The 50,783-nt window shown below is 42.7% G+C and carries 35 protein-coding genes, 1 other RNA gene, 4 pseudogenes and 1 other annotated feature; of the genes and pseudogenes, 15 read left to right on the forward strand and 25 right to left on the reverse strand.

Annotated elements, in window-relative coordinates:
* From mfd to CAN34_RS00800, 3 genes and pseudogenes are all read left to right on the forward strand, one after another.
* Positions 1-3,498: pseudogene (gene mfd, locus CAN34_RS00790) on the forward strand (transcription-repair coupling factor); the annotation flags it as partial.
* A gap of 205 nt (positions 3,499-3,703) precedes the next feature.
* Positions 3,704-4,135: an HIT domain-containing protein gene (locus CAN34_RS00795; RefSeq protein WP_011513989.1), complete on the forward strand. Its 432-nt coding sequence runs from the start codon at positions 3,704-3,706 to the stop codon at positions 4,133-4,135.
* Between the two features lie 302 nt (positions 4,136-4,437).
* Complete coding sequence (locus CAN34_RS00800; protein WP_089554034.1) at positions 4,438-5,859, forward strand: adenylate/guanylate cyclase domain-containing protein; 1,422 nt, start codon at positions 4,438-4,440, stop codon at positions 5,857-5,859.
* A 197-nt stretch (positions 5,860-6,056) separates the two neighbouring features.
* Here the strand turns inward: CAN34_RS00800 and fdx are convergent, their stop codons facing one another.
* From fdx to CAN34_RS00840, 8 genes are all read right to left on the reverse strand, one after another.
* Complete coding sequence (fdx, locus tag CAN34_RS00805) at positions 6,057-6,395, reverse strand: ISC system 2Fe-2S type ferredoxin (RefSeq protein ID WP_079692176.1); 339 nt, start codon at positions 6,393-6,395, stop codon at positions 6,057-6,059.
* Positions 6,396-6,484: 89 nt separating this feature from the next.
* A complete protein-coding gene (hscA, locus tag CAN34_RS00810) occupies positions 6,485-8,362 on the reverse strand; it encodes a Fe-S protein assembly chaperone HscA (protein ID WP_089554035.1) in 1,878 nt (625 codons plus the stop codon).
* Positions 8,363-8,754: 392 nt separating this feature from the next.
* Positions 8,755-9,336, reverse strand: a complete 582-nt coding sequence (gene hscB, locus CAN34_RS00815; RefSeq protein WP_089554036.1) for a Fe-S protein assembly co-chaperone HscB — start codon at positions 9,334-9,336, stop codon at positions 8,755-8,757.
* Between the two features lie 55 nt (positions 9,337-9,391).
* Positions 9,392-9,712 carry an iron-sulfur cluster assembly protein IscA gene (iscA, locus tag CAN34_RS00820; RefSeq protein ID WP_025653020.1) on the reverse strand — a complete coding sequence of 107 codons (321 nt, stop codon included), beginning with the start codon at positions 9,710-9,712 and terminating at the stop codon, positions 9,392-9,394.
* A gap of 223 nt (positions 9,713-9,935) precedes the next feature.
* Positions 9,936-10,328: a Fe-S cluster assembly scaffold IscU gene (iscU, locus tag CAN34_RS00825; protein ID WP_089554037.1), complete on the reverse strand. Its 393-nt coding sequence runs from the start codon at positions 10,326-10,328 to the stop codon at positions 9,936-9,938.
* Positions 10,329-10,516: 188 nt separating this feature from the next.
* Positions 10,517-11,743: an IscS subfamily cysteine desulfurase gene (locus CAN34_RS00830; RefSeq protein ID WP_089554038.1), complete on the reverse strand. Its 1,227-nt coding sequence runs from the start codon at positions 11,741-11,743 to the stop codon at positions 10,517-10,519.
* Positions 11,740-12,252: an Rrf2 family transcriptional regulator gene (locus tag CAN34_RS00835; protein ID WP_079692171.1), complete on the reverse strand. Its 513-nt coding sequence runs from the start codon at positions 12,250-12,252 to the stop codon at positions 11,740-11,742. Before CAN34_RS00835 ends, CAN34_RS00830 begins: the two co-directional genes overlap by 4 nt.
* A gap of 544 nt (positions 12,253-12,796) precedes the next feature.
* Positions 12,797-13,444 (reverse strand): hypothetical protein, encoded by a 648-nt coding sequence (locus CAN34_RS00840; RefSeq protein ID WP_079692170.1) that lies wholly within the window; start codon positions 13,442-13,444, stop codon positions 12,797-12,799.
* A 481-nt stretch (positions 13,445-13,925) separates the two neighbouring features.
* Between CAN34_RS00840 and CAN34_RS00845 the strand changes: the two genes are divergently transcribed.
* Together CAN34_RS00845 and CAN34_RS00850 are read left to right on the forward strand one after the other, a co-directional pair.
* Positions 13,926-14,237 carry an HU family DNA-binding protein gene (locus CAN34_RS00845; RefSeq protein WP_227516667.1) on the forward strand — a complete coding sequence of 104 codons (312 nt, stop codon included), beginning with the start codon at positions 13,926-13,928 and terminating at the stop codon, positions 14,235-14,237.
* A gap of 405 nt (positions 14,238-14,642) precedes the next feature.
* Positions 14,643-16,517 carry a SurA N-terminal domain-containing protein gene (locus tag CAN34_RS00850; protein ID WP_089554039.1) on the forward strand — a complete coding sequence of 625 codons (1,875 nt, stop codon included), beginning with the start codon at positions 14,643-14,645 and terminating at the stop codon, positions 16,515-16,517.
* A gap of 184 nt (positions 16,518-16,701) precedes the next feature.
* Here CAN34_RS00850 and purH read toward each other — a convergent pair whose 3' ends face one another.
* The 6 genes from purH to mrcB form a co-directional block, all read right to left on the reverse strand.
* Entirely contained in the window at positions 16,702-18,282 is a 1,581-nt protein-coding gene (gene purH / locus CAN34_RS00855; RefSeq protein ID WP_079692168.1) for a bifunctional phosphoribosylaminoimidazolecarboxamide formyltransferase/IMP cyclohydrolase, read from the reverse strand.
* Positions 18,283-18,468: 186 nt separating this feature from the next.
* Positions 18,469-18,828: a DNA-binding transcriptional regulator Fis gene (gene fis, locus CAN34_RS14595; protein ID WP_079692167.1), complete on the reverse strand. Its 360-nt coding sequence runs from the start codon at positions 18,826-18,828 to the stop codon at positions 18,469-18,471.
* Positions 18,829-19,005: 177 nt separating this feature from the next.
* Positions 19,006-20,283, reverse strand: coding sequence for a zinc-ribbon and DUF3426 domain-containing protein (locus CAN34_RS00865; protein ID WP_089554040.1), 1,278 nt, complete (start codon positions 20,281-20,283; stop codon positions 19,006-19,008).
* Between the two features lie 178 nt (positions 20,284-20,461).
* Positions 20,462-21,388: a 50S ribosomal protein L11 methyltransferase gene (gene prmA / locus CAN34_RS00870; RefSeq protein WP_089554041.1), complete on the reverse strand. Its 927-nt coding sequence runs from the start codon at positions 21,386-21,388 to the stop codon at positions 20,462-20,464.
* A 214-nt stretch (positions 21,389-21,602) separates the two neighbouring features.
* On the reverse strand, positions 21,603-22,391 hold the full coding sequence (locus CAN34_RS00875; protein WP_089554042.1) for a M48 family metallopeptidase: 789 nt from the start codon (positions 22,389-22,391) through the stop codon (positions 21,603-21,605).
* A gap of 30 nt (positions 22,392-22,421) precedes the next feature.
* Positions 22,422-24,911 (reverse strand): penicillin-binding protein 1B, encoded by a 2,490-nt coding sequence (gene mrcB, locus CAN34_RS00880; protein WP_089554043.1) that lies wholly within the window; start codon positions 24,909-24,911, stop codon positions 22,422-22,424.
* Between the two features lie 439 nt (positions 24,912-25,350).
* On the opposite strand from mrcB, the gene CAN34_RS00885 reads away from it, so the two are divergent.
* Positions 25,351-28,188: a heavy metal translocating P-type ATPase gene (locus CAN34_RS00885; RefSeq protein ID WP_089554044.1), complete on the forward strand. Its 2,838-nt coding sequence runs from the start codon at positions 25,351-25,353 to the stop codon at positions 28,186-28,188.
* A gap of 110 nt (positions 28,189-28,298) precedes the next feature.
* Here the strand turns inward: CAN34_RS00885 and CAN34_RS00890 are convergent, their stop codons facing one another.
* Complete coding sequence (locus CAN34_RS00890; RefSeq protein ID WP_089554045.1) at positions 28,299-29,021, reverse strand: Bax inhibitor-1/YccA family protein; 723 nt, start codon at positions 29,019-29,021, stop codon at positions 28,299-28,301.
* Between the two features lie 361 nt (positions 29,022-29,382).
* Between CAN34_RS00890 and CAN34_RS00895 the strand changes: the two genes are divergently transcribed.
* Entirely contained in the window at positions 29,383-30,336 is a 954-nt protein-coding gene (locus CAN34_RS00895; protein WP_174668329.1) for an NAD(+) kinase, read from the forward strand.
* Positions 30,337-30,391: 55 nt separating this feature from the next.
* Complete coding sequence (locus CAN34_RS00900) at positions 30,392-30,703, forward strand: YeaC family protein (RefSeq protein WP_089554047.1); 312 nt, start codon at positions 30,392-30,394, stop codon at positions 30,701-30,703.
* Positions 30,704-30,808: 105 nt separating this feature from the next.
* Here the strand turns inward: CAN34_RS00900 and CAN34_RS00905 are convergent, their stop codons facing one another.
* The 5 genes and pseudogenes from CAN34_RS00905 to CAN34_RS00925 form a co-directional block, all read right to left on the reverse strand.
* Positions 30,809-31,183: a HopJ type III effector protein gene (locus CAN34_RS00905; RefSeq protein ID WP_089554048.1), complete on the reverse strand. Its 375-nt coding sequence runs from the start codon at positions 31,181-31,183 to the stop codon at positions 30,809-30,811.
* 171 nt (positions 31,184-31,354) lie between these two features.
* A pseudogene (csrA, locus tag CAN34_RS00910) lies at positions 31,355-31,522 on the reverse strand (carbon storage regulator CsrA); the annotation flags it as partial.
* 308 nt (positions 31,523-31,830) lie between these two features.
* Positions 31,831-33,117 carry an aspartate kinase gene (locus CAN34_RS00915; protein WP_079692157.1) on the reverse strand — a complete coding sequence of 429 codons (1,287 nt, stop codon included), beginning with the start codon at positions 33,115-33,117 and terminating at the stop codon, positions 31,831-31,833.
* A gap of 356 nt (positions 33,118-33,473) precedes the next feature.
* Complete coding sequence (alaS, locus tag CAN34_RS00920; RefSeq protein WP_089554049.1) at positions 33,474-36,146, reverse strand: alanine--tRNA ligase; 2,673 nt, start codon at positions 36,144-36,146, stop codon at positions 33,474-33,476.
* Positions 36,147-36,392: 246 nt separating this feature from the next.
* On the reverse strand, positions 36,393-38,081 hold the full coding sequence (locus tag CAN34_RS00925; RefSeq protein WP_089554050.1) for a DUF389 domain-containing protein: 1,689 nt from the start codon (positions 38,079-38,081) through the stop codon (positions 36,393-36,395).
* 316 nt (positions 38,082-38,397) lie between these two features.
* Here CAN34_RS00925 and CAN34_RS00930 point away from each other — a divergent pair, with 316 nt between their 5' ends.
* On the forward strand, positions 38,398-38,610 hold the full coding sequence (locus CAN34_RS00930) for a hypothetical protein (RefSeq protein WP_079692155.1): 213 nt from the start codon (positions 38,398-38,400) through the stop codon (positions 38,608-38,610).
* 213 nt (positions 38,611-38,823) lie between these two features.
* On the opposite strand, the gene CAN34_RS00935 is transcribed toward CAN34_RS00930, so the two are convergent.
* Positions 38,824-40,251 carry a L,D-transpeptidase family protein gene (locus CAN34_RS00935; RefSeq protein WP_089554051.1) on the reverse strand — a complete coding sequence of 476 codons (1,428 nt, stop codon included), beginning with the start codon at positions 40,249-40,251 and terminating at the stop codon, positions 38,824-38,826.
* Positions 40,252-40,540: 289 nt separating this feature from the next.
* On the opposite strand from CAN34_RS00935, the gene prmB reads away from it, so the two are divergent.
* Both prmB and aroC read left to right on the forward strand, forming a co-directional pair.
* Entirely contained in the window at positions 40,541-41,716 is a 1,176-nt protein-coding gene (gene prmB / locus CAN34_RS00940; protein ID WP_089554052.1) for a 50S ribosomal protein L3 N(5)-glutamine methyltransferase, read from the forward strand.
* A 57-nt stretch (positions 41,717-41,773) separates the two neighbouring features.
* A complete protein-coding gene (aroC, locus tag CAN34_RS00945) occupies positions 41,774-42,877 on the forward strand; it encodes a chorismate synthase (protein ID WP_089554053.1) in 1,104 nt (367 codons plus the stop codon).
* A 150-nt stretch (positions 42,878-43,027) separates the two neighbouring features.
* Here aroC and CAN34_RS00950 read toward each other — a convergent pair whose 3' ends face one another.
* From CAN34_RS00950 to CAN34_RS00965, 4 genes are all read right to left on the reverse strand, one after another.
* On the reverse strand, positions 43,028-43,228 hold the full coding sequence (locus CAN34_RS00950) for a hypothetical protein (protein WP_089554054.1): 201 nt from the start codon (positions 43,226-43,228) through the stop codon (positions 43,028-43,030).
* Between the two features lie 175 nt (positions 43,229-43,403).
* On the reverse strand, positions 43,404-45,188 hold the full coding sequence (gene creC, locus CAN34_RS00955; RefSeq protein WP_089554055.1) for a two-component system sensor histidine kinase CreC: 1,785 nt from the start codon (positions 45,186-45,188) through the stop codon (positions 43,404-43,406).
* Positions 45,189-45,276: 88 nt separating this feature from the next.
* Positions 45,277-46,092 (reverse strand): response regulator, encoded by an 816-nt coding sequence (locus CAN34_RS00960; protein WP_089554056.1) that lies wholly within the window; start codon positions 46,090-46,092, stop codon positions 45,277-45,279.
* A 361-nt stretch (positions 46,093-46,453) separates the two neighbouring features.
* Positions 46,454-47,821: a glycerophosphodiester phosphodiesterase family protein gene (locus CAN34_RS00965; protein ID WP_089554057.1), complete on the reverse strand. Its 1,368-nt coding sequence runs from the start codon at positions 47,819-47,821 to the stop codon at positions 46,454-46,456.
* 160 nt (positions 47,822-47,981) lie between these two features.
* On the opposite strand from CAN34_RS00965, the gene CAN34_RS00970 reads away from it, so the two are divergent.
* The 4 genes and pseudogenes from CAN34_RS00970 to CAN34_RS00980 form a co-directional block, all read left to right on the forward strand.
* Positions 47,982-48,653 (forward strand): alpha/beta hydrolase, encoded by a 672-nt coding sequence (locus tag CAN34_RS00970; RefSeq protein ID WP_089554058.1) that lies wholly within the window; start codon positions 47,982-47,984, stop codon positions 48,651-48,653.
* A gap of 90 nt (positions 48,654-48,743) precedes the next feature.
* Positions 48,744-49,102, forward strand: a transfer-messenger RNA (tmRNA) gene (gene ssrA, locus CAN34_RS00975).
* Between the two features lie 299 nt (positions 49,103-49,401).
* A pseudogene (locus tag CAN34_RS14415) lies at positions 49,402-49,536 on the forward strand (IS3 family transposase); the annotation flags it as partial.
* Between the two features lie 32 nt (positions 49,537-49,568).
* Positions 49,569-50,581: pseudogene (locus CAN34_RS00980) on the forward strand (IS3 family transposase); the annotation flags it as partial.
* Positions 49,637-49,753: a sequence feature (AL1L pseudoknot), on the forward strand. (Overlaps the previous pseudogene by 117 nt.)
* Positions 50,582-50,783: the final 202 nt, after the last annotated feature.

Consider the following 50,783-nt stretch of genomic DNA (forward strand, 5'->3'; position numbering starts at 1 on the left):
TTGTGTGTGGTCGGAGTGTGTGTGTTTCCCGATTGGGGGTAAGTTATGTAGGAGGAGCTTGAACCGATGTAAGACAGCGTGAGGAGACGCATTAACCTGCTGACGGATATGCCAACCTCAGGAGTGCTGCTAATCTCGGTACAGGCATTGATGCATCGAGTGGCACCGCCCAGCTGGTTGATTGGGCAGCATTTTGATCTTAGTGTTGGTGATCAATTCGATATCAACACCCAGCGTGAATTACTTGCAAAAGCAGGTTACCGAGCGGTTGAAAATGTCTTTGAGCCGGGTGAATTTGCTGTACGTGGTAGTATCATCGATATCTTTGCGATGGGTCAGCCGTTTCCGCTACGTTTGGACTTATTCGATGACGAAATTGAAACCATTCGGTTTTTTAATCCGCAGACCCAGCGTACTTTGACCGTTGATGATCTTAAAGCAATGATGAGTGGTAATGATAGTAGCATGGGCAAGGAATCACTGTCGTTACTGCACAAACTACCGGATATCTCAAAGCCCATTGAGCAGTTCCAAATACTACCAGCGAAAGAGTTTCCACTCGACGAAGGACGCGAGACTTTTCGGACCAATTTTGCCGCGATGTTTCCTAATGCCAGTAGCCGTAAGTTTGAGCTGCATAAAGATGTGATGGCAGGTATTGCTAGCAGTGGACTTGAGTATTACCAGCCGCTATTTTTTGATTTAAAGGCTTGGGAGTCAGAAAGTAGTTTATTCTCCTATTTACCAGATGATGCACTGTTTATTACTGATGAGCTAATTAACGAAAAACAGGTAGATTATTGGTCACAAATCCAGCGCCGCTATGAAGAGCGTCGTCATGATATTGATAAGCCCATCGTTGCACCTGAGTTATTGTACTTATTATCGAATACCCTCAATGAGCATCTAAATTATTATCCACGCATTATTCTGAGTGCGCGTAATGAGCTGGCAACGATGACCGATGTGGCGGTTATTGATGAACATGGCGTAACACCAAATCCAGCATTAACCACTACTTCCACCTCGACTAAGCAACAAGGCTTGGTAACACTTACCGCTCTAGCACCGCCGCAGCTATCAGTGAATCATCAAAAAGCAGAACCTTTAACTGAGCTGTTAGATTTTTTGGCCATACAAGCGCAAACGTCGACACCGGTATTGGTGGTCGCTGAAACTGCGGGTCGCCGCGAGATTCTCATTGAGCTGTTTAAAGGTAAAATTGATATCAAAGCCTATGACAGCTTTGAAGAGTTTTTAGCAACAGATAAGATAAATGCTTTTAAAGATAACAAGTTGCCACAGGTCGGTTTAACCGTTGCGCCCATTGAGCGTGGTGTTTATGTGCCTGAGCGCTTGGTGCTGATTAGTGAAACGCAATTATTTGGTCGGCAAGTATTGCAAACGCGCCGTCGGCGACAAAGTGGTGTATCAGAAGAGTTCTTGGTTAAAAGCGTTACTGAAATAACCGAAGGCAGTCCAGTTGTTCATATCGAGCATGGTATTGGTCGCTATCATGGACTGATTACCTTGGATGTGGGCGACGGTGAGCAAGAGTTTATTCACTTAAAATATGCCGATGATGCCAGCATTTATGTGCCAGTAGCCAATTTGCAAATGATTAATCGCTACAGTGGCGGTGACCCAGCACTCGCGCCGCTGCACAAAATTGGTAGCGGGAAATGGGACAAGGCTAAGCAAAAGGCGCTCGAGCAAATTCATGATGTCGCGGCTGAGCTCCTTAATATGCAAGCACGGCGCGAAGCCAAAGTCGGTATTCATTTCAAAATAGATATCTCGCAATATGAGCTATTTGCCAGTCAGTTTGCCTTTGAAGAAACCCCTGACCAAGCTAATGCTATTCATGCCGTTATGGAAGATATGAAGCAGAACCAACCGATGGATCGTCTCATCTGCGGGGACGTTGGTTTTGGTAAAACAGAAGTAGCGATGCGCGCCGCTTTCATCGCGGTCAGTGCAGGCTACCAAGTAGCGATATTGGTGCCGACGACATTGCTAGCAGGTCAGCATGAAGATAATTTCCGCGATCGCTTTGCTGATTGGCCAATACGTATCGAAACACTATCGCGCTTTGGCGGTAAAAAACATCAAGAAACTGTTCTGACAGATCTTGCAGATGGCAAGGTTGATATCGTTATTGGGACTCATAAGTTATTGCAACCGGATGTGAAGTTTTCTAATCTAGGCTTGATGATTGTCGATGAAGAACACCGCTTTGGTGTGCGTCATAAGGAGCGTATCAAGGCCATTCAGACCGATGTAGATAGTATGTCGATGACGGCGACGCCAATCCCTAGAACGCTTAATATGGCGTTATCTGGTATGCGCGATATGTCGATTATTGCCACGCCACCCGCACGTCGCCTCGCAATTAAAACCTTTGTCATGCAAAAGACAGAGGCACTGATGAAAGAAGCTATCTTGCGTGAGCTATTGCGTGGTGGGCAGGTATATTTACTGCATAATGATGTCGCCAGTATTGAGCGCATGGCGGAGACCATTCGTGAGCTGGTTCCTGAAGCACGGGTAGGGGTTGCGCATGGGCAAATGCAAGAGCGCCAACTCGAACAAGTGATGCAGCAGTTTTATCATAAAAAATTTAACGTGCTGATTTGTTCGACGATTATTGAAACGGGCATTGATGTACCAAATGCCAATACCATCATTATTGAGCGCGCTGACAAGTTTGGGCTTGCTCAGTTGCATCAGTTACGTGGTCGCGTTGGTCGTAGTCATCATCAAGCTTATTGCTACCTGCTAGTACCCTCTATTAAAGGTCTTAAAGGTGATGCTAAGCGCCGGTTGCATGCTATTGAGCGCGCTAACACACTGGGTGCAGGTTTTATGCTGGCTAGTGAGGATTTAGAGATTCGCGGAGCCGGTGAGATACTGGGTAAGCAGCAAAGTGGTAATATGCAAGCGATTGGTTTTAGCTTATATATGGATATGCTTGAGCGTGCTACTAAGGCGATCAAAGCTGGTAAAGAGCCCGATTTGAATACACCATTGTCGCTGACCAGTGAAATTAATCTACATAGCTCGGCGTTGATACCGGAAGAGTATTTGCACGATGTGCATCAGCGTTTGCTGTTTTATAAACGTATTAGCAATGCCGATGACAAAGAAGCGCTGACCGATATCCGCACTGAGATGATTGATCGCTTTGGTATATTGCCGGATCAAACCAAGCAGCTATTTGCCATTCATGGACTGCGTATACAAGCAGAACCATTGAAGATTAATAAAATTGATGCCAACAGCAATAGCATGACGTTAGAGTTTGCGCCTGACACACCAGTCGATGCCTTAGCCATTATTAAACTGATTCAAGCAAATGGTCAGCACTATCGTATGAATGGGGCGTCTGGTATTCGTTATCAGGATGCCGATAAACTGGCAACACCGCAACAGCGCGTTACGGTTATCCAAGAGCTATTACGCTATTTTAGCGAGCATATGGTGGCAGAGTCGGCGTAGATTGGTTGGATAATAACGGCATGTCAGGGATACAAGCTAAGTAGGTTAGCTAGGTAACGCAAAGCCAATGGCTTATGTCGCTATTTTATCGGCTGGATAACTGATAAAATAGCGACACTATATTTTTAACCCCTGATTTTCAGCTTATTGCATTTTACTTTTTTATTTCCTTTTACTTAAGCTCCATAACAAGAGAACCGTCATTATGTTCCAACTTCATCATAAACTTGCTGCCGATAGTTTTTTAGTGGGTGATTTTCCATTATCTACCTGCCGTTTAATCAATGATTGTCAGTTCCCTTGGTTGATATTAGTGCCGCGTGTATCAGGTATCAAAGAATTGTATGAGTTATCTGAGGCTGACCAAACGCAGTTTTTGCGTGAGTCGAGCTGGTTATCAAGCCAACTTGCCAAGACCTTTCAAGCGGATAAAATGAATGTGGCCGCACTGGGTAATCAAGTACCACAATTGCATTTTCATCATATCGTTCGTTATCAAAACGATATGCAATGGCCAAATCCAGTATGGGGCGTGCCTGCTGTTCCTTATAGTAAAGAGGTATTGGCACAGATGCAGCAGACTTTAATGATGGCATTACGTGGTCATCATCAAATGCCATTTGATTGGCAAATGTAATAAAGTCTTAATTGACGGTCTCTAATATTCTTCTTTAAATGCGACCTACCCAAAAAGCCAGATATTTATTATTTGGCTTTTTTTGTTTTAGGCATTAGGTGTCACAATTTCTATTTAGATTGGTTTTAAAGCAAGATGAATGATAAGTGGTATGCTTTCGGTTATGAGTGACATAGGTGCTATAGGAATAAAGAGGTATAATATATAGATTTAGTAACCACTGATATAATCAATAGTTTATAAAAGTACTTTCATTATTATTTACCTCTCTGATGGCTTTCTATTTTAAGCGAATATTGACCATGGCATTTTTAGATATAATAAGCCCAAAAAAATCTATACAGGGTAAGGATGCCTATCGATTTGACTATCCAGAAGTTTTTGTTTTAATACTAAGCGTTATTCTGCTTGCCGTGCACTTTGACTTCAGTCCAACTTCGATGGCGCTTCTCGTCGTTGTCTGCCTACCTAGTCTCATGATCCTAATTTATAACTACCGCCGCCAAACAAGTTTTTGGACGTCCAATATCGTTATTATTTTATTATCTGTGGTCATTGGCTCAATACAGTTCTGTTCTATAATTTCACTGAGTTTGGCGGCGCTAATAGGGCTGCGTGTTATTATTAGTAGCCCCGAAAATCATCTAAAGCTGATAGCGGTATCAGTTGTAACCGTCATTATTTTTTATTATGTTAGCGTCACTTTAAGTATCAATGAAATAGATTGTCATGAAGACTGGATAACCTCCGTCATATTATTGGCAAGTATGATGGTTATCCTGTGTCATTTTCGCCGCGTATATCATGATTATATTCATTACGAAGGCCGTGCTCAGCAAGTGGCTGGGCGATTAAATACCATGGTTTCCGTTATTAATAAATTAACGCGTTTTATACCACCGCAAATCTGGGAACCTATTGTAAAAGCAGACGTCCCCGTGAGTGTTTCTAATAAGCGGGCTAAGCTGACGATCATGTTCTCAGATATCGTCGGCTTTACCGAGCTATCTGATAGTTTAAGCGCTGATAATTTGGCTGATATTTTAAATACCTATATGCACTGTATGACTTTAATTGCCAATAAACATGGTGCAGTATTAGATAAGTTCATCGGCGATGGTATGGTGTGCTTTTTTGGTGAGCCAAATAGCCGTGGCCCACGTCAAGACGCATTAGACTGTGTCGCTATGGCAATAGATATGCGCCGTGAGATGCGCACCTTAAGGCAGAAATGGCGGCTTATGGGCTTTGAAGGCTTGTATATACGTATTGGCATTACCACGGGCTATTGCCATGTCGGTAACTTTGGTAGTAATAATCGTCTCAGCTATACGCTCATTGGCAAAGAAGCCAACCTTGCCTCAAGACTTGAAGCAGTCGCTGGTAAGAGTGAGATATTTATTAGTGAGCGTACCCATGACTATATCTCTCATGATTACGACTGTGAATATGCTGGATCTTTTCAGTTAAAAGGCTTTGATAGTAAAGTAATCGCCTGGCAAGTACTCGACCCAGATGCGAATAAAGGTAAGCTGTCGAAATGGGTGGATCATACACTACCGGGTTTTAACCTCCACCTGAATTTTAGAGACATGCAAGATAACGATTATCAAGATATTCGAAATCGCTTAAATATTGCGCTTGAGCGTATTGAGCAAGAAGAGAAGGCGATTACGCTTGAGATTACTAAAGCGAGTAAGCAGGAAAGTCAACGTCATAAGTAAGTGAAGGCTGATAACATTACTATAGGTAACCATCTTTTATTTTGAATTGACCATATGGGCTTAGAGAATATGGTTTTTGAGCATTGAAAATAGAAAAAAGCCAGTTATTAATAATAACTGGCTTTTTTCATATAACGTTATTTTGTTAATATATGAAACCATCTCGCTAACGATGCTCATAGGTAAGTTATTATTATTTAGTGGTTTTCTTTGGCATGGTTTAACGTGTATTTAGGAATCTCAATAGTTAAATCTTCATCATCAAGCATCACCTGACAGGATAATCGTGAGTCAGGCTCTAAGCCCCAAGCGCGATCTAGCAAGTCGGCTTCGATATCATCCATCTCATCTAGGCTATTAAAACCTTTACGTACCACGACATGACAGGTAGTACAAGCTTTTGACATCTCACAAGCATGCTCAATTTTGATACCCTTTTCTAAAAGCGCTTTGCATAAGTTGCTGCCCGCTTCTAGCTCGACTTCAATGCCTTCAGGGCAAATTTCATGATGGGGTAGTACAGTAATTTTTGGCATAAGGTGTCTATCCAGTGCTAATCAATTTAAAATAAAATCTAAAAAATAAGCTTAATATGATGGTTAAGCTATATTCCTAAACATGTCTACTACCAATCTTGTGCACTAGTCCCCGCCATACTGGCTTTGACGCTTTGGTTCATAATAAGAGCAGCAAAGGCGTCACTATGGGGTTTAAGCTGTGCTTGTTTTGCTTCGATAAGTGCCAAATCGTCAGTATTAAGCGTTGTTTCTAGTGCTTGCATGGTTTCCGCTAGTGATTGTTGTGCTTCAGGTGAGAGTAATGAAGCAAATTCTTTCAGTGCCGATTGGAGCGCCAATACTTCGCGTTCAGCCTCTACCTTAGTTTCGATTAAAGAACGGGCGTTCTTATCTTCTTCAGCGTATTTGAATCCTGCAATCAGTAACTGTTCTTTTTGCTCATCAGACAATCCATAAGAGGGGACAATCTCAATTTTACTTTCTGTTTTGGTCGTCGTTTCTTGTGCACTCACTGTCAGCTGCCCATTAGCGTCAATACTAAAAGTCACTTCAATACGAGCAAATCCAGCTTTCATGGGCGGAATACCATAAAGCTCAAAGCGTCCAAGTGAGCGGCAGTTATCGACTGTCTCACGCTCGCCTTGCACCACATGAATCACCATGCCCGTTTGACCATCTTGATAAGTGGTAAAGATTTGGCGTTTTTTGACAGGAATAGGCGTATTACGCGGGATAAGGACTTCAACCAGACCGCCCATGGTCTCAAGACCGAGCGATAGCGGCGTTACATCTAATAGCAATAGATTGTTATCGCTATCACCGTTGACCAATTGATGCGCTGTCTGTGCTGCGCCTAAGGCGACCACTTCATCTGGATTGAGACGGCAAAGTGGCTGCTTGGCAAAAAATTCCGTAACGACTTGCTGAACCGCAGGCATGCGTGTAGAGCCACCAACCAAGATAACTTCATCTAAGTCTGTCTTAGACAGTTTAGCGTCACGTAATACTTGTTCACAGACGCTCAATGTGCGGCTATTTACTGGTGCTGCGATAGTGAGTAAATCTTTACGGCGCAAGACACCTTGATAAGATTGCTCATTGACGATGATGTCAATATCAACTTGCTCAACGTCAGTCAATGCTTGCTTATACGCTTTGGCTTGTTGGGCAAGTATCGATTTATCATGAAGGCTCACATCTTTAGGGTCGATATGTAATTTTTTGATGAGCCAATTGGTTAAGAGGCGATCAATATCGTCGCCACCGAGCGCACTATTACCACCCGTTGCTAATACTTCAAAGACGCCATCATTCAGTTTTAAAATAGACACATCAAAAGTACCGCCGCCTAAATCATAGATTAGATAATGGCTTTCGCTATCAATGCCGGTAGGCTGGTCAAGCCCATAAGCTACAGCGGCAGCGGTAGGCTCATTTAATAGACGCAGTACATTGATACCCGCCGCTTGAGCTGCATCTTTAGTCGCTTGGCGTTGCGCTTCATCAAAATAAGCGGGCACAGTAATAACAGCACCTTGTATGCTCTCGTCAGGCAATGCGTTAGCAGCACGCTGTTGAAGTGCTGCTAAAATACGCGCTGAAACCTCAACGGGAGATACTTCTCCTTGGGCGGTAACAAACGCTGGCATCGCATCTTTGTCACCACTTAACTCATAAGGGTGTGAGAATTTGATATCTGCTTGACTACGACCCATAAAGCGCTTAGCCGAGATGATCGTATTTTTTGGATCATCTGCTAGATGAGCAAGGGCGTCATAGCCAACCAGTGGCTTGCCTGTGCTTGGATAATAAACCACGGAAGGCAATAAGGTATCAGTCGTTGTGCTTGCTTGCAAAACTTGCGCCTTACCTGAACGCACTACAGCGACCAATGAGCGCGTCGTACCAAGGTCAATTCCTAAACCAAAACGATGTTGGTGAGGCCGAGTACTTTGATTGGGTTCAGCAATTTGCAATAAGGACATAAGACAACTCAAAGATAAAATGAATAAGTGAAATGGAACAAATACAACATGCAGGCTACTATTATTTAACCACTGCATTTTTTACTATCAAATATCAGGCAAATATCAGCACGATATAAATATTCTAATGTAAAAATCAGCCATTAAAGGCGTTCAACGTAACGGATTATACGGGATAGGTGGTACTTTTTTAACCATTGCTTCCAAATAAGTAGTCATTCATTGTATTGATAACTATTTTTAAATTAAAATAACTCTATAAAATTAAGGAGCTTCTATAAAATTAAAGAGCTGTTATAAAAAACCATTAGGCATAAGAAAACCACTATACATATTTGAAGTTGTGATTAAGTCAGCTTTATTTGAAGATGGTACCCGTAAAAGCAACCAGTCTAAACATATAAATCGTCATCATCTAAATGTTCAGTAGTGGCGACCTCATCAAGACCTATAGTGATGTCTGCATCTAATTTCACTAAAAATTTCAATTTCTGAGTCGCATCAATTGCCGTTTGCCAGTCTTGGTTTTGATAAGCATTATTAAAACGTTCAGACTGCTTAGCTAGGCGTTCTGTAATCTTAGGGTGTAGCTGCTGCAGCGCTGACATATCTTTATCGCCAATGGCATCGTCTAGATCAATACGCATTTGCATGGCATCTTCTAAAAATTCCAAATCTGCGATTGAATGCTCTACATTTTGCGCTTGACCGGCTAAATCTAATAGATAACTGGCACGGCTATCAGGCGCACTGAGCGTTTGATAACCTTGATTAATAAGCGCTGACGCTTTCTCAGAATGCTGCTTTGCTTTTGCATTATCTGCCACATTTTTTGCAACATTATCAGGATGATAGTGTTTTTGCAGGAGACGCAGACGCTGATCAAGGCTATGTTGAGTGATATCAAATTGTACAGGCTGCTCAAATAGAGCAAAGAAGTTGTCAAACTGTGCTTCTGGAGTAGTGTCTGTCATATCATATGCCTTTATTTATTATTTTTAGGGCTTCTATCTTATCCAATACAAAAAGTTAAACTGTAAAGGACTCACCACAACCGCATTCGCCTTTTTGATTGGGATTGGTGAATTTAAAGCCTTCATTTAGGCCTTCTTTTTCATAGTCCATCAATAATCCATCTAAATACACCAAGCTTTTAGGGTCAATAAAAATACTAACATCACGACTTTCGTAACGCGTGTCATTTTCATCAGGCGTATCGACAAACTCTAAAACATAAGCCAAGCCCGAACAACCTGCTGTACGGATACCGACTCGTATACCTTCACCTTTACCGCGATTGTCCAAAAAATCTCGAACATGCTGAGCGGCGCGTTCTGTCATTTCAATCATGCCAACTCCTATTAACTATCAATAATAGAGATAAAAAATCTGAATAAATAATTTATATTAATTGGCAAAAATAAGTAATTTGCCAAGATAAGTCGAATAAACCATTTAAAATAAATAAAAGGCGACAATTACATAAGCGTTATTGTCACCTCCTTGGCGTCAGCCACTTTTTAGCAGCTTGCGCTTATATACTAATTAACATAGCGGATCGTTTAAACTACGACTACGCTTCAGCAGGCACATGCTTACCTTTATAGTCACTAATAGCGGCTTTAATAGCGTCTTCTGCTAGTACTGAGCAATGCACTTTTACTGGTGGTAATGCTAGTTCTTCAGCAATGTGACTGTTCTTAATTTCGCCAGCTTGATCTAAGCTTTTGCCTTTTAACCACTCAGTGACGAGTGAGCTTGAAGCAATTGCTGAGCCGCAGCCATAGGTTTTAAAGCGTGCATCTTCAATGATACCATTATCATCAACTTGAATTTGTAGACGCATCACATCGCCACAGGCTGGGGCACCGACCATACCGGTACCAACGTTTTTGGCATTTTTATCAAGATTGCCAACGTTGCGTGGGTTTTCGTAATGATCAATAACTTGGTCACTATAGGCCATGGGATTTTCTCCTAGTTAGATGATGAGCAGTATCTTAGATTAGTAACTTACTAACTTTTAATGTCTACTTACTCATCGATAATTGGGGTCAAACATTTCACTTATAAAAACTGTATTTATAATTGTTTGATTGATCGTCTAATGGCTACATTTAATAACCATATCGTTATTTTACTATTGAATAAATCTTAATGCTCAGACCACTCTACTGAGTCTAAATCAACGCCTTCTTGATACATATCCCAAAGTGGCGATAGAGCACGTAATTTATCAACGGCTTGATGCATCTGGGTAATAACTGTATCAATATCTTCTTCAGTCGTATAGCGACCGAAGCTGAAGCGGATTGAGCTATGTGCTAACTCATCTGGGCGACCGATAGCCCGCAATACATATGATGGCTCAAGCGTTGCTGACGTACAGGCTGAACCTGATGATACGGCTAAGTCTTTTAGCGACATCATGAGCGATTCGCCTTCAACAAAGTTAAAGCTGATATTTACAATGTTAGGAACGCTGTTTTCTAAATCACCGTTTAGATAAATCTCTTCAATATCTTGTAAACCATCCCACAACTTTTGGCGTAATTTTGCCGCGTGATCGTGGTCTTCTTGATAACGCTCATTGGCTAAGGCAAAGGCTGCACCAAGACCAACGATTTGATGGGTAGGCAAGGTACCTGAACGCATGCCGCGCTCATGGCCGCCGCCATGTTGCTCTGCTTTTAGACGAATACGTGGCTTACGGCTGACAAATAGAGCACCAATACCTTTAGGACCGTATGCTTTATGACCTGAGAAGCTCATTAAGTCTATTTTCATCTTTTCAAGGTTGATAAGCACCTTGCCAACAGACTGCGCGCCATCAACATGGAAGATAACGCCCGCTTCACGAGTGATTTCGCCAATAGCAGCAACATCTGTAATCGTACCAAGCTCGTTATTGACCATCATGAGTGATACTAAAATCGTATCTTCACGTAAGGCGGCTTTCACTTGCTCTGGTAAGATCATGCCAGTGCTTGGCTGTGGTTCAAGATAAGTAATCTCGAAACCTTCTTGCTCAAGCTCGCGGCAAGTATCTAGTACCGCTTTATGCTCAATTTTACTGGTAATAATATGCTTACCACGAGACTGATAAAAATGTGCGGCGCCTTTAATGGCTAAGTTATCAGATTCTGTTGCACCAGAAGTAAAGACGATTTCGCGTGGATCCGCATGGATGACGTCAGCAACTTGCCCACGTGCCGTTTCAACTGCTTCTTCAGCTTGCCAGCCATAGCCATGCGAGCGTGATGCTGGGTTACCAAAGATGCCGTCTACCGTCAGATACTCGCTCATCTTGGCAGCGACTGACTTAGCAACTGGCGTAGTGGCGGCATAATCTAAGTATATAAGTTTGTTATGTTGGCTCATGCTGGGTTTGCCTCGCTGGTCGATAAAGTAATAGTATTGATGTCTTTTATAGAAATGTCTTTCGAAGAAAATGTGTGCTGACGGTCTGACACTGACTGCACGTGCTCCATATCTAACAATTGCGCCAATGTTATATTTTTCAAGTACTGCTCAACATGATTGGATAAGGCACACCACAAATCATGAGTGAGGCACATTGTACCACTTTGACAGTCGCCGCGTCCTTCACACTGCATCGCGTTAACCGACTCATCGACAGCAGAGATGATACTCATCACATCTATCTGATCAAGTGGCTTGGCTAAATGATAGCCGCCTGCCGCCCCGCGAATACTCGTGACCAAACCACGCTTACGCAGTTTTGAAAATAACTGTTCGAGATAGGATATCGATATCGATTGTCGCTTAGCAATATCAGATAAAGATACAGCACTCTCTTGTTGGCTAGTTTGCAGTGCTAAATCTAGCAAAGCGGTAACGGCGTATCTGCCTCGAGTAGTCAAACGCATGTGTTATCTCCAAACCTTTTAATGATAAGTTTATTTAACAACGATCTTAGTCTCGTCGTATTATTAGAAGCTAGCTATTTGAAGTAGCTGTTAAAAACACATCATTTATGTGCAATAAGCAAACTTCTAATAAAAATCATTTATCAACTAAGTTGTGTTTTATCGTTATTAAACAACAGATGGTTTACCCGATGTGTGCAACGATAAGGTAATTATACTCAATCCCGAGTAATTTAGTCAAGATTAAAGTGTGGTTGAATGGTTAGTCATACTTATTACGATGATTGATAAAAACAATGGTAAGAAAACGACCGGTAAAAGAAGGAGGGGAGATATCAGAAAATGTGATTTTCAAAGGCGTATGAGATGCTTATAATCATTGTCTGATTTACTGCTTATATTTTAAAGCTTAGTAGTACGAAAAAAATAATGACAAAACAAGTAAGCGAAAAAAAGCGCTTAATATTTCTGAATCATATTAAACGCTATTAAAACCCGTTACTTATTCTCAAAGGTTTATATATATAACATTGCTTAATAAGCGTTAGTTCATCACAAACAATGCGATGATAGCTGCAATAGCGATGACAGTAGCGACTATCGTTGTAATAATAAAGGTCTTTTGCTTACTTTGTAATTCTTTGACAGTCGTTTCAAGCTCACGATTTTTAATGGTTAAGGTAGTGATTTGGGTCTGCTGTTCTTTAATCCGTAGCTTATAGCTCTCTTTTTTATCCGCCTTTTCAGCGTCAGTCGGCTTGGGCTTGCTTTTGCCGCCTTTAATCTTTCTAATCAAACCTTGAATCAAGCTACCTAGACCAAGCTGCATGATAAATTGCTTTACCAGCTGTACTTGCACAGATTCACCGCGCATTTGCAGCTTCTCAGTCGTTTCGCTATCGTGAGTAGTGATGGCATTAATCACTTGAATGCTATAAGCGTTGATGACAACGTCAGGCTCGCTACGTCCAATAGGTAGTCTGTCATCCAATAACACGCCTTTGGTGCTAAAGGTGGCGAATACCTCCACATGCGGTAGATATAATCTAAGGGCAACGACAGTACCTTGCTTGGCAAGCGGATAAGCGGCTTTACGGAGTTCTGGATCTAAACGTAACAGCAGGGTCAGCGCCGATTCGATAAACACCAAAATGACATTAAGAAAAGAGTGAGACAACGTAGAACGCTTCATGTAAATAATCCGTTGTTATTGTTCAAGTTAAAGATAAAAGGACAAGCAAGGATCAAAAACGACCCAAAATGTACAATGAGATTTCGCTTATAGTACCGTCTTTATAATAAAAAGTAACGCTAGTTTCTGTCAGTGGCTAAATTATTACCTGACAATTATTCCTCTAATTAAAGCACTAGGATTAGGCAATAGCCACACTTGAGCCATACTTGCTAATTTGTATTCAAAGATAAAATAGATGAAAATCACTACATTAGGGTTTTATACACCAGAATATAAAATAGCGATCTTGTCACGAAATTGCAGAATGTTTAAGTAACATTGGGTGTTAAATACGTAGTAAGGTGCACAAATATATGTAAAATCGCTTGCGCTCCTTATGTAGCCTTGATATAAAGACGTTAACAAAGCGAAACCTGTTTATGCGTGAGTCAGGTGGTTTTTATTGCTTAAGTACTCTGAGAGCGATACAATACTTGGCGTGAGCGTTTTTTACCCCCTAAAACTTGAAGGAAATTTTATGAATAAGTCAGAATTAATTGATAGCATCGCTGAAAAAAGTGGTCTAAATAAAACTCAAGCTGGTGATGCTTTGAATGCTGTTATGGAAAGCGTGGGCGAAGCTCTAGAAGCTGGCGATAGCATCTCACTTGTTGGTTTTGGTACTTTCAGTGTAAAAGACCGTAAGGCTCGCACTGGCCGTAACCCTAAGACTGGCGAAGAGCTGAGCATTCCAGCTAGCAAAGTACCAAGCTTTAAAGCTGGTAAAAACTTAAAAGAGCGCTTGAACTAAGCCATTCTATTGATAAACATGCGCAGTTGACGACGTGATACACGAATAAAAACAGCGTTTGTTAGCAGTGACACAATAGAAATTCACTTATGGTTTAACTTATAAGCTAAGCTATGAATGAAGCAGCAAAAAAGCACCTAGATATTAGGTGCTTTTTTTAGTGCTATAGTTTGTATTATATCGTGTGAATATTTTGAGTCTGCATTAAAAATCACGTATCATAGGGCGCGCGATAGAGATGTTGATCAAATAAAGGCGATGTTATTCATCTTGAGCGACAATAATAAAATGCACCCTTTCTTATTTTTACCATTTTCTTACCATTGCTAGCTTGTAGAGCGTTGATATTATTAATAGTATTACAATGGTCTTTCATCAATATAGGTTAATAAAGCAGAGATAACTATGGATAAATTGCGCGATTTCTTAAAAAGCTGGCCAGGTCGCATTTTATTGATTTTATGCCTATCGCCGCTCGCTCTATTGGGTGTCGAAAGCTACTTTGGAGGTGGGGTTGATCCCAACCAAATCGCTCAGGTAGGTGATGCTAGTGTGGGGCTATCAGAGTACCAGACTGCTGTAAATAACCGTCGTACCGAGCTTTTAGAGCAAGTTGATGATGCCAGTCTATTAAATGAAGATGTGCTACACGAACAGGTGTTAAAAGGTCTTATCGATCGCACCTTGTTAGAGCAGCAGGCTGGTAAACTTGGCATGACCGTTTCTGACGACACTATTAATCGTCTCTTGCGCCAAGAAGAAATCTTTAAAGATGAAAACGGTGAGTTTTCAAACGATCAGTTTGCAAGCTTTTTGCGTCAGCGTAATATGACCAAAGATCAGCTGTTTACAGAGTTTCGTAATCAGCTAAGCCTTGATCAGCTCAACGCCAGCATTGTTGGGACAGCGGCATACCCTATGCAAGCGGTCAGTCAACTGATTGACTTACAGCTAGAGTCGCGCAATATTTGGCTACATCGTTTTAACTGGCAAGATTATGTCGGTCAAGTTAAATTAAGCAAAAATGACATACAAGCCTATTACGATGCCAATAAAGACACGCTAAAAAGTGCGGCAGTGGTAGATTTGGCTTATCTACAGCTTAGCCCTCAAACTATCCAAGTTAATGAGGTCACGACAGAAGATTTGCAGCAGCAATATGCCGCTTATAAACAGAGTCTTGCTGTCGTCGATGAGCGTAAAATTAGCCAGATTTTATTGACAGGTAATGATGCCAAGGCTCGAGCAGATAAAGTTAAAGCCCGTCTTGCTAAAGGAGAGTCTTTTACCAAGCTTGCTAAAACAGAATCAGATGACCCATCAGGAGAGACTGGCGGTGATATAGGGCTCTTTAACCCATCAGTATTTGGCAATGATGCGGCAGCGGTTGAAAAAGCGCTAGAAGGCTTAAGCGTAGGTGATGTCAGCGCACCTGTTAAGACCAGCTTTGGCTATCAGATATTTACGGTAACTGAAGATAATGGTAGCAAAATACCAAGTTTAGAAAGTATGCGTGAAGAGTTGACGGCGAAAGCAAAAGAATACAAACGTCAGGAAATTTATGCTGATAAAGTGACCGCTATTAATGATTTAGCGGCAGATGGTTTCAGTATTGAAGATATCGCTCAGCAAGAAAATGTGCCATTAAAACGTCTCAAAGATTACCGTAAAGAAAACAATAAATCTGTCCTATCGCAATCAGCGGTGATAAAACAAGCGTTTGACGAGTTTACCATTCAAGACCAAGCCGTCACAGCAGGTATTGAGGTTGGTAATGGTACGGTATGGATACAACCAAGTAATTATCGTCCTACTAAAACATTGTCTTTATCAGCGGCTACGCCAAGAATTACCCAAATATTACGTCAGCAAAAAGCCACAGCACTTGCGCTAAAAAACGCTAAAAAATTAGCAGCTGGTATTAAAACCACTGCCGATATCAGTAAACAGCCTGTTAAATTTCAAGCGTTAGGCAGTGTCAACCGTCAGACCACGCAATTGACAGAAAAAGAGCGTGGCTTAGCGTTTAGTCAGCAAGCAGCAGATAATGGTGTCGTGGCAATTGCTAGCGAGACGGAAATGGGTGCAACATTATTGGTTGGTGACCGTATAAAAACAGAGCAACAGTCACCGCTATCTGATGCGCAAAGAGCGCAAACAGCAGCCATTATTCGTGATAATTTAGGTCAGGATCAGCTACAAGACTATTTAGATTATCTACGTTTGGTGTATAAAGTTGAGATCAATGAAGCCAATATGGCGAATGCTCAAGGACGTTAGGATAAGTATGAAGCGCTTAATCAACTCTGTATTCTAATAGCTCAATTAAACCATAGACATAAAAAAGCCACTGTCGCTATTTAAATAGCGATACAGTGGCTTTTTTAATGAAGGCGATTTTTAGTTTTAAAGGCTTTTAATCTAACATAAGCGTCTTTGATTAATATCGTACCTTGAGAGCAGTTTAATGGCGGAAATGACGCATACCGGTGAATACCATCGCGATGCCATGTTCATTTGCCGCGGCAATGGTTTCGTCATCACGCATAGAGCCACCCGGCTGGATGATAGCAGCAATCCCTACTTCGGCTGCATTATCAATACCATCACGGAAAGGGAAGAAGGCATCAGATGCCATAACCGCACCTTCTGTCGCCAGTCCAGCGTGCTCGGCTTTAATCGCTGCGATACGTGCTGAGTTGACGCGACTCATTTGACCTGCGCCTACACCAATGGTGCGCTGACCTTTTGCATATACGATAGCGTTAGATTTTACATACTTAGCGACGTTCCAGCTAAATAGTAGATCGGCAATCTGTGTTTCAGTCGGCTGCACGTCAGTGACAATCTTTAAATCATTAGCAGTAATCAAGCCCAAATCTTGCTCTTGGACCAGTAGACCACCATTCACACGTTTATAGTCGAGCTGGCTTTCACGCTGCTCAGGTGACGGTAAATCGCCGCATACTAGGACACGTACGTTTTTCTTCGTCGCAGTCGCTTCAAGTACGCCATCTTCAATACTAGGCGCGATGATGACTTCGACAAATTGATTGTCAATAATGGCTTTCGCTGCTGCCACGGTTAGTGGACGATTGAAGGCAATAATGCCGCCAAAAGAAGATTCAGGGTCGGTACTAAAAGCAGTGCGATAAGCGGCTACTTGGTCGTTGTCTACCGCGACGCCGCAAGGATTGGCATGCTTAACAATGACGCAAACAGGTGCGCTAAATGCTTTTGCGCACTCAAGCGCCGCATCGGTATCAGCGATATTGTTATAAGACAATGCTTTGCCTTGTAGTTGCTGAGCGGTTGCAATCGAGGCTTGCTTGCTTTTTGAAGACTGATTTTCGACATAAAAAGCCGCATTTTGATGTGGGTTTTCACCGTAGCGCAGGTCTTGCACTTTTTCAAGCTGGACGTTGAAAGTACGTGAAAAATTCTCAGGCTGCTGGCTTTCATTGACACGGCTGCCTAAGAAGTTTGCAATCATACCGTCGTATTGGGCAGTATGCTCAAAAGCTTTAACGGCTAAATCATAGCGTAAGGCAGTGGTGAGTTCAGTGCCATTACCTAAGGCATCAAGTACGCGCGTATAATCTGCTGGATCAGTCACAATACCAACATGCGCATGGTTTTTTGCTGCCGAACGTACCATAGTAGGACCGCCAATATCGATATTTTCGATGGCATCATTCATGGTCACATCAGCACGAGCAATGGTTTCTGCAAACGGATAGAGGTTTACGACGACTAAATCAATGCGTTCAATCGCGTGCTCACTCATCACGGCATCATCTTTGCCACGGCGTCCTAGAATGCCACCATGAATCTTAGGATGTAGCGTTTTGACTCGACCATCCATCATCTCAGGAAAACCCGTGTAATCTGATACTTCGGTGACGGCGACATTATGCTCTGTGAGCAAACGATAAGTACCGCCAGTCGACAATAAACCAAAACCTGCTTTAATCAGACCTTGAGCGAACTCAACGATATTAGATTTATCGGAGACCGACAGTAGTGCAAGTGGGGTTTTACTCATAAGAAAAGTTCCATAAAAAAAGCCTGACGTAAACGTCTGGCAAGGTAATAATGACAATCAGTGCAGAGCATATCGCGATTGATAAGATCATAAACTATAAACTGCCATACATAATGAATATCAGTTAGGGTAGATGAGCGTGTCATGCAGATGGTTGGCAGTACCAATTAAAAGTAAGAGTTGGTACTACATTAAACCATAAGTTTTGAGCTTCTTGCGTAGTGTACCGCGATTGAGACCCAAAATTTGCGCACACTTGGTTTGATTGCCTCGGCTCTTTTCAAGCACAACAGATAACAGCGGCTGTTCTATTTCTTTTAAAATAAGCTCATATAAATCGGTTGGTATCTCATCACCTAACATCGCAAAGTATTGTCGCACAACGCGCTCAACATGCACTCGTAAAGGTTCATGTGTGTGACTTGTGCTCTCTAAAGAAGGCTTTACATCGTGATTTGAGCGATGGTAGTCCTCTTTATAATAATCAGTAGGATTCTCAGCGCTTTTGTGAGAATGACTGGCATTATACTGTACATGGGGTGCCATAAGATAATGTCCTTGAGATTAAAGAGTAAAACCATGAGGCGTTCGAGTGCTATTATATCAAAGTCATAGCGCATAATATCAACAGATTGGGCGCCATCATAGCGATCGTAGCAACGATGCTGTTGATTGTTATTGATTTAAAGCAATTACCATAAATATTATCGGCATTAAGCCGTTCTAATAAATGGGGCTGATGTCGACTTTATTAATTTGAGCATTGGCTACTGGTACTGTAAAGAGTAGTTGCCTACGACTCTCAGCCCCTAATTGACTTTGCGTACTCAATAAGTACTCATTTGGCGCTGCAATAAATTCGCCAATAAGTGCATTTGCACTATAAACACTAACTTTAATATGAGGGTACAGCTGCGCTTGTGGGCTTTGGTTATTCAAAGTGACGCTGACATCGCTAAATGTATTTGCGGCCTTAATCTGGCTGGGTTGGTGCTTAACATTGCTCATCGTCAATGCCGTTAAATCAGCACTAGGTAGGCTACAAGCCGCGATTGAGCATATTGCCTGTAGGCGTTCAGCATAAGCAGGATTTTTAACCAAGTTATCTAAGTTGAAAATAACATACTGAGCAAAAAGTAGCAGGGTTAATACCAAACAGCCGAATAGCCATAATAATGAGGCAATAGAACGTCGCGCTGGCGTTGGCGAAAATTTATCTTGTGTTTGCATTTTTTTAGCATGGGCGGCGTTGCTACTGTCTTCTTCTTTGAAAGAAACGCCCATACTCAGAAGTAACTGTGATAAGTCAGTCTCATTTTTTGGCGCGTCTTCGTTTTGATTTTGCTCTTTGAGCAGTTTTTCAAGCCACGATTCATCGGCATTATCATTGATATTAGCATGAATGTCATTAGACGCTGCGGAGCTCAGAGCTATTTGCGCTGATGATGGGGCGTCTCTTAACGAGGCAGTCGCTGATGGTGTTGTATTTAATATAGTAGCGGATGAATATGGATTTTTATCTAATTTCGCAGAAGGTTTTTTTTGCAGTGTGTCGTTTGTGGTAGTGGCATGGTTGGAATCGGTATTTTGAGTTAGCCAAGCATTCATACTATCTAGTGAGTCGTATTCTAACTCTTCATCGTCATCTGCTTCAATATCCATATCATCATGAATCATATCATCATGAATTAAGGTATCTGCTGCTGATTTTTTTGAACGATAGGATTGTAAATCAGAATTGTCAGTGTCAATAAGCAGTGCCGATGCGTTTGAAGAAGGGCTTTCTTTATCTGAACCAATTCTGCTGCTAGCGGTATCTATACTGGTTATATCTTTATTACTAAGGTCTGTATCGGCAGTCACGATAAGATTGTTATTCACCAAAAAGCTTTGCTGACAGTTTTCACAGCAGACCGTAGCGGTTTTTTGGTTCAACTGGGTTTTCTTTATATTGAAACTGGCATGGCAATGAGGGCACTGAGTTTTTATTGGCGTGGTCATAGGGTCAAATCCAAAAAGGTATAAGTATTAATACCGAGTAGCCACTCATCAACCGCTGCCGATTATTCTAATGTCATTATTTAAATATTCTATACATCATCCATAGGCAACCATAGAGCAGCGTCAAATACATAATATTTAACTGCTTCTCTATCGTAACAGATGTAATTTAATGTTGCTAGCCTGTAAATATACCAGATAAACGCTGCCAATGCTGATCTTCTTGCGCGGTAAAAGCATGTTTAGGGTCGAGCGCAAAATAGGGCTGATACGCTTCAGTCACTTGTTCGGTTTGTGACTCAATTAAGCCTGCGAGCACGATACGGCTTTTTGCTGCCATTAAGGTGACAAAATAAGGGGCTAAACCGATAAGCGGCTTGGCTAAAATATTGGCAACCAAGAACTCTACTGGTTGTATGTCATTTTGTTGCCAATAAGTAGTAAAGTCCTCTGGCAAAAAGGCTTGCAAACGGTCATCGACATGATTGCGTGCTGCGTTTTGATTGGTAGCGAGTACCGCTTGTGGGTCAATATCGACAGCATAGACGTGGCGAGCCCCTAACAATAGCGCTGCGATGCCTAAAATACCTGAGCCACAGCCATAATCTATAACCACTTTATCTTTGAGATTCTCTTCAGTCAGCCAGTCCAAACATAATCGAGTAGTGGCATGGTAGCCGGTACCAAAAGCCAGACCTGGATCCATAATGATATTGGTAGCTTCAGGATTTGGCGGCGTCAGCCAATTAGGAACAATCCATAAATCATTGGCACACTCAATCGGTTTATAATTGGACATCCATTCACGCTCCCAATCCTTATCATCCACAGCACTCAGCCAAGTTCGGCTAGCATGTACTTGCGCGGCGATTTCATGGCTCAATTGCTCAATAGCCTGACGATTGCCAGCATCCGTTGTGGCGTCGAATAACCCTGTTAAAATGACCTCATCCCATAGTGGCGATTCACCAGGGAGCGGCTCGAATAAGGGTTGATCCCCTGCGTCATCGAGTGCAATTGATAAAGCGCCTGCTTCTAATAACAGCGCCTCGGCGAGATCGACATTATCTTTTTCACACTGTAAATGCAGTTGTTGCCATGCCATAACGGTAACCTTAGTTCAAAATAAAAGAGGGATTGGTATTTTTAATAAATAATAAATGAGCAAAATCTTGATTGCTGATAGGTGTTGCAGAGGCTATATTAGCGCTCAAAATTAGTGCTGAAAGTTAGCGCTAAAAAACCAGTAATCGCTATTAACCATTAAAGGTTTATGAATAGAGGCTAAGAAGCAGGCGCTCATAATACGTTTGACCCAGTTAGCGTAGCGCTTGCTTGGCTTCTTTTATCACCCGTGCATTGCCTTGTTGTTGCCCAGATTGTAGGATAATCTGCCATAGAGCACGGCGGCGACTGCTATCTTGAGAAACGCTAAGACCACGACGTGCCATCGCTTCAGCCTTACGCGGTTGGTTCTTTTTCAGCGCTACTTGGGCCAAATAAAAATACACTGCTGATGATTTGGGAGCAAGGCGCTGTGCACGGGTAAAGCTGCTCTCAGCGCCATTTAGATTACCTGCCTTTAATTGCCCTGTACCCACTTGCATAAGGTTGCGAAATGCGGGTAAATTACTATTATTAGTAGCAGTTTGTTGACTGCGTTGCTGCGAGTTTTGTCGTGCTCGCTCTAGTAAGTCATTATGCGACGGTATGGAAGGCTGAGATATTATCTCATCTTCACGAGAAGGCGTCAGAATAACAATATCAGGCTGTGTCACCACTGGGCTTTGACTGGGCGGCGTGAATACGGGTGTTGCTGCCGTTATTGGCTTTGTCGATGTAGTCTGCTCAGATGGAGTATCAGGCTCAATCGGGTAATTATTTTCCGTTTCAATTTCTGTTTCAATGATAGGCGCTTGAGTCACAGACGTCGTTGTGACCGCTGGTGTCTTATTTATCGAGGTTGGCGCAGTTTGACAGGCGCTCAAGCTCAACATGCCGAAAAGGGCACTGGTTACAAGCACAGTATTAATTAGCTTAGTCTGTTTTTTAAACGGTATGTCAACAGCCTGCTTAGCTAGTATCGTTTGCTGTGTAAATAACGCCATATTAAAAGCCTTTTTTAAGTTTTCAAAACTTTAGAACCACTCAACAGCACGGTCATACCAAGTATCGGCACTATTTGTGCTATCACCCTCTTGGTCGGCATTGTTAGCTTCATCACCCGCATCAACGGCTTCGCCATTTGGAATATCTAAGCCTTCGCGGCGGCGCTGTTGGTTGATAGAGCCTTGCTCATTTTGCCATTGTGTCTGCTCACGAGCTTGATCTTGTTGATATAAGCCGATAGCGCAACTGCTGGCTTCTTGTGGTAAATATGCAGACATAACGGGCAAGTAGCGTGCACTGGCACAGCGCTCATTTGATAGCTTGCCTGAGTTGTTCTCTAACCACAGCCATTCAATACCTTCTGGTTCAGGTAGCGCAACAGGCGTCAGTTTTAAACGATTCATATAATCGACCCAAACTGGCAAAGCGCCGCTACCGCCACTTAGACCAATTGGCTTGTTATCATCACGTCCAACCCAAACCACGCTGACATAGTTGCCGCTATAACCCGCGAACCAAGCATCGCGATAATCGTTCGTAGTACCTGTTTTACCGGCAAGGTTTAAATTGCTGCCAAGCGATTGGATGCGTCTAGCCGTACCGTTTTTGACAACGTCTTGCAAGGCGTAGTTAATCAAAAAGTTGGTCTCAGGCGGAATACTGCGCTGAGTATTTAATCCAGTACGCTGTAAGATACGCCCGCGGTCATCAATGACGCTGCGGATACTGTGAATTGGCGTACGAAAGCCACCGGTTGCAAAGACTTGATATACGCCAAGCATATCCATTGGGCTAAGATTGACTGAGCCTAATAACGCTGAAGGATAGGGTGGGATTTTCTTTTTAACACCCATGCGCTTTAATTGTTTGGCAAAAGTATCGATCCCAAACTCCATACCTAAGCGTACTGCACTATGGTTGTAAGATTGAGATAGCGCTGTGGTAAATGGGACATAACCATGGTCACGATTGTCATAGTTTTTCGGATTCCATTCAGTGCCATCACTTAAATTGACGGTAATTGGTGAGTCGTCAACCGAACTTGCCAAATTATAGCGTCCACTTTCAAGCGCCGTCATATAAATAATTGGCTTTAATAACGAACCCACTTGTCGTTTGGCGTCTACTGCACGGTTAAACCCAGTAAATTCGCTTCCACTACCAACCACGGCAACCAGCTCGCCGGTCTCAGGGTTGGCACTGACTAAAGCACCTTGTAAATCTTTGGTTTTGCTACTGTTGCGACGCAGCTGGCCAAGTTCTTTATCGACAGCTTTGTCCGCCGCCAACTGGGCAATAGGGTCTAAGGTGCTGATAATAATCAGACCTTCATTTTTAAGATCGTCAGAATAATAGACGTCATTTAGTTCCCGTTTAACGATATCTAAAAAATCAGGGAACTGGCTTTTTCCTTCAACGGGCTTATCAACCACACCAAGTGGCTGCTTTAAGGCTTTATCGTAGTCTTCTTGACTGAGCGAGCCTACTGCTAACATATTGCTAAGTACCACGTCACGGCGCGCTTTTGAATCGTTTGGATGACGACGTGGGTTATAAACGCTAGGTCCTTTTGCCATACCGACAAGCAAGGCTTGTTGGTCTAAGCGCAGTTCATTGAGCGGTTTATCAAAGTAAAATTGTGACGCCAAGCCGAAACCGTTAATAGAGCGCTTGCCGTTTTGACCCAAATAAATCTCATTTAGATAGGTTTGTAGAATTTCATCTTTACTATAGTGTAGCTCAAGTAGCACGGCCATCAAGGCTTCATTGGCCTTACGTTTAAGCGTGCGATCTGAGTTAAGATAGAAGTTTTTGATCAACTGCTGGGTGATGGTCGAACCACCCTGCCTAGAACCACCAGAGGAGTTATTCAGTACGGCGCGGGCAATACCACGTATCGATACGCCTTTATGTTCATAAAAACCACGATCTTCTGTCGCTATCAGGGCATCAATGAGCGGCTGCGGCACCTGATCTAAAGAAACGACCATCCGATCTTCATTGCTGTCTGGATAAATACCACCAATATTGACTGGCTCAAGACGAATAATACCGGTTTTAGCAGGCAAGGTACTTTGTACAGAGTCAACCTTATTGCCAGCAATCGTCAGTTTGATGACTTGCTCTTTGTCCACATCGTTTGCGCTATAAGTAAAGCCACGCGTATGGATAAAATAGGTATTGCCTGCCTTATGATAAGTACCCGTGCGATCATAAGCTTTGTTGTTTTGATAGTTGAGTAATTCCAGCCAAGTCTTCATGGTATCTTTATCGACATTGGCGCCCTCATATAACTCAAGGGGCTGCGAATAAACCTTTGCAGGAATATCCCAGCGTTTACCCTCAAACTTACTGGTAATGGTGCGATCAAGCTTGAGCAGATAAAGGGCTAATAGCACCATGCCCGCGATAATGACAATTAATAAAATACTACTAAACACCATGCCGCGCTGCTGTGAAGGTAGCGTATTTATAGCAGGCTTAGATGACTGTGGTCGCTTAGAATTAGATTTTTGCACGGATGACACACCATTTTGGGATAAAAAACTGCCTCATAATGACGCAAATTGACAAATTTTTCAATCTATCATCATCAACTCAGGCATTCATTTGGATTATACGATGAAGGCTTATACTGCTCAGAGTGCTTGCTTATAGTATAATCTTTAATAGAATACTCGTATTTATACGAAAGTATGAAAAGCTTTTAATTGGCTTAATGAATGCCATATAAGGTAGTCATTTACGATAACAAGTTAAAATGTCTATAACGATGTATTTTGTATGAATTAGCAGTAGTTGCTATTATTTTTTACGGTGTGCTAGCCATATCAATAATTATATTAATAGTCATTTAAAATAGCAGTGTTAATCGCTATCGAGCAGATTAGAGGATAGGAAGTTTACCCAAAGCGAATTGGCTGTAAGCAAACCTATCTAAAGGAAATAAGTGCGATTATGTCCAGTGTCCAATCACCAGCTTCATCAATCACCAATTCTCATCATCAAGACAACTCTATTATTGAAGGTCTGGTACTGCCTTTTGCCGGTCACTGCTTTCATTGCGGAGATCCGGTGCCGCAGCCGCCGTTTCATACCGATATATTAGGTAAGTCGCGTGAGATGTGCTGTATGGGCTGTCAGTTAGCGTCTCAAAGTATTGTAGAAGCGGGACTTGAGCAATACTATCTTGACCGCTCGGAAATTAACCGTACGGCAAGCTTGCCAACGCAACTGACTCGCCTTGAAGCTTATGATCATGAGGAAATAAAATCACAGTTCGTTTATGCGCAAGACGGCATGTCGGTTGCAGAGCTGTCCGTCAATAACCTACGCTGTGCAGCCTGTACGTGGTTGATTGAATCGCGTCTCGATGAGCTGGATGGTATCAGTAAATGTCAGGTCAATTTGACCAATCAGCGCATGCGGGTAATTTGGGATGAGGATAAGCTACCTATTAGCCGTATTCTCGCTGTCATTAATGAAATTGGCTATGAAGCCAAGCCTTATCGGCAAGATACCCACGAAGCCATGCTAGCACGTCACAATAACCAAATGCTAATAAGGCTTGGTATCGCGGCATTGGGTTCGATGCAGGCGATGATGTATGCGGTGGCAATTTATTTCGGTGAATATAGCGATATGCTGATATTTCAGCGAGATTTTCTGCGCTGGGTGTCTTTATTCGTTAGTACGCCGGTATTCTTTTATGCTGGTGTGCCGTTTTTCACTTCAGCATGGTCAGCGATTCGTGCCCGTCAAGTCAATATGGACGTGCCCGTTAGTATTGCCTTGATTGTCACATTTTTTGCTAGTCTTTTTGCTACTATTACTGGGCAAGGGGAGACCTATTACGACTCGGTTAGTATGTTTATTTTCTTCTTGCTGGCAGGGCGTTATATTGAGCACAATGCACGGCTAAAAGCGGCAACCATGGCCAATGATTTGGTGGTCGTTGAGCCGGTTTTGGTACAGAAAATTGCTGAAGATAAGGACGCTGCTGAAAGCATTTTGCAGCTATTAGAACAAAACAGCGTTCAGAAAAATGCTCTTAAACAAGAAAGCGAAGAGTCTGCTAATCAGATTGATGATGTTGCTGTTAATGGGTTTGTTAACGGGGCTAGTAATGAGCTGAATAGTCAAACTACAGCGAGCGCTACGCCTAACTTTATGCAAAGTATGGATGCTAATATATTTACATTAACATCACGTATTGCTCAAGAATGGCAGCAGACCCGCCAGCAACGATTGACGGTCTCAAATACAAACGATGAGGCAGAAGAAAAGCAAATGGTAACAGCCCATAGTTTACAAGTGGGTGACATCATCATGATAGAGGCGGGCTCCGAAATTATCAGTGATGGTATTTTACTTAGCTCAACTGCGACGGTGTCACAAAGCTTGCTAACGGGCGAAGGCGATTTAATCAGTAAGTCTCAAGGCGATTATATCGTTGGCGGTGCGCAAAATGATAGTCAACCATTTGAGATGCTAGTCACAGCGCTGCCAGAAGATAGCCAAATAGGTCTAATCGACAGGCTGATGAATCGGGCGATGAGTGAAAAGCCAAAACTGGCACAGCAAGCAGATAAGCTGGCACGTTGGTTTGTCGCACGGATTTTAGTCTTGTCGGTTTTGGTATTTATCGGTTGGTACATTGTCGACCCGAGCCAAGCGATTTGGGCGACGGTTGCCGTGTTGGTTGCTACTTGCCCTTGTGCACTCTCCTTAGCGACACCGATTGCCCTAACTGTAGCGACCAATCGACTGGCAAGCTATGGTTTTTTGACGACCCGTGGGCATACGCTACAAACGCTCGCTGAAATAACCCATGTGGCTTTTGATAAAACGGGTACGCTGACCTATGGTAAACCTAATCTATTAAATATTGAGCTGCTGCCAGCCACTGAGGTTGCAACTACCACAAACGAGCAAAAAGACACGCTACTGGCAATCGCTGCGGCTCTAGAAGTCGGTAGCCGTCATCCGATTGCGCATGCCTTGCTCACCGCTGCCTATCAGCTACATCTACCCGCCACCCAAGCTTTACAGTATTATCCGGCGGGTGGAGTGGAAGCAATGATTGATGGTGTGCTATATCGAATTGGTCATGTGAATTTTGCTTTAAATAGAGCAAATGATGATGCCAATGCGCATAACGATTTGACCATTGATTTGGTTGCACAGCGTGCCAGCTCAGCCGTAGTTTTATCTTGTCAGCAAAACAACTCGTGTGAATGGCAAGCGCTGGCGTGTTTTTACTTTAATGATAAGGTACGTGATAGTGCTAAATCGATGCTCGATACGCTGAAAGAGCTAGGTATTGAGTCTATCATGTTGACCGGCGACCCAAGCCCGCAAGCGCTGGTGATGGCTGAAAGTTTAGGCATGCAGTCAGCCTATAACGGACTGTCGCCAACGGATAAGGTCAACCACATTCAGCAGTTGCAAGCTAAAGGGGCAGTGGTGCTGATGGTTGGTGATGGTATTAACGATGCGCCAGTATTGGCAGCAGCAGATGTCTCGACCTCAATTGCCGGTGCTGCTGATTTGGCGCAAGTATCAAGTGACAGCATTATTCTAAATGGACAGATTGAAGCTATTATAGCGGCAAAACGTATCGCTGATAAAACCAAACGTATTATTAAACAAAACTTGCGCTGGGCACTTATTTATAACGGTAGCGTATTGATACCAGCGGCTTTGGGTTATGTACCGCCTTGGCTTGCTGCCATTGGTATGTCATTAAGCTCGTTGTTTGTGGTCTTAAATGCGCTGCGTTTAAAACGTGCTTAGTTTAAATCAGCTTAAAGCAATTTAAATAAGCCTTTAATATTTACCCATAAAAAAACCGCCTTTTATAAAGACGGTTTTTTTATTTCAATGATTGTTAAACAGTGTTTAGATTAATCTTGTAGATAGCTTAGTAGACGCATAAATTCGATATACATCCACACTAGTGTTGCAAGAAGACCAATACTGAACAACCATTCGTAGTCTTCTGACACACCCGTTGCCACGCCGCGCTCAATGTTATCAAAGTCTAATAACAGCGTAAAAGAGGCGATCACAATCACAAACAAGCTAAAGCCAATAGCGATAGCGCCACCTTCAAATAAGAAGGGTAGGCTTGAACCAAAGGCTAACGAAAGTACCCACTGAGCCACGTAAACAAGCATGATAGCAATCAATGCTGAGGTCACGATTGAGCGGAATTTTTCAGTAACCTTTACTAAGCCTGAGCGATATAGTCCCAACATGACTGCTGCTGTTACAAACGTTGCACACATAGCAGTGACTGGCACGCTTGGATACATTCTCATGAAAAACAGCGAGATACCGCCCAAGAATATACCTTCTAAAAGTGCATAAGGGACGGCGAAGGTTTTGGCTTTTTGAGGTTTAAAGGTAATAAAAATCGCTAAACCAAAGGCAGCAAACATACTACCAAAAGCCGCCATCGTGATAAAACCTTGTGATAAACCTGCCATCAGTGCATAAAAGAAAAAACCAATACCTGTGATAGCCGATAGCCCAAGCAGGAGACTGGTCTTTTGAATCACGCCCTTAACCGTCATCGGCGTACCGCCAACGGCAAGCTCTGCGCGACTGACAATAGGATTTGCCATAAATGTGTCCTTAATAAAATATTTAATAAAATATAAATAATAGTGATGTCAGCTACTTTAGCAAAACCGCCATTATTGTCAACGGTGATTGCGTGACAGCATACAAGGCTTTACGCAACTATTGAGTCGCTTATTGCTCCTATATACAGCGATATTAAGTAGCTAAATAAACACGCCTAAAAAGACGTATGATAGTTTTTATATGGGGTTAATTACGACAGTTAACAACGATAATTCACAAACATGCTAGTCTAACTGCTTATTTATCGCTATCATTGCCCTGTATTTTACCGTTATGCCGAGTCGTTTTATGGAAAACTCAGCGCAGTCAGAAAGATTGCCGCACTTACATGAATCAGAGATGTTCCACGCTATCAAAAATCCTGCCTTTCGGCGTATCGGCTTGATGGGTCGCGCGGGAAAACGCAGTGTTACCCAAAGTATTGCGCAGATTGCCCAGATAATCAACGAGATGAATCTTACGTTGATTATGGATGTGCAAACTTCCAACTTACCCACATTAAATCTCACTGAGATTGAAAGGGTCAAAATCGTCAAGCGTAGCTTGATTGGCGAGATTTGTGACCTCGTTATTGTGGTCGGTGGTGATGGTTCCATACTTCATGCTGCTGAGGCGTTGGCGCGCTACCGTGTACCTGTGTTAGGGGTGAACCGTGGTCGTCTTGGTTTTTTAGCCGATGTTAAACCTGATGAAGCTGCCTTTAAACTACGCCAAGTATTGATGGGGGATTATCAGTTAGATCATCGGTTTCTGCTAACGATGGAGATTCGCGAAGGTCGCAAGATTATTCATGAAGACATGGCGCTCAATGATGTGGTGTTGCACGCTGGTAAATCCGTTCATATGATTGATTTTCAGCTGACAATCGATGGGCATGATGTATATCGGCAGCACAGTGATGGCTTAATCGTGGCGACACCGACGGGTTCAACTGCCTATGCACTCTCTGGCGGTGGTCCAATTATTCATCCGAGCATGGATGCGATATGTTTGGTGCCCATGCACCCGCATACGCTGTCTAGTCGACCCATTGTAGTGAGTGGTACTAGCGAGATTTGTATTCGTATCCACGAGGACAATCGCACGCAGCCGATGGTCAGTGCTGATGGCAAACCTAGCATACCGCTCGATCAAGAGCAGCGTCTGTATATTCGCAAGCATCCTGATAAATTAACCTTGCTACATCCGCCAGGGTTTGATTTCTATGAAGCCTGCCGGACGAAGTTGCACTGGAACGTCCATGCCGAAGAGTTCAGTCTTGATACTGATGATGATATTATGGAAGATGAATAAGCGTATCTATTAGATAAAGCATGCCATATAAAAACAGTAGTGGAGAGTAGATAAGATGGATAAACAAACAATATTAGCAAGCTTGACGCCTGAAATAGCCGATAATTTTCGTATGGCGATTGAGTTGGGCAAATGGCCAGACGGTCGTAAGCTAACAGCAGAGCAGCGCGAAACCTGTATGCAAGCGGTTATGGTGTGGGAGCATGAACATCTACCGCCTGCTGAGCGTACCGGTTATATTCATAAACCGATAAGAGAGGATGGCTCTATCGTCGGTGCTGAATGTGATGTCGAGCACGAGCATCACTATCCTAATATGCCAAATCCCAAAGGTGCGGTGCAGCCGATCAAATTTCGTGATAAATAAAATGGTCTTATAAAAGCTAGTCTGATCAATAATTCAGCTGCCAAAACTAAAAAAGCCACGCTATGATGATAGCGTGGCTTTTTTAGTTGTTTTACAAATAAACGATTAAAGTGCAGTAGTATCGACACTTGGTCGCACCGTCAATGGATTGTTTTCCATCAAAAACCCTTGCCAGCCCCAATGTAAAAAATTGCGGATATTGGCATGATCGGTACCTTTAGGGGTCGCTTGAACCTTGGCGTAGTGCTCACCGAACAGCTTTAACGTGTCTAATTGATTTAAGCCATGGTGCTTAGCAAGGCCAAAAATTTTAGCGCTACCTTCGTTTTCACCGGCAGCGTTATGTACCATACCATTGACAAAAGGCGTTGGCGCATAACGATAAAAATCATCAATAAAGCTGATAACATCATTGAATCCAATGGCTTTTTTATTCAAACCATTAAGTAGAGCCGATACATCTGATTGGCGAATACTCATAAATAAATGACCTCAGAGCAGATTAAAAAGCAAAAATTATAGTGCTTGGTTTATGCTCAATGATTATTGATAGTTAGGCATGAAGCCAACCGCTTAGCGATTAAAATAGTCTTCATCATCGAATGAAGGCGCAAAACTGCCTTGTTCAAGATGTTGCATTTGCGACTGTACAGTACGCTCATGCTGAATACGCTGGTAGATCTCTTCGCGGTGTACGGCAATATCTTTTGGCGCATCAACGCCAATACGTACTTGATTGCCTTTGACACCTAGGACAGTCACACTGACCTCATCGCCAATCATTAGCGTTTCGCCCACGCGGCGTGTCAAAATTAACATGCGTCACACTCCTTATGTCGCATCAACAGATTATTACTCATCAGATTGCGTCTCAATTACAGGACATTACCGCAGCACGAAATATAATGCATAACAAGGTGCTAATAGCGGTAATGATAGGTAGATTCATTTAGCCCAAATGAAAACCTCATTATAGGGGGCATAACTGATACTGTCACGAGTTTTCACAAAACTATCAGGTATATAATAATCTGAACGAGGATAAAAAAAGAAAATAGGGTCCTATAAGACCCTATTTAATTAACATACTATGAAAAATAATAAATTAAAAAATGTTAAGTTGAAGATTATAGCCCAGCAATTTTGCTGTCACCGTCTTCACGGTCAAGGCCAAAGGCAGTATGTAGTGATCTCACGGCTTTTTCTAGATACTGCTCTTGGATAAGAACAGACACCTTGATTTCGCTGGTTGATATCATTTGAATATTGATATTGTTTTCTGCTAGAGTCTGAAACATCAGGCTAGCAACACCAGCGTGAGAGCGCATACCGACCCCAACTAATGAGACTTTAACGACTTCATCATTGGCCAAGATTTCTTTGGCACCGATCTCATCTTTGACTTCGTTTTCTAGTACTTTCATGGTTTTTTCCATGTCAGTACGGTTGACGGTAAAAGTAAAATCGGTCATGCCGTTGGTTGATAGGTTTTGCACTATCATGTCAATTTCGATATTCGCGCGGCCAATAGGGCTGAGGATAGCAGAGGCGATACCAGGATGATCAGGTACACCGCGTACGACGATTTTTGCTTCGTCTCGATTAAAAGCGATACCTGAGATGATTGCCTGTTCCATATTGTCTCCTTCGTCTATCGTAATTAGGGTGCCGACATTGTCTTGAAAGTCTTGGTCGAAGCTACCATCGTTGTTTTCATCAAAGCTAGATAATACGCGCAGTGGTACGCCGTATTTGCCAGCGAATTCTACTGAGCGAATCTGTAAAATTTTAGAGCCAAGACTTGCCATCTCAAGCATTTCTTCAAAAGTAATCTTTTCAAGTTTTTTAGCTTTTGAGGTGACGCGAGGGTCAGTGGTATAGACGCCATCGACATCGGTATAGATTTGGCATTCATCAGCGCCTAGCGCAGCAGCAATAGCGACACCTGTGGTATCTGAGCCGCCGCGACCTAACGTCGTCGCATTACCATCCTCATCGATACCTTGAAAACCTGCCACAATAACAACGTTACCTGCATCTAGCTGTTCACGGATGTTTTTATCATCAATGCTTTCGATACGGGCTTTATTATGAGCATTATCGGTTTTAATAGCGACTTGACGACCGGTAAATGATCGTGCGCCAACGCCAAGCTCTTGAATTGCCATAGCAAGTAAAGAGATAGAAACTTGCTCGCCAGTTGAGACCATTTGGTCATATTCGCGTGGATTGGGCTGACTGCTGATTTGGCGTGCTAAATCAATCAAACGGTTGGTTTCGCCGCTCATGGCAGAGACGACAACGACCACTTGATGACCATTATCATGCCAGCGCTTGACTCGTTTGGCGACGTTTTTGATGCGGTCGATACTGCCCATCGAGGTGCCGCCGTATTTTTGTACTATTAACGCCATAAAAATCTACCTATTATTCATCAATGGTTATCTGTTAATTAAAGACATCAATCCGTCATGCCACTACTTATAAATTCAGTGCTAGATTAATTTTAATAACGATAAAGCCAGATTATAAGAACTGCGCCCATTATTTTTACTGTCTTTTTATGCTGATAGACTTTATATGCCCAGATTCCACTAAGCCTTACATTTTTATTAAATATGCTCGTTTTATCGGGCGTGGTACTTTATATCATATTAACGTCATAACTTTAAGTGTTGGCAGACGTTATATACATGGCGATTGGTTATAGCTGGTATAACCAATTACACATTCTACAGGCAAAAAAGCAGCATTTTACTCGACTTAATGTTTAGCCAAGCTGGGCTGCAATCCAAGCAGGTAAGGCCGCTATAATAGACGCACTGTTAGCAGACTTTGGCGCACCACCTTGTGCGTAGTCAGGTTTACCGCCACCTTTACCACCAAGCTCACCTGCCAAATGACGAATGATGTCGCCAGCTTTCACGCGATCAGTCACTGATTTAGCGACGTTTGCGGCTAGTGCTAATTGCTCATCTTTATCACCAATCAATACAATAACGCTATCTGGCAGTTTTGACTTGATATCATCCATCAGCGTACGGATTGATTTACCATCAACACCGCTCAAGGTACTGATAAGCACCGGTGTACCTGCGATAGTCTGCACCTCATCAAGCAAATTCGCTGCTTGGGCGCTGGCGATTTTCTGCTGCAAACGCTCGAGCTGTTTCTCTAAATCACGCTGCTTATCTGCCATGGTGCGTACACGTTGCGCCACTTCAGGACGCTTCACTTTAAGCTGACTTGCCAACTCGCTCAGTTGCTGCTCACTTTGCTGAATATTTTTAATTGCATTCATGCCAGTGACGGCTTCAATACGGCGGATACCAGCCGCAATGCCTGATTCGCTAGTGATTTTTAAGACGCCAATATCACCGGTACGCTGTACATGCAGACCGCCACATAGCTCGATAGAGAAGGGCTTGCGCTGACCATCTACGATGCTGTCTGTGCCCATGGTCAGCACGCGAACGTCATTACCATACTTTTCACCAAATAGCGCCATGGCACCTTGTTTCATAGCCTCATCGATAGACATGTTCTCGATACGGGTAGGGGTATTGGCTTGAATTTGTTCATTGACCAAACGTTCAATACGGGTAATTTCAGCGCTACTGACTGGCTTATCGTACGAGAAGTCAAAACGTAAGACTTCGCTTGAAACCAGTGAGCCTTTTTGTGTGACCTCGTTTCCTAGCACTTCTCTTAGCGCGGCATGTAATAAGTGAGTAGCAGAGTGGTTTTTGGCACTGGCCGCACGGATGCTAGAGAGCACTTGTGCGTCAGCTGTTTGCTTAGTATTAATTTCGCCCATAGTGACAACGCCATAATGAATAATGGCTTGCCCTGATTTTTTAGTATCTTGTACTTCAAAGACGCCAGTGTCGGTACGAATTTCACCCAGCTCACCAACTTGGCCACCACCTTCAGCATAAAACGGTGTACGGTCTAGCACAACCACGCCTTCCATGCCCTCAACTAAGCTGGCTGCTGGATTGCCATCTTGATAAAGTGCGTCAATCGTCACGCCTTCTTCTGCAAGCTGCTCATAACCGATAAACGTCGTTGGATTATCTACTTGGATGACACTACTGTAATCGACGTCAAATTTGCCAGCATCACGAGCCCGCTCACGTTGCGCTTGCATATGCTCATCGAACTCAGCTTCATCGATGACAATACCGCGCTCACGAGTGATATCAGCGGTCAAATCAAGCGGGAAGCCGTAAGTATCATAAAGCTTAAATGCCGCCTCACCAGAGAGTACGTCGCCTTCTTGCAAGCCTTCAAGCTCGCTGGCAAGTAAGCGTAAACCTTGCGCCAATGTCTTGGCAAATTGTGTTTCTTCTTTTTGAATGGCATTTTCAATCACGCTTTGCTTATCTTTGAGCTCAGGATAAGCGGTGCTCATTTCAGCCACCAAGGGTGCGACCATTTTATAAAAGAAATCACTGTCTGCGCCAAGCTTATTGCCATGACGAACGGCACGACGAATAACACGGCGTAGTACATAACCACGACCTTCGTTACTTGGCGTGACACCATCAGCAATCAAAAACGAAACAGCACGAATATGATCTGCAATGACTTTTAGCGATGACTGTTGCTGATTTTCAATATCTAAAATTTCAGCTGCGGCATCCATGAGATGAACAAATAAATCTATCTCATAGTTACCGTGTACGCCTTGCATGATGGCACTGATACGCTCAAGTCCCATACCGGTATCAACACTTGGTGCCGGTAGCGGCAGCATAGTACCGTCTTTTTGACGGTTAAACTGCATAAATACGCAGTTCCAAATCTCGATATAGCGATCACCATCTTCTTCAGGGGTGCCCGGTAAACCGCCTTCGATATCTGCGCCATGGTCATAAAAGACTTCGGTACAAGGACCACAAGGACCGGTATCACCCATCGTCCAAAAGTTATCTGAGGCGTAAGGCGCGCCTTTATTATCACCAATACGAATGATACGCTCACTCGGAATACCAATGTTTTTATGCCAAATATCAAAGGCTTCGTCATCGGTTTCATAAATGGTCACATACAAACGACTTTTATCAATCGCCAACCATTCATCAGAGGTTAAAAATTCCCAGATATATTCAATACCTGCTTGCTTAAAGTAGTCACCAAAAGAGAAGTTTCCGAGCATCTCAAAGAACGTATGATGGCGCGCCGTATAACCGACATTATCCAAATCATTATGCTTGCCGCCAGCACGCACGCATTTTTGCGAGGTCACCGCACGGGTATAGTCGCGTGGCTCCATACCCAAAAAGGTTTCTTTAAATTGATTCATGCCGGCATTGGTAAATAGCAATGTCGGGTCATTGTGCGGAATCAGACTAGATGAGGCGACGGGGGTGTGCTGCTTGCTTATGAAAAAATCGATAAAAGCTTGACGAATATCGGCTGAGCGAAATGGCTGGCTCACAGCGGCTCCTTACTGACGGATAGTATTTAGTAGAATAAGTAAAATAATTTTGCAAGCGATTTTAGCACAAACGTGCAAAGCGTGTTGAAGATTCACAAGCAAAGCCACGGTAAATGACGCTTAAATGTCTGTATTGACTAGGCGCTTTTATCAACTAGGTGTTGCTGTCAAGGTGTTATTAAATAGTCGGTTTGGGTTCTTTTGCAAGCTATCGCGCCGTAATGGAAGCGTTTTAGAGTGATGAAATCAATTGGTTAAAATAGTCACATCAGTCTCATCGAGTTTATCTTGAATCAGTGGATGCGATTCTATCACTTGTACCGGCATATAACGCAGCTGCAATCTAATAGGCAAATAATCAGGGAAATTGTTCGCTATATCTTGAGTAATGATTGTTTCAATTTGGCGGACGTCGTATGAGCTGGGCGTCGTCTCGCCGCGAATAACCGCACGAACGATTTGATTGCTATCTGTTCTATCAAACTGAGTATTGGTCAGCACATTGCCTTTATCACTAAAGTAGCTATTAATCGTCTCTTTCACGCTGCTTTCAAACACTTGCTGCTTGGCATTGGTCTGTAGATTGATGGTTAAATACGCTCCCAATCCGCCCAACAACAATAAGGTCACCGCGTTACGCCGCAAAAAGGTTAAATAGGTACTTGATTTATAATCGTCATCGATCAAGCGGCGAAAACCTAACAACCAAAGTACTAAAGCATTGGTAAATTGAATGGCAATAATATTGGTAAATGCTAGCAGCAATGCACCAAGTCCAAGCTGCATCTCGCCATTGGCAAATAAAATGCCACTTGCAGCAAGAGGTGGCACTAACGCTGTAGCAACAGCAACGCCCACCACTGCCACAGACAAGTGCGGCGAAACCATCGCATAAGCACCAGCAGTACCACCGGCTAGGGCAATCATTAAATCCATAGAAGTGGGCTGAGTACGTGATAATATTTCTGCTGTCAAAGGTTGCTCTTTGTGCAACCAGCCAACGATAAAACCAACCAATACTACCAAAGACACACCGGCAATGACGGTAAAGAGCGACTTGCGCAGCAGTGGCATGCGATGATCAATAATCGCTAGTGCTATCCCAGTAATAGGACCCAACATCATCGCAACCAGCATCGCGCCAATCACCACAGCTGCCGAATTGGTCACCAATCCATAGCTTGCGATGATGGCCGACAGTATGTTCATAATGAAATACATTTTGCTTGGTAGCGCATTTGCCTCAATCCTAACGCGCACTTCGGGATAATCTACTTTCTTATTGCTAAACTGTTCGGCAACAAATTGCTTATAAGACTCAAGCTTGGCTTCTTTTTTTTCTTTAACCTCTTCTTCTTGGTCTTCTTGGTCTGATTGAACGTTCTGTTGTTCTTTTACGTCATTTTTTACGATATTGTCGCCATTTGCCTGAGTATCTTGTTGTTTATTAACTTGCTGCTCATGCTTATTAATATCTTTCTGTTCGTTTGGCTTTATCTCTTTTTGTTCATGGTTATCTTCTGTGTCGACGCTTTCTTGTGAGCCTGCTTCTATAACGACTTCAGCGTCATTCGCTTTTTGAAAAAACGGTTCTGTTGGGTTCAACGCTTCGGATTCCACGCTTTCGCTAGCGTGATGAGAATCTGGCTCATCTGTCTCTAACGTTGCAACTACCACATCAGGGCCAAGTGTTTGCACTTTTATCTTAGTGTCAGGCTTTTTTGCAGCAGCCCGCTCTTTATGAGCATTATTTTTATGAGAGGGAGTATAGGGGTCTGTATCAATATCAACAGCCGTATTCAGCTCAGTATTATCGGATAATGTATCCTGTGCTTCTTGTCTATCCAACTCTCTATCCACCTTATTATTACCATTATTTGGTGAGTTATTTAGAGGCGGCGAATCAAGAGATGCATTAGTAGTAGATGAGGTCATAGAAGAGGGCGTTCTCAGATAGTCAAAGTTGGAGAATGAAAGCAAATTACTATTGTAATGATATATGGATGAACGCGTATGGTTTTTTTGCGACCAAACAGAAGGAGTTAGAAAGAGACAAACAGAAAAGAAGACAATACCTGTTAGCGGTATTTTTTAGAAGAAAATCATGCAATATAAATCAATAGTTATAACATGGCTATCAATCCGAATCACTTGATATAAATGGGCTAAGCGTCCACAAGAAAAGACTTACTATTTGTGTGGATTTAGTGTATAAAGTAGTTATACCCACACAAAAAATGAGGAATATATCATGAACTGGCCACTATTCTCCGTCATCTATTCAATAGCCGCAACTGTCACCATCGGTGTGTTCATGATTGCAGCATTGGTAACCGGATTTAATCAAATTCCGCATATTCAAATGGCAGTAGCAGCAGGCATCTTAATCTCCATACCAGCCGGATTATTTTTCACCAAAAAAGTTGGTAGCATTACAGGTAATGAGGAAGGGTATAAAGTATAGTTTTTGGAATAAGACGGTAGTTATAATAATAAATATTGTTTAGTTTGATAACGTTGTATGTCGTGAAAACCTTTAATAAAAAACAGCGCCTAAAAAAGCGCTGTTTTTTTATTGGATGTCGATAAGGGTTGTTTAAGCAAAAAGCTTATTTAAAATTGGCAAAAAAATACCTTGATTTGATAATCAAGGTATTTTTTTATGCATTAACATAACCTATTTTAGCTCAACGGTTGCACCATTCTCAATATTGGCATAAACCTCTAAAACGTCCCAGTTGGTCAAGCGCACACAACCTGCTGATGCTTGGCGACTGATACCTTCAGGCTTAGGTGAACCATGAATACCATATGACGGTTTAGATAAGCCCATCCATACGACACCTACTGGACTGTTCGGTCCCGGTGGCAGCATATGTACTTGCTTATCTGTGCCTTTGCCAATCGTAGCTTTGTACCACGGCATTTTTACTTTATTAATGATTTTAAACGTACCTTGTGGCGATGGAGTGGCGTCACTACCAATCGTCGTTGGATAGGTGGCAACCAGCTTATCACCGTTATAAGCATATAAAGTTTTATCGGCTTTGTTAGCGACCACACGGTTGATACGCTGCTTGAGTGGGGCGCGCGTATTTAAGACGGTGATGGTTTCGCCTGCTTTATACTGCTTGTTTTTATTAAGTTTATCTAAGTAACGCACATCCATATGGAAGCGTTCACCAAACATCTCTTTGATGTCTTGATAATACAAGCCTTTCATTTTTGATTTGGCTTCTGAGCCTGCAGGCGTGGTGGCAAAGTTAGTATTGATATCGTCTTCAACAATGGTATAAGTCACTAAAACTGGCTTATTGGCTGGAATGTTTTTATTTAAGGCATCCCATGTTTTTTGATCCATTTTACCGTTTGCTGGCAAGCCTTTCATGGTTTGGAAGTTAATGAGCGCTTTTTTACTGTTCATACCCCAGCCGCCATCAATAGCACCAGGAGAGGCGTGGTTCCAATCCAATAACGCCTGCATTTTGATGGTCATCGCTGAGTTAACTTTCATATTCGGTGTCCATTTTGCACCGTTTACTTGCTTGGCATAGTTAGATAAGTTCAGCGTAGTATGTTTTTTACCATCCACATCTGCGATACTCTTAATAGCAGTATCGTTTGAGCTGTCAGGCGTTGATGCACTAGGTGCAGCGAGGGCTTGGCCTTCACTAATATCGTCAGTACTATCAGATTGCACATCTTTAAGAGACAGCTCTTCTACGGTCATATTATCAGCGCTAACGGCTGCTGGTGCTGTATTTGCTTCGGCTTCCTGCTTTTCGTCAATCAGCTGAGTCATACGATCAGCTGGCTTGGCTTTGGTAGCATCTGGCTTAACGTTCGCACGAGCATCGGCTGAGCTACTGCGGTTTTCTTGTACATTCAGGCTAACTTTCTTGGCGATACCAGGAAGTGAGTCAGCCGAGCGTACGGGCAAGGTACGTGTATTATCAGTGGTGGCGGCAATAGCGCTCACACTAACAACAGCGATAGATATAGCGGTAATAAGAGGCTTTATTTTCATCATATTGGGATACTTGTGGTGGCTGCTAATGGAGCTATTATGCGCATAATTTGGATGCTTCGCAAACTTTTGACACATATTTTTTCGTTTAAGACTTGCTAAACGTCAACGGTTGACGTATTCACTACAGTTGGGAAATAATTTAGTCATGCTGGGGTAGAGTTGTAGCCAGTTTTTATTGATATTGCTTATAATCTGCTTTATAGCAACGCTATTTTTTTGCAGTAAAAAAGACAGTCATTGGCGCATTATCTTGTTTGCGTCTATAATGTCGGACAAGATGCTTATTTAATAAATCAGCTGTTAATTGAAAACCATTTAACCCATCCGCATGTAGTCAGTGAACATGTAATCAGCAAGGTGCGATATGTCAGAAGACCAAACAATGAGCGCAGAAGATTTTCAAAATCAATACTTTAGTGATGGTGAGTCACAAGGTATGGACGGTGATATAGAGTATGACTTAGAGACAGGGCTTCTCGGTGAGCACGATGAATTTGCCACCTTGCGTACCGAGCTTGAAGAGGCACGTGAGCAGCTGGTCACTATCCGTGACTTTATTCGTTTTTCAGTGACTCAGCTACGCAATTATGATGTGGTTGTCGCTCAAGGAACCACCGATGAATTTGCTGAAGCGTCTGCTATTGTATTGCATTCGCTATCTTTAGATTGGTCAGCCAATGATCAAATTCTCGATTGTCGCCTGACTACCTCGGAGAAGCAGCTGGTATTAAGCTTATTAGAAGAGCGTATCGCTGAGCGTAAGCCTTTAAGTTATTTAATCAATCTGTCTTATTTCTGCGACTTACCTTTTTATGTCGATGAACGTGTTTTAATCCCGCGCTCGCCCATCGCCGAGCTGATTCGTCAACAGTTTCATCCATACTTTGATGTCAATGAGTTGGCAAAGCCGCTTGCGGTCAGTATGAATAATCAAGCAGCTACTTTCTATGATCATGGGTTAGAGATCAAGCAGCTGTCGCAGCCTGAGCGTATTCTAGATTTATGTACCGGCTCTGGTTGTATCGCCATTGCGCTTGCGACACGTTTTGTAGATGCTTTGGTCGATGCGGTCGATATTGATAAAGCGGCGCTTGAGGTGGCGATGGTCAACGTTGATCATCATGACCTTGGTCATCAAGTAAACGTCATTGAGTCTGATTTGTTTGCTAAGATTCCTGCTGAACATCAATATGAGTTGATTGTTACTAATCCTCCGTATGTCGATGCCGCTATCATGGCAGACTTGCCACCTGAATTTTTGTACGAGCCTGAGCATGCCTTAGCAGCAGGTCAAGATGGGCTGGACTTGGTACATCGTATTCTTTTTGAAGCGCCAGATTATCTAAGCCCTGAAGGTTTGCTCGTCTGTGAAGTGGGTGATAGCGAGTGGGCGTTAAATCAGGCTTATCCTGAAATCCAGTTTGATTGGTTAAAATTCGCTCATGGCGGTCATGGTGTTTTTGCAATGACTTATGATGAGCTTATGACACATCGTCAGCTGTTCGCCGCTTACGTACAGCTCTTAGATAGAAATCAATAGATTTTATAACGATTAATAACATCATCAGAAGTAGACTTCATTTATTTAAGGATAAATATGGCAGGCAATAGTATTGGACAAATCTTTACTGTCACCACTTGTGGTGAGTCTCATGGTGCAGGTCTTATGGCAATCGTCGATGGCGTGCCACCGGGCTTAGCGTTATCTGAAGATGATTTACAGGTAGATTTGGATCGCCGTAAACCAGGGTCTTCTAAGTACTCGACCCAGCGCCGCGAGTCTGATGAAGTCGAGATTATCTCTGGCGTATTTGAAGGTAAAACAACAGGTACGTCTATTGGTCTATTGATTCGTAACACCAATCAAAAATCTAAAGACTACGGCGAAATCAAAGATACTTTTCGCCCTGGTCATGCCGATTATACTTATAGTATGAAGTATGGCTTTCGCGACTATCGTGGTGGTGGGCGCTCATCAGCACGTGAGACCGCGATGCGGGTAGCGGCTGGCGCTATTGCTAAGAAGTTTCTGCAAGATCGCTTGGGTGTACAAATCCATGGTCATGTTACTCAGATTGGTAATGAATACAGCAAGGTGCTAAATCCTAGTCAAATTGATTGGGAATTTGTGAATAGCAATCCGTTCTTTTGTGCGGATAAAGAGGCAATTGGTCGCTTTGAGACCTTGATAGACAATTTGCGCCGTGAAGGTACGAGTTGTGGGGCGCGTCTTGAGGTTATTGCAAGTGGCGTACCTGTCGGACTTGGTGAGCCGGTATTTGATCGCTTAGACGCTGATATTGCCCATGCGATGATGAGTATCAATGCCGTCAAAGGCGTTGAGGTTGGTGACGGCATGGCGGTGGCTGGGCAGTTCGGTCATAGTTCCCGTGATGAGCTGACCCCAGACGGTTTCACGGCCAATCATGCCGGCGGTATATTGGGCGGTATCTCGTCAGGGCAAGATATTCGTGTCAGTATCGCGCTTAAGCCAACTTCTAGCATTACTACTGCTGGCAAGAGTATCAATATGCAAGGCGAGTCGGTTGATATGCTGACCAAAGGTCGTCATGACCCTTGCGTTGGTGTACGAGCGACGCCTATAGCAGAAGCGATGTTAGCGATTGTATTACTCGATCATTATCTACGCCATCGTGGTCAAAATGCTGATGTAAAGCCGCCGGTAGAATCAATTACTTAGATTGTTTATCGTAAAACTATAAACCCTTTATCTTTTCTAATGATGTTTAATTAGAAATGATAAAGGGTTTTTTTATGGTTGATTTGTTATAAAAAATTAGAAAGCTAATAACGCAATCGATAAAGTCTAATCAGTAAAGTGAATAAATTTTTAAGCAGCTATTTGATAGTAATCAACAGCCACACATTGTTGGTGGCGAAATACCAATAGCAGTTGCTGACTGGGAATAGCGAGCCAATGTCCAAACTCAAGACTGTCGATGCCTTGATTCGATAAGTTTTGCGTACAATCGTGACGGCTATATCCTAAGCAGTTTTCTATAATTTGGTTTTGAGTAAGAAGATTGGGCATGGTTTTTCTATCCTTGATTTTGCTGACGACTTTGAATAACGCTATCGTAAAATAAAAAGATAGAAAACATGTGTAGGAATGATGGAAATTTAATGAAATGTCATTAATGATCTGGCTGTTAATGATTAAAAGGAGCTTTATTGAGGTGGGCGAGTAGTTATTCTACCCAAAGCTTTTATTCTTTAGCTAAAGGTAAAGTAATACTAACCATTACACCAAAACTTCGATGTTTGGTAGCGTCACTATTATCACTACTGTCATCACTATGAGCGTCAACATTATTAATGGCCACATGACCTCCATGATGTTCAATCACTTGCTTCACTAAGGTTAAACCAAGTCCAGTGCCTTTTTTGAGTGTGCTGTTAGACATACTAGGCTGTTCTTGTTTAATGTTTGGTGCTGAGTTATTGTGGGATGAAAAGGCTGATGAATGCTCTGACACATAGTTTGATGAATGATAAGTAGGCTGGCTTTGATGCGATAAGCTAAAATAACGGTCGAATGCTTTATTAACGGCATAGTCAGGCAACAATTTACCATCGTTAAAGATTTCGATAGTCACGGTTTGCGCTGCGCTATGCATATAGATAATAACCGTGCTTTCGGCAAAATGAATGGCATTATCTAACACGTTTTGTAGCACTTGTACCAACCAAAACTGGTCAGCAAAAACACTGGTATTTGCCAATATATTTGGTGGTAAGATTATTGTTTCAGTAAAATTTATATCATCAATATAGATTTTGATAGGTGTTAGATGCTGCTGTTGCAACTTAGCGCTATTGTCTTTTACAAGGGTTTGTAATAATGGCAATAGCGGCGTTAGCTGCCGATTCAGCTTAAAGCTCGGTTGCTCAATCTTGGCAAGTAATAGTAGCCGATCAATTAATTGCTGCATTTTGATGCTTTGTTCACCAATGGTTTGGATGAGCATCTGTCGATCTGCATTATCAAGTGCACTGCTATCAAGCCCGTCGTCTTCCAATAGTTCGCTGCTGGCGCGAATTGCTGTTAAAGGGCTTTTGAGCTCATGGGTGAGGGTATGGACATAATCAGTGACATAGGCTCGATTTTCCAGTCGGTGTTTCATAGATTCAATAGTATCTGTCAGGCTATTGAGTTCATGACCTAAGTAAAAATACGGCTTTTTGGTATCCTCGGCCAGCGCACTGGTATATTGGGTCACTAAGGTGATACTTTGCTTCAGCCACCATGCGACCAGTCCTGCTAGAATTAGGGCGACAATGCTCATCAGCAGCGCTGTAATAAGCATACGATTGCGCGTATTATCCAAATAAGGCAATACGCTAGCGACAGGCTTGCCAACGCTGACTATGCCAATCAAATTGCCAGCTTCATCCTTTATTGGTTGTGCCACATACATTATCGAGCTATCGCGCTTACTATTATTATCTGTGGTACTTCTCGCGCCATACTGACCTTTTAAGGTCAAATATACGTCGTTCCAGTGACTATAGTCTTGCCCTTCATCATTGTCAGGCTCGGTTAGGGAGTCGTATATGACCATACCTCTATTATCTGTCACGTATATCCGGAAGCTGCTATAGCTTTTGTTTCTATATTCTGGCTTTGTTGCTTTACTAATCGCTGGCGTGCCGATAAATGCCGTATCAAGTTTTGCTTGATAGTCTTCATCGTATAACTGTCTTGAAGACAATGGCAACTGCAAACTTGCTGCGAGTAATTTACTGGTATCTAATAACGTATCTTCGATGACTTGCTGTGCTGTCGGTTTGATATACCCAAACAGCTGAGTAAAAATCACCACACCGCAAATCATTATTACTAGCGCAACTGCTAACCAAATCCTAAAAAATATACTCAAATTCAGTAGTCGTTTCGGCTCAGTCGTTTGCTGCATGATGCCAATAGGATGTAGTTTTGCATACCAGTTGCTTTGGCTGGTATTAGCACTATTATTGGTTTTATGAGTCATAGGTTTAAAACTGCTATTAGTGCTCGGCAAGGTCGCTTTAAGTGTATAAGTATAAATATACTACTTAGTATCGAAGGAATATCAAAGCCTAAGCTGGACATAACGCATATCCAAGACCACGATGGGTGTGAATGACTTCAATGCTAGAATCGACGCTTGCAAGCTGCTTACGAATGGATTTGACATGGCTGTCAATCGTCCGTGCTAAGCGATGGTCAGGATAATCACTGACAGCATTGAGTAGCTGTTCACGGCTGAATACTTGATTGGGGGCTTTTAATAAGGTCAATAAAATTTTGCGTTCTGTGTTGCTCAGCTCCAGCTTGTGCTCTTGCCACAGCAGAGAGTAGTTGAGCGGTTGATAATGCCAGACACCAGATTGGCATTCAAACGTTAGCGCTTGCCCCGACATATTATTAGAAAGGCTGTTACTAGATAACGTGTTGCTCGATGAAGCATTGTCGGCGGTATTATTTGCCGTTTCTGTATGGTTATTAGCAGACTGCTCATAAAGTAATTGTTCACGTCGCCAAATGGCTTTTAGGCGGGCGACTAACTCTCTAGGACTAAAAGGCTTGGCACAATAGTCATCACCACCCATCTCTAAACCTAAGATACGATCGACCTCATCACTACGCGCAGTCAAAAATACCACAGGCACATCCTTGAGTGTTCCTATGTCAGGAGCATGACGTATCTGCTGGCACAAACTTAAACCATCACCGTCTGGCAACCCCACGTCTAAGATAATCGCTGATAAATCTTGCGCTTTTTCACTACGTAGCATCGGCAGTACGCTGCTGGCATTATCTAACCAAGTGATTTGCCAGCCTTCACGCTTGCAGGTGACTTTAAGCGACATCGCAATAGCAGGATCATCTTCTACCAATAAAATATGAGTCATAAGCGTTATATCGTTTTATAAAAAAAATTAAGCTAAAGTAGCGTCAATCACAGCTATATTTACAAAGATTGAAAAATGTTAATAAGGCGTCATACACTAAGTATCAATCTATTAAATTATCGTAGCATAAAAGTAGTGCTGTATTTTTCTAGCGCTCATTAAATATTGTGAAAAATTGATGGAAAAGCTGAAGTGCGATAGTTAAATAGTAGGCCGTCAAATAATACCGATACTATCAAACAAAATTTCAAACAGTTTAAATGATTAATTAAAAGCATTAATAAAAAAGACCAACTCAATCGCTGCTAAGTTGGTTTTTTAAATGCGTAGTGCCTAACGAAGTTTTTTGATGCAATGCATACTATTTTAAGCCTTTACAATTAGCATAATAGCTCACGGTCGCTGGCCAATCTGAGAAGATGCCTCTGACACCGACGTCTTGTGCCAGTACATCGATGTAGTTCATCATATCACCATCATTATTAATGGCATCGCCCAGACCACTATAATACCAGTCGCCGCCACCTGCTAGTGGTCCTGAGCGCTCAAGTGACCAGGTGAGAATATCAAGCCCATTGGCTTTAGCTTGTGTCGCGTATGTGGAAGGTATCATCTTGCCATTGCCATCGGTAGTGACCAATAGCCACGATGCCGGTGCGATAGTATTGACGCCGCGAGCTTTGATATCGGCTAATGAATGCTTCCACGTGGTCGGGTCGTTTTTATCAAAAGTCTTGCCTGCAGCGGTTTCATTGCTATCATCAATTAAGTAGATGGCATTGGCAGCAAAGAGTGGCTCGTTGTTAAGCCAATAGTCAAAATCTTCGATATTAAATGACTGCGGGTACACCTCACTGGCGGACACGCCTGCACTCTTATAAGTGTCAATCAACTGTTGACGGTAAGTATCTAAACTATAACCATTAAAAGGCATAGTAACGACGGGAGATTTCAGTTCAGGCGTGTGCTTCATGCCCAAGCTGCTGGCAAGCGCAATGTGCTCTTTTAAAGTGAGTAGTTCACCGTTTTGTGAATATAAGTCCGTTCGCCACGGCGCCGTTGCATTCATATACTCATTAATATTGGTCGCTTGAGGGTTCGCGGCGTCCATTTTTCCTTTAAGACTTTTGAATTCACTCGCGCTAATATCCGAGGTTCGGCATTCAATGTCCGCCGCATTGGTCAGTATTCCATTGCCATCCACTATTGGTGGTACGGTACATTGGTCAGCCAGTGTGGTCGCGAGAATGTTGGTGGTGGTATGTAAGTCGTTTTGTGCGTGGCGACATACCAGCTCGCCATCTTTGGTGAAAGCAACATCACACTCTGATATACCTGCGCCCATTTGTGCCGAAGCCACATAGCTGTCATAAGTATGCTCAGGAAACTGTAATGGTGCGCCGCGATGGGAAATAGAGAAGTCTGTCTTGCTAGGTATTTGCGCTTTGCAAGCCAGCAACTCGTCTTTGAGCGGGCTCTCATCCATATCATTGACCAGATAAAATGGTCGAACTCCATAGCTATATGCGACGGATTGGGTCGGTTCATCAGTAGTCGGTGGTAGAGTAGGCGGTACTGTAGTTGATGAGTCGCTATCTTCATCACAACCTATTAATAATAGGCTGCTGGTAATAGCCAAAGGCAAAGTAAAACTTATTTGAATAACTCGTTTAAGTGATACTCTCTTCAACTGATTGCGCTTAGCCACTGAATTATTCGAAATTGTCATGTAAACTGTCTCCACAAAAAATGCAAAATAATAAGTATGACTGTTATTGTCATTTACCTAGCACTCAAAGTATCGAGTCATGTTTAAGGAATGATGACAAACGAAACTATTTTGTAACTTTAACCCTATTTAAATTTTTGAATATTATTAAGGATCAATTATGAGTGAATATTTAGAGTGCGTCATTGTAGAACACAACCCCCATAAAAAAACTATTAATCGGTCAGTCATTTGGCTACATGGTTTGGGTGCCAGTGGTCATGACTTCGAGCCAGTCGTGCCGCAATTAGGATTGTCTGATGATATGGCTGTACGCTTCCTATTTCCCCACGCTCCACAGCGCCCAGTGACAATCAATGGTGGCATGGTAATGCCAGCTTGGTACGACATCTTAGAGATGAGCCTAGAACGGAAAGTTGATATTGCGCAGATTGAAGAGTCCTCTCAGCAAATCCATGACTTGATTAGTCGTGAAATAGAGCGAGGCGTGTCACCTGAACATATTGTTATTGCTGGATTTTCACAGGGCGGGGCAGTGGCTTATCATGTTGCGCTCAGCTATCCAGAGCGTTTGGCTGGCTTGATGACACTATCTACTTATTTGGCGACCAATGACAATATCAGCTATAGTGAAGCGAATAAAGACATGCCGATATTGATTGAGCATGGCACACACGACCCTGTCGTTCCGGTTGTTTTGGGTGAGCAGGCGCAGCAGCTACTATCAGAGAAAGGCTATAACGTCGTTTACCATACTTATCCAATGGCACATCAGGTTTGTATGCCGCAGATTCAAAATATAGGTAAGTGGCTGAATGAAGTATTGGCTTAGATGATTAAGCTGTAACGTAATGTAATGTAATACGAACTGCTAATAGGTTGCAAGCAGGCGTATAAGTGCTATATAATCATCGACCTTATTGGGGATGTTCTGGCTTCGACGCTGGTGATGAAACTCAATGATGCATGTCGAGAGTATATGTCCTCTCGTTAATCAAACATATATTGTTATAGTCGCAAACGACGAAAATTACGCTCTAGCAGCTTAAACCCTGCTTACTTGGTTGCTGATCACCTACAGTTGGTCAACTAAGTTGAAGCGTCCGCATGTAGGATCGCCACAAGTGATTGTCTCAATCGCTTGGGTTCAAAAGTAGAGAATCGGCTAATCCATCCTGACTGTCGGATCGGTGCAGACTAAAATTAAAGACAGAAACTAAACATGTAGATTCATGAGCGTAATGCTGGCGGACGCGGGTTCAACTCCCGCCATCTCCACCAAATATTAAAAATCCGATCACTCAATGTGGTCGGATTTTTTTGGTTTGGTTTGGTTTTAACGTTTTTAGTGCAAAATAGTGATAAATTGCAAAGTTAATTATCAATTTTATCTCTAAGGTTTATTTAGCATAGCTAAATCAGCGATATCATTAAATATATCGAGCTGTATTACAACCAAACTAGGATTCAAAAGGGTATGAGGTATAAATCGCCAAGACAGGTGTGGTTTGACTTTTACCGTCAGGCTGCTTAACTAAAATTCCCCAAGTTGTTGCTACGGATTTGACAGCAGGGGGCATGTTAAACTGGCAACCCTTGAATAGTTGGATTGGTTAAATAAGAGTCGTTTGCATAGCACGATTGGTTATGTGTCGCCTTTTGAGTTTGAAAAGCGGTATTATGATAATTTAACCCTGTCAGGCATTGCTGCCTGACTCAAGTAAAACACTCTCCGATATAGTCGGGGCGGTTCAAAGAGCTTGAACGCGAGAATAAAGAGCTTAAGCAAGCTAATGAAATCATCAGGAAGGCTGCGGCTTTTTTCGCCCAGGCGGAGCTCGACCGTCCACCCAAGTAATGATCAGTTTTATTAATGATAACAAAGCTGAGTATGGGGTCGAGCTGATCTGTAGAGTCCTACCGATTGCCCCGTCAACTTATTATCGTGCTCAAGACTTAAGCGACAACCCACACAAGCGTTCACTGCGCAGTCAGCTTGGCGACTTTTACATCGGTGAGATTAAACGTATTTGGCAGGTCAGAAAATGCCGTTACGGTGCGCGTAAAGTCTGGCAGCAGATGAAAGCTGATGGGTTAAAGGTTGCTCGTTGTACCATAGAGCGTTTAATGAGCCAGCATGGCCTACAAGGCGTTTGGCGCGGTAAAGGTAAAATAACAACTCACAGCCGTGATGATCAAAAGCGTGCTGATGACTTGGTCAATCGCAACTTTAATGCCCAGCGTCCTAACCAGCTCTGGGTTGCAGATTTTACTTATATCAAGACGACTAGCGGCTGGGTCTATACCGCTTTTATTATTGATGTGTTTGCTCGCGCTATCGTTGGCTGGAAGGTCTCTAATCGTATGAACACCGATATGGTGATGGCCGCTTTAAATCAAGCGATAGCTGATAGAAACAACCCTAAGGATGTGATTCATCATAGCGATAGCGGGGTTCAGTATTTATCCATCCGCTATACTGATAAGATGGCTGATTCTGGCGTCATTGCATCTGTTGGCACAACAGGCGATTCATACGACAACGCATTGGCTGAAACGGTCAATGGGCTTTACAAGTCTGAGGTGATTTATTATTTGAAAGAGAGCTGGATTGGCATTAACGATGTTGAACTGGCAACTCTTGAGTGGGTGGACTGGTTTAATAAAACCCGTTTGCATAGCACGATTGGATATGTGTCACCCTTTGAGTTTGAAAAGCGGTATTATGATAATTTAACCCTGTCAGGCATTGCTGCCTGACTCAAGTAAAACACTCTCCGATATAGTCGGGGCGGTTCAGAGTGAGTCAATCGTATTTGCCGTCAGCGTATAACTCCCTGCCACCACATCCGACTGGGTAGCGCCTGACTGCCTGACTATTGTTTTCGCCGTCCAAAGCGTGGAAGCAAGGATGCTGTCTTTGCTGACGAGTATCACATCAGGAGCACCTAACACTTCGGTG

It is taken from the genome of Psychrobacter sp. DAB_AL32B (assembly GCF_002224105.1).
Lineage (GTDB): Bacteria > Pseudomonadota > Gammaproteobacteria > Pseudomonadales > Moraxellaceae > Psychrobacter.

Excerpts from the sequence above, each read along its gene's own strand:
- CAN34_RS00795 (WP_011513989.1), top strand. The coding sequence starts at position 3,704 with ATGTTCCAACTTCATCATAAACTTGCTGCCGATAGTTTTTTAGTGGGT.
- CAN34_RS00800 (WP_089554034.1), top strand. The coding sequence starts at position 4,438 with ATGGCATTTTTAGATATAATAAGCCCAAAAAAATCTATACAGGGTAAG.
- fdx (WP_079692176.1), bottom strand. The coding sequence starts at position 6,395 with ATGCCAAAAATTACTGTACTACCCCATCATGAAATTTGCCCTGAAGGC.
- hscA (WP_089554035.1), bottom strand. The coding sequence starts at position 8,362 with ATGTCCTTATTGCAAATTGCTGAACCCAATCAAAGTACTCGGCCTCAC.
- hscB (WP_089554036.1), bottom strand. The coding sequence starts at position 9,336 with ATGACAGACACTACTCCAGAAGCACAGTTTGACAACTTCTTTGCTCTA.
- iscA (WP_025653020.1), bottom strand. The coding sequence starts at position 9,712 with ATGATTGAAATGACAGAACGCGCCGCTCAGCATGTTCGAGATTTTTTG.
- iscU (WP_089554037.1), bottom strand. The coding sequence starts at position 10,328 with ATGGCCTATAGTGACCAAGTTATTGATCATTACGAAAACCCACGCAAC.
- CAN34_RS00830 (WP_089554038.1), bottom strand. The coding sequence starts at position 11,743 with ATGAGCCAACATAACAAACTTATATACTTAGATTATGCCGCCACTACG.
- CAN34_RS00835 (WP_079692171.1), bottom strand. The coding sequence starts at position 12,252 with ATGCGTTTGACTACTCGAGGCAGATACGCCGTTACCGCTTTGCTAGAT.
- CAN34_RS00840 (WP_079692170.1), bottom strand. The coding sequence starts at position 13,444 with ATGAAGCGTTCTACGTTGTCTCACTCTTTTCTTAATGTCATTTTGGTG.
- CAN34_RS00850 (WP_089554039.1), top strand. The coding sequence starts at position 14,643 with ATGGATAAATTGCGCGATTTCTTAAAAAGCTGGCCAGGTCGCATTTTA.
- purH (WP_079692168.1), bottom strand. The coding sequence starts at position 18,282 with ATGAGTAAAACCCCACTTGCACTACTGTCGGTCTCCGATAAATCTAAT.
- fis (WP_079692167.1), bottom strand. The coding sequence starts at position 18,828 with ATGGCACCCCATGTACAGTATAATGCCAGTCATTCTCACAAAAGCGCT.
- CAN34_RS00865 (WP_089554040.1), bottom strand. The coding sequence starts at position 20,283 with ATGACCACGCCAATAAAAACTCAGTGCCCTCATTGCCATGCCAGTTTC.
- prmA (WP_089554041.1), bottom strand. The coding sequence starts at position 21,388 with ATGGCATGGCAACAACTGCATTTACAGTGTGAAAAAGATAATGTCGAT.
- CAN34_RS00875 (WP_089554042.1), bottom strand. The coding sequence starts at position 22,391 with ATGGCGTTATTTACACAGCAAACGATACTAGCTAAGCAGGCTGTTGAC.
- CAN34_RS00885 (WP_089554044.1), top strand. The coding sequence starts at position 25,351 with ATGTCCAGTGTCCAATCACCAGCTTCATCAATCACCAATTCTCATCAT.
- CAN34_RS00890 (WP_089554045.1), bottom strand. The coding sequence starts at position 29,021 with ATGGCAAATCCTATTGTCAGTCGCGCAGAGCTTGCCGTTGGCGGTACG.
- CAN34_RS00895 (WP_174668329.1), top strand. The coding sequence starts at position 29,383 with ATGTTCCACGCTATCAAAAATCCTGCCTTTCGGCGTATCGGCTTGATG.
- CAN34_RS00900 (WP_089554047.1), top strand. The coding sequence starts at position 30,392 with ATGGATAAACAAACAATATTAGCAAGCTTGACGCCTGAAATAGCCGAT.
- CAN34_RS00905 (WP_089554048.1), bottom strand. The coding sequence starts at position 31,183 with ATGAGTATTCGCCAATCAGATGTATCGGCTCTACTTAATGGTTTGAAT.
- CAN34_RS00915 (WP_079692157.1), bottom strand. The coding sequence starts at position 33,117 with ATGGCGTTAATAGTACAAAAATACGGCGGCACCTCGATGGGCAGTATC.
- CAN34_RS00925 (WP_089554050.1), bottom strand. The coding sequence starts at position 38,081 with ATGACCTCATCTACTACTAATGCATCTCTTGATTCGCCGCCTCTAAAT.
- CAN34_RS00930 (WP_079692155.1), top strand. The coding sequence starts at position 38,398 with ATGAACTGGCCACTATTCTCCGTCATCTATTCAATAGCCGCAACTGTC.
- CAN34_RS00935 (WP_089554051.1), bottom strand. The coding sequence starts at position 40,251 with ATGTGTCAAAAGTTTGCGAAGCATCCAAATTATGCGCATAATAGCTCC.
- prmB (WP_089554052.1), top strand. The coding sequence starts at position 40,541 with ATGTCAGAAGACCAAACAATGAGCGCAGAAGATTTTCAAAATCAATAC.
- aroC (WP_089554053.1), top strand. The coding sequence starts at position 41,774 with ATGGCAGGCAATAGTATTGGACAAATCTTTACTGTCACCACTTGTGGT.
- CAN34_RS00950 (WP_089554054.1), bottom strand. The coding sequence starts at position 43,228 with ATGCCCAATCTTCTTACTCAAAACCAAATTATAGAAAACTGCTTAGGA.
- creC (WP_089554055.1), bottom strand. The coding sequence starts at position 45,188 with ATGACTCATAAAACCAATAATAGTGCTAATACCAGCCAAAGCAACTGG.
- CAN34_RS00960 (WP_089554056.1), bottom strand. The coding sequence starts at position 46,092 with ATGACTCATATTTTATTGGTAGAAGATGATCCTGCTATTGCGATGTCG.
- CAN34_RS00965 (WP_089554057.1), bottom strand. The coding sequence starts at position 47,821 with ATGACAATTTCGAATAATTCAGTGGCTAAGCGCAATCAGTTGAAGAGA.
- CAN34_RS00970 (WP_089554058.1), top strand. The coding sequence starts at position 47,982 with ATGAGTGAATATTTAGAGTGCGTCATTGTAGAACACAACCCCCATAAA.